At 42.5% G+C, this 47,777-nt stretch carries 50 protein-coding genes, 1 tRNA gene, 3 pseudogenes and 1 riboswitch (1 of these 55 only partly in view); of the genes and pseudogenes, 30 read left to right on the plus strand and 24 right to left on the minus strand.

What is annotated here, in order from left to right:
* The 4 genes from ACZ07B_RS21005 to mneP form a co-directional block, all read right to left on the minus strand.
* Nucleotides 1–784: the 5' portion of a carboxylesterase gene (locus ACZ07B_RS21005; protein WP_464877648.1), read on the minus strand. It extends 119 nt beyond the left edge of the window; 784 of the gene's 903 nt are visible here — the first part of the coding sequence; its start codon is at nt 782–784; its stop codon lies off the left edge, out of view.
* A gap of 203 nt (nt 785–987) precedes the next feature.
* The gene (locus ACZ07B_RS21010; protein ID WP_134155629.1) at nt 988–1,677 is read right to left on the minus strand and encodes a DUF554 domain-containing protein; all 690 of its coding nucleotides are present in this window, start codon (nt 1,675–1,677) and stop codon (nt 988–990) included.
* A gap of 89 nt (nt 1,678–1,766) precedes the next feature.
* Nucleotides 1,767–2,579: a MerR family transcriptional regulator gene (locus ACZ07B_RS21015; RefSeq protein ID WP_464877649.1), complete on the minus strand. Its 813-nt coding sequence runs from the start codon at nt 2,577–2,579 to the stop codon at nt 1,767–1,769.
* Nucleotides 2,580–2,692: 113 nt separating this feature from the next.
* On the minus strand, nt 2,693–3,586 hold the full coding sequence (gene mneP, locus ACZ07B_RS21020) for a manganese transporter MneP (RefSeq protein ID WP_014478979.1): 894 nt from the start codon (nt 3,584–3,586) through the stop codon (nt 2,693–2,695).
* A 475-nt stretch (nt 3,587–4,061) separates the two neighbouring features.
* On the opposite strand from mneP, the gene ACZ07B_RS21025 reads away from it, so the two are divergent.
* The 4 genes and pseudogenes from ACZ07B_RS21025 to ACZ07B_RS21040 all read left to right on the plus strand — a co-directional run bounded on the left by ACZ07B_RS21025 (nt 4,062) and on the right by ACZ07B_RS21040 (nt 6,649).
* Nucleotides 4,062–4,682, plus strand: a complete 621-nt coding sequence (locus tag ACZ07B_RS21025; RefSeq protein ID WP_464877650.1) for a nitroreductase family protein — start codon at nt 4,062–4,064, stop codon at nt 4,680–4,682.
* Between the two features lie 15 nt (nt 4,683–4,697).
* Nucleotides 4,698–5,636 (plus strand): ring-cleaving dioxygenase, encoded by a 939-nt coding sequence (locus tag ACZ07B_RS21030; RefSeq protein WP_014475945.1) that lies wholly within the window; start codon nt 4,698–4,700, stop codon nt 5,634–5,636.
* A 98-nt stretch (nt 5,637–5,734) separates the two neighbouring features.
* Nucleotides 5,735–6,124 carry a DoxX family protein gene (locus ACZ07B_RS21035; RefSeq protein WP_003234169.1) on the plus strand — a complete coding sequence of 130 codons (390 nt, stop codon included), beginning with the start codon at nt 5,735–5,737 and terminating at the stop codon, nt 6,122–6,124.
* A 185-nt stretch (nt 6,125–6,309) separates the two neighbouring features.
* Nucleotides 6,310–6,649 (plus strand): annotated as a pseudogene (locus tag ACZ07B_RS21040) (thioredoxin family protein).
* Nucleotides 6,650–6,699: 50 nt separating this feature from the next.
* Here ACZ07B_RS21040 and ACZ07B_RS21045 read toward each other — a convergent pair.
* The 4 genes from ACZ07B_RS21045 to ACZ07B_RS21060 form a co-directional block, all read right to left on the minus strand.
* Complete coding sequence (locus tag ACZ07B_RS21045) at nt 6,700–6,936, minus strand: spore germination protein (RefSeq protein WP_003244342.1); 237 nt, start codon at nt 6,934–6,936, stop codon at nt 6,700–6,702.
* Between the two features lie 204 nt (nt 6,937–7,140).
* Nucleotides 7,141–7,434 (minus strand): hypothetical protein, encoded by a 294-nt coding sequence (locus ACZ07B_RS21050; protein ID WP_009969672.1) that lies wholly within the window; start codon nt 7,432–7,434, stop codon nt 7,141–7,143.
* Between the two features lie 32 nt (nt 7,435–7,466).
* A complete protein-coding gene (locus ACZ07B_RS21055; RefSeq protein ID WP_038827548.1) occupies nt 7,467–7,697 on the minus strand; it encodes a spore germination protein in 231 nt (76 codons plus the stop codon).
* Between the two features lie 123 nt (nt 7,698–7,820).
* A complete protein-coding gene (locus tag ACZ07B_RS21060; protein WP_024572978.1) occupies nt 7,821–8,405 on the minus strand; it encodes a DUF421 domain-containing protein in 585 nt (194 codons plus the stop codon).
* Nucleotides 8,406–8,613: 208 nt separating this feature from the next.
* Between ACZ07B_RS21060 and ACZ07B_RS21065 the strand changes: the two genes are divergently transcribed.
* The gene (locus tag ACZ07B_RS21065; protein WP_072175204.1) at nt 8,614–9,321 is read left to right on the plus strand and encodes a DUF421 domain-containing protein; all 708 of its coding nucleotides are present in this window, start codon (nt 8,614–8,616) and stop codon (nt 9,319–9,321) included.
* 14 nt (nt 9,322–9,335) lie between these two features.
* Here ACZ07B_RS21065 and cotP read toward each other — a convergent pair whose 3' ends face one another.
* The 3 genes from cotP to ACZ07B_RS21080 are packed head-to-tail and all read right to left on the minus strand — an operon-like array spanning nt 9,336 to nt 10,308.
* Nucleotides 9,336–9,767, minus strand: a complete 432-nt coding sequence (gene cotP, locus ACZ07B_RS21070; protein WP_024572976.1) for a spore coat protein CotP — start codon at nt 9,765–9,767, stop codon at nt 9,336–9,338.
* A gap of 12 nt (nt 9,768–9,779) precedes the next feature.
* Nucleotides 9,780–10,022, minus strand: a complete 243-nt coding sequence (locus ACZ07B_RS21075) for a spore germination protein (RefSeq protein ID WP_014478992.1) — start codon at nt 10,020–10,022, stop codon at nt 9,780–9,782.
* Nucleotides 10,023–10,035: 13 nt separating this feature from the next.
* Entirely contained in the window at nt 10,036–10,308 is a 273-nt protein-coding gene (locus ACZ07B_RS21080) for a spore germination protein (RefSeq protein WP_003243854.1), read from the minus strand.
* Between the two features lie 346 nt (nt 10,309–10,654).
* Between ACZ07B_RS21080 and ACZ07B_RS21085 the strand changes: the two genes are divergently transcribed.
* The 3 genes from ACZ07B_RS21085 (at nt 10,655) to ACZ07B_RS21095 (ending at nt 12,228) form a co-directional block, all read left to right on the plus strand.
* Nucleotides 10,655–11,251, plus strand: coding sequence for a TetR/AcrR family transcriptional regulator (locus tag ACZ07B_RS21085; RefSeq protein ID WP_464877651.1), 597 nt, complete (start codon nt 10,655–10,657; stop codon nt 11,249–11,251).
* Nucleotides 11,248–11,592, plus strand: a complete 345-nt coding sequence (locus ACZ07B_RS21090; RefSeq protein ID WP_326210471.1) for a DoxX family protein — start codon at nt 11,248–11,250, stop codon at nt 11,590–11,592. The genes ACZ07B_RS21085 and ACZ07B_RS21090 overlap by 4 nt, the downstream gene beginning before the upstream one ends.
* Before the next feature lie 162 nt (nt 11,593–11,754).
* Complete coding sequence (locus ACZ07B_RS21095; RefSeq protein ID WP_464877652.1) at nt 11,755–12,228, plus strand: GNAT family N-acetyltransferase; 474 nt, start codon at nt 11,755–11,757, stop codon at nt 12,226–12,228.
* Between the two features lie 61 nt (nt 12,229–12,289).
* Here ACZ07B_RS21095 and ACZ07B_RS21100 read toward each other — a convergent pair.
* Nucleotides 12,290–12,516, minus strand: a pseudogene (locus ACZ07B_RS21100) (HIT domain-containing protein).
* A 402-nt stretch (nt 12,517–12,918) separates the two neighbouring features.
* On the opposite strand from ACZ07B_RS21100, the gene ACZ07B_RS21105 reads away from it, so the two are divergent.
* The 4 genes from ACZ07B_RS21105 (at nt 12,919) to ACZ07B_RS21120 (ending at nt 17,293) form a co-directional block, all read left to right on the plus strand.
* Nucleotides 12,919–13,944 carry a Gfo/Idh/MocA family oxidoreductase gene (locus tag ACZ07B_RS21105; protein ID WP_217003187.1) on the plus strand — a complete coding sequence of 342 codons (1,026 nt, stop codon included), beginning with the start codon at nt 12,919–12,921 and terminating at the stop codon, nt 13,942–13,944.
* Nucleotides 13,945–14,037: 93 nt separating this feature from the next.
* Nucleotides 14,038–15,042 (plus strand): LacI family DNA-binding transcriptional regulator, encoded by a 1,005-nt coding sequence (locus ACZ07B_RS21110; protein WP_167559248.1) that lies wholly within the window; start codon nt 14,038–14,040, stop codon nt 15,040–15,042.
* A 70-nt stretch (nt 15,043–15,112) separates the two neighbouring features.
* Complete coding sequence (locus ACZ07B_RS21115; protein ID WP_217020349.1) at nt 15,113–16,456, plus strand: sugar porter family MFS transporter; 1,344 nt, start codon at nt 15,113–15,115, stop codon at nt 16,454–16,456.
* Between the two features lie 15 nt (nt 16,457–16,471).
* Nucleotides 16,472–17,293, plus strand: a complete 822-nt coding sequence (locus tag ACZ07B_RS21120) for a sugar phosphate isomerase/epimerase family protein (RefSeq protein ID WP_217020347.1) — start codon at nt 16,472–16,474, stop codon at nt 17,291–17,293.
* A gap of 52 nt (nt 17,294–17,345) precedes the next feature.
* On the opposite strand, the gene vmlR is transcribed toward ACZ07B_RS21120, so the two are convergent.
* From vmlR to dinB, 3 genes are all read right to left on the minus strand, one after another.
* Complete coding sequence (gene vmlR, locus ACZ07B_RS21125; RefSeq protein WP_464877653.1) at nt 17,346–18,992, minus strand: ABC-F type ribosomal protection protein VmlR; 1,647 nt, start codon at nt 18,990–18,992, stop codon at nt 17,346–17,348.
* Between the two features lie 319 nt (nt 18,993–19,311).
* The gene (locus ACZ07B_RS21130) at nt 19,312–20,688 is read right to left on the minus strand and encodes an amino acid permease (protein ID WP_014475969.1); all 1,377 of its coding nucleotides are present in this window, start codon (nt 20,686–20,688) and stop codon (nt 19,312–19,314) included.
* 171 nt (nt 20,689–20,859) lie between these two features.
* Entirely contained in the window at nt 20,860–21,378 is a 519-nt protein-coding gene (gene dinB / locus ACZ07B_RS21135) for a damage-inducible protein DinB (RefSeq protein ID WP_464877654.1), read from the minus strand.
* A 168-nt stretch (nt 21,379–21,546) separates the two neighbouring features.
* Between dinB and ACZ07B_RS21140 the strand changes: the two genes are divergently transcribed.
* Nucleotides 21,547–22,005 (plus strand): MarR family transcriptional regulator, encoded by a 459-nt coding sequence (locus ACZ07B_RS21140; protein ID WP_015252707.1) that lies wholly within the window; start codon nt 21,547–21,549, stop codon nt 22,003–22,005.
* Nucleotides 22,002–24,659 (plus strand): MMPL family transporter, encoded by a 2,658-nt coding sequence (locus ACZ07B_RS21145; protein ID WP_464877655.1) that lies wholly within the window; start codon nt 22,002–22,004, stop codon nt 24,657–24,659. The genes ACZ07B_RS21140 and ACZ07B_RS21145 overlap by 4 nt, the downstream gene beginning before the upstream one ends.
* Before the next feature lie 146 nt (nt 24,660–24,805).
* Here the strand turns inward: ACZ07B_RS21145 and ACZ07B_RS21150 are convergent, their stop codons facing one another.
* Both ACZ07B_RS21150 and ACZ07B_RS21155 read right to left on the minus strand, forming a co-directional pair.
* Entirely contained in the window at nt 24,806–25,435 is a 630-nt protein-coding gene (locus ACZ07B_RS21150) for a nitroreductase family protein (protein WP_014112842.1), read from the minus strand.
* A gap of 15 nt (nt 25,436–25,450) precedes the next feature.
* On the minus strand, nt 25,451–25,945 hold the full coding sequence (locus tag ACZ07B_RS21155) for a MarR family transcriptional regulator (RefSeq protein ID WP_072557150.1): 495 nt from the start codon (nt 25,943–25,945) through the stop codon (nt 25,451–25,453).
* 310 nt (nt 25,946–26,255) lie between these two features.
* Here ACZ07B_RS21155 and ACZ07B_RS21160 point away from each other — a divergent pair, with 310 nt between their 5' ends.
* A complete protein-coding gene (locus tag ACZ07B_RS21160; protein ID WP_464877656.1) occupies nt 26,256–27,464 on the plus strand; it encodes a Bcr/CflA family efflux MFS transporter in 1,209 nt (402 codons plus the stop codon).
* A gap of 35 nt (nt 27,465–27,499) precedes the next feature.
* Here the strand turns inward: ACZ07B_RS21160 and ACZ07B_RS21165 are convergent, their stop codons facing one another.
* Entirely contained in the window at nt 27,500–28,237 is a 738-nt protein-coding gene (locus tag ACZ07B_RS21165) for a sulfite exporter TauE/SafE family protein (protein WP_015252701.1), read from the minus strand.
* 248 nt (nt 28,238–28,485) lie between these two features.
* Here ACZ07B_RS21165 and ACZ07B_RS21170 point away from each other — a divergent pair, with 248 nt between their 5' ends.
* The 3 genes from ACZ07B_RS21170 (at nt 28,486) to ACZ07B_RS21180 (ending at nt 31,897) form a co-directional block, all read left to right on the plus strand.
* On the plus strand, nt 28,486–29,160 hold the full coding sequence (locus ACZ07B_RS21170) for a GntR family transcriptional regulator (RefSeq protein WP_003234129.1): 675 nt from the start codon (nt 28,486–28,488) through the stop codon (nt 29,158–29,160).
* Between the two features lie 126 nt (nt 29,161–29,286).
* Nucleotides 29,287–30,549 (plus strand): glycoside hydrolase family 18 protein, encoded by a 1,263-nt coding sequence (locus ACZ07B_RS21175; RefSeq protein ID WP_015715325.1) that lies wholly within the window; start codon nt 29,287–29,289, stop codon nt 30,547–30,549.
* Nucleotides 30,550–30,709: 160 nt separating this feature from the next.
* On the plus strand, nt 30,710–31,897 hold the full coding sequence (locus ACZ07B_RS21180; protein WP_464877657.1) for a macrolide family glycosyltransferase: 1,188 nt from the start codon (nt 30,710–30,712) through the stop codon (nt 31,895–31,897).
* Nucleotides 31,898–31,935: 38 nt separating this feature from the next.
* On the opposite strand, the gene ACZ07B_RS21185 is transcribed toward ACZ07B_RS21180, so the two are convergent.
* A complete protein-coding gene (locus tag ACZ07B_RS21185) occupies nt 31,936–32,646 on the minus strand; it encodes a membrane lipoprotein lipid attachment site-containing protein (RefSeq protein ID WP_464877658.1) in 711 nt (236 codons plus the stop codon).
* A gap of 65 nt (nt 32,647–32,711) precedes the next feature.
* Nucleotides 32,712–34,100, minus strand: coding sequence for an alkaline phosphatase PhoB (gene phoB / locus ACZ07B_RS21190; protein WP_464877659.1), 1,389 nt, complete (start codon nt 34,098–34,100; stop codon nt 32,712–32,714).
* A 330-nt stretch (nt 34,101–34,430) separates the two neighbouring features.
* On the opposite strand from phoB, the pseudogene fra reads away from it, so the two are divergent.
* Nucleotides 34,431–34,801: pseudogene (gene fra, locus ACZ07B_RS21195) on the plus strand (iron chaperone frataxin).
* A 74-nt stretch (nt 34,802–34,875) separates the two neighbouring features.
* On the opposite strand, the gene ACZ07B_RS21200 reads toward fra, so the two are convergent.
* Together ACZ07B_RS21200 and ACZ07B_RS21205 are read right to left on the minus strand one after the other, a co-directional pair.
* A complete protein-coding gene (locus tag ACZ07B_RS21200; protein WP_464877660.1) occupies nt 34,876–35,373 on the minus strand; it encodes a YdhH/YoaO family protein in 498 nt (165 codons plus the stop codon).
* Nucleotides 35,374–35,389: 16 nt separating this feature from the next.
* Nucleotides 35,390–35,872, minus strand: a complete 483-nt coding sequence (locus ACZ07B_RS21205) for a GNAT family N-acetyltransferase (protein WP_406901689.1) — start codon at nt 35,870–35,872, stop codon at nt 35,390–35,392.
* An 81-nt stretch (nt 35,873–35,953) separates the two neighbouring features.
* Between ACZ07B_RS21205 and ACZ07B_RS21210 the strand changes: the two genes are divergently transcribed.
* Nucleotides 35,954–36,931, plus strand: a complete 978-nt coding sequence (locus ACZ07B_RS21210; RefSeq protein WP_134155599.1) for an HD domain-containing protein — start codon at nt 35,954–35,956, stop codon at nt 36,929–36,931.
* A 141-nt stretch (nt 36,932–37,072) separates the two neighbouring features.
* The gene (locus ACZ07B_RS21215) at nt 37,073–37,690 is read left to right on the plus strand and encodes a YdhK family protein (protein ID WP_082200996.1); all 618 of its coding nucleotides are present in this window, start codon (nt 37,073–37,075) and stop codon (nt 37,688–37,690) included.
* Nucleotides 37,691–37,705: 15 nt separating this feature from the next.
* On the opposite strand, the gene pbuE is transcribed toward ACZ07B_RS21215, so the two are convergent.
* Nucleotides 37,706–38,872: a purine transporter PbuE gene (pbuE, locus tag ACZ07B_RS21220; protein ID WP_003234105.1), complete on the minus strand. Its 1,167-nt coding sequence runs from the start codon at nt 38,870–38,872 to the stop codon at nt 37,706–37,708.
* A gap of 55 nt (nt 38,873–38,927) precedes the next feature.
* Nucleotides 38,928–39,027, minus strand: a riboswitch (purine riboswitch).
* 176 nt (nt 39,028–39,203) lie between these two features.
* On the opposite strand from pbuE, the gene ACZ07B_RS21225 reads away from it, so the two are divergent.
* The 8 genes from ACZ07B_RS21225 (at nt 39,204) to gmuG (ending at nt 46,450) form a co-directional block, all read left to right on the plus strand.
* Nucleotides 39,204–39,515, plus strand: coding sequence for a PTS sugar transporter subunit IIB (locus tag ACZ07B_RS21225; RefSeq protein ID WP_014112863.1), 312 nt, complete (start codon nt 39,204–39,206; stop codon nt 39,513–39,515).
* Nucleotides 39,515–39,847 (plus strand): PTS sugar transporter subunit IIA, encoded by a 333-nt coding sequence (locus tag ACZ07B_RS21230; RefSeq protein ID WP_021481624.1) that lies wholly within the window; start codon nt 39,515–39,517, stop codon nt 39,845–39,847. Before ACZ07B_RS21225 ends, ACZ07B_RS21230 begins: the two co-directional genes overlap by 1 nt.
* An 18-nt stretch (nt 39,848–39,865) precedes the next feature.
* Nucleotides 39,866–41,194, plus strand: a complete 1,329-nt coding sequence (gene celB / locus ACZ07B_RS21235; RefSeq protein ID WP_129092939.1) for a PTS cellobiose transporter subunit IIC — start codon at nt 39,866–39,868, stop codon at nt 41,192–41,194.
* 17 nt (nt 41,195–41,211) lie between these two features.
* Complete coding sequence (gmuD, locus tag ACZ07B_RS21240) at nt 41,212–42,609, plus strand: 6-phospho-beta-glucosidase GmuD (protein ID WP_089172468.1); 1,398 nt, start codon at nt 41,212–41,214, stop codon at nt 42,607–42,609.
* A gap of 148 nt (nt 42,610–42,757) precedes the next feature.
* Nucleotides 42,758–43,471, plus strand: coding sequence for a transcriptional regulator GmuR (gene gmuR, locus ACZ07B_RS21245; protein ID WP_049140477.1), 714 nt, complete (start codon nt 42,758–42,760; stop codon nt 43,469–43,471).
* A 28-nt stretch (nt 43,472–43,499) separates the two neighbouring features.
* Entirely contained in the window at nt 43,500–44,399 is a 900-nt protein-coding gene (locus tag ACZ07B_RS21250; RefSeq protein ID WP_464877661.1) for an ROK family protein, read from the plus strand.
* Nucleotides 44,396–45,343, plus strand: coding sequence for a mannose-6-phosphate isomerase, class I (gene manA, locus ACZ07B_RS21255; RefSeq protein ID WP_464877662.1), 948 nt, complete (start codon nt 44,396–44,398; stop codon nt 45,341–45,343). Before ACZ07B_RS21250 ends, manA begins: the two co-directional genes overlap by 4 nt.
* 18 nt (nt 45,344–45,361) lie before the next feature.
* The gene (gene gmuG / locus ACZ07B_RS21260) at nt 45,362–46,450 is read left to right on the plus strand and encodes a mannan endo-1,4-beta-mannosidase (protein ID WP_464877663.1); all 1,089 of its coding nucleotides are present in this window, start codon (nt 45,362–45,364) and stop codon (nt 46,448–46,450) included.
* A 60-nt stretch (nt 46,451–46,510) separates the two neighbouring features.
* Here gmuG and ACZ07B_RS21265 read toward each other — a convergent pair whose 3' ends face one another.
* On the minus strand, nt 46,511–47,365 hold the full coding sequence (locus ACZ07B_RS21265; RefSeq protein ID WP_024573398.1) for a manganese catalase family protein: 855 nt from the start codon (nt 47,363–47,365) through the stop codon (nt 46,511–46,513).
* 335 nt (nt 47,366–47,700) lie between these two features.
* Here ACZ07B_RS21265 and ACZ07B_RS21270 point away from each other — a divergent pair.
* Nucleotides 47,701–47,777: transfer RNA gene (locus ACZ07B_RS21270), tRNA-Arg, on the plus strand.

Here is a 47,777-nt window from a genome sequence, read left to right on the forward strand (position 1 = left end):
GAACGAATGAAGAGGCTCGGTGCAGGGCTGAGTGGGGATCATAGATGACTTCATGTTCACCAAGTAATAATAGGATAGGAACTCTTGCTGAACGTAATTCCTCATCGGTAAAAACATACGGAAATCCGTCGGCTTTAGGATTTGGATTTCTTGATCCATCCTGCCACATTACCCCTGCCTGAAACTGCTTCACAAAAATCGGGTGCACCACATTCTGATCATTCATCATCCAATTTAAGAATTTTTCAACTCCATTTGACGCTGTAAGGCCAAGAGCGTATTTGTAGAAATCGTGATGAAATGGCAAAAACGTTTCTGCCGGACTCAGTATAGCTGCGCTTTTTACTCTCTCAGGCATACGTAAAAGGAAATTCATCGTATGGAGACCGCCAAGCGAAAGTCCGATCATGTGGGACTTTTCGATCCCCAGATTGTCAAACACATCAAGAAGCCAATTGGCGTAATCCGTTCTTGTACCGCTTAAATTCTCAGGAATACTCTTGTTTTTATCACCTATGATATCAACTGCATAAGTTCTGTATTTGCTGCTCCAATCGGCGATGTTTGGATACCACATCGTCGAGCTGAATAATGCTCCGTGGAGTAATACAAGCGGCGGGGCATCCTCTGGGCCGCTTGCAATCACATGTGTTTGACCAAAACGAGTAGATATATAGAATGATTTGCAACGGACCGGCCAAAGACTAAGGCTTTCATTATAAGTTTGATAATAGCGGATACCGTTGTCACTTAATTCGGGAATACTAGATGAATGGTTTGACATACAAATGCCCCTCCCAATTTTGTTTAAATGAATGTGCCGTTTCGTGATGGGGAATCTGATTTTGATATAACAGACTTTATTTACAATATAATACAGTTGTTATTCGACGTCAAATCCACGATGAAAAGGAAATAAAACGATTGGAACAGATTATTAAAAATCAATATAACAGAATATTAACCTCCTTTGTGGGAGCTGCTTCATTAAAACCGCAATCCAAATGCATGAATCATAAAAATCACAACAGGAGGGATCAGGAGGGAAGGCAGCAGATTCAGTGTTTTGAACTTCTTGATTCCAAGAATGCTTAGACCTGAACTGAGGATGAGTATGCCTCCCACAATTGTGATTTCATTAATAAGGTCTGTATTGATTGCGCTCTCCATTACTTGTGCAAATAAATAAATGGAGCCTTGCCAGGCAAATAATACAATGGCAGCAGCCGCTATTCCAAAACCAAAAGTTGAAGCGAGCACAATGGAGGTGATCCCATCTAACATCCCGTTTGTCAGAAGGTATGTATAATCTCCATGTAAAGCGGCTTCAACAGGGCCTAATATTGACAGCGAACCTATACAAAATAATAAGACCGCAGTTGATAAGCCCTCTGCTAAATTGCTTTTAGAAAATTTGTTCACCAGCTTGTTGAATCGTAATTCTAAATTGATGATCTGGCCTAGCAAACCTCCAATGGCTAAACTCACGATGAATAGAATGGGGTATTTACTATCAGGCAAGTGCTGTGTAATGGCGTTGATCCCCAGCGCGACCGCAGCGAATCCCATTGCCTGCATCAAAATATCCTGGTATTCATCTTTAATGCCTTTTTTGAATATGCCCCCGATTATGCTTCCTGCAATGATCATCACTGTGTTAAAAATCGTTCCAAACATAAGCTTTCTCCTCCAAAAATCATTCCTGCATAAAAAATAAACCCTCTAGTTAGTAGAGAGTCAAGGGAGATCAAAACATATTCATGAGATTATTTGATGGGCAGCAGGATTTCAGTCACGTAATTATCTAGGTTATTCGTAATGCCATAATCAATGAGTGTGATTTCGATTGAGTCCCCTGCTACCTCATAATGATGTTCTTTCATATATGCCAGTAATTTTTTGTAGTATGGTTCGGCTTCTGGATGTGACCCTTTAAACCTAATTTGCAGATATTCTTTTGAAGGAAAGATGATTTCTGAAGAAGTTTTTTCATTTTCATCTTCAAGAATCATAAATATACTGGAATATTTGTCAAACTGTTTTGCTTTCACATTTGCTGCTGATATGGATAAACCGATCTTGCCTATGAATATATCTTCGTTCACATTCAGGTGGGTTCTCAATTCAGCTAACGAATGTTCGATATCATGGCCGAGAACATATTCATGCTGCAAGTAAGCCACACGCATTGCAGGAAGTTTGATTTTTGAAATTTGATGTAACGGCATGTTAACGGCATCTTCTATATGTGCGATGCGTCGGGAGATCTTTCGTTCGATGCGTTCCAATTCTTTCTTCTTGCGATCAATTTCAGCCTGCTGGCTTTTTAGTAAATGAAGAAGAGTGTTTGCATTTTGAGAGTTATAAAAATCAAGAAGCTTATTGATTGGCAGGCCTAGGGCCCTCAAATACTTGATGGTATCCAGCCGCTCAAACTGTTGGGTAGAATAATATCTATAGTTCGTTTGCCCATCTTTATATTCCGGTTTCAAAAGACCGATTTCATCATAATACCGAAGAGCAGAGATTTTCACATTGAATAACTTTGACACTTCTCCAATCGAAAAAAATTCCTTCATTCTAACAACCTTTCTGTCCCTATGATTGATATACACACATTATATAGTACGGCGAGTTCTAAAGGTAAAGTTTGCAGCATAAAGAAAAAACTCCTTCTAAAAAAGGAGCTTTTTTATTCTTCGAAATAAGGATTCACATGGATGAGCACTTCTTCTACATCTGAAAACTGTCTTTTGATTTCATTTCGAATTTCGCGGGCAATGTCGTGTCCCTGCTTAATTGTCAAATCATGATCCAAAGATAAACGGACATCAAGCAATTTATAGTGGCCGTGTTCTCGCGCGCGGATTCTATCAATTCGTTTTACTTGATCACATTGAAAAATAACAGCTTTATATTCCTCTATCAGCTCGGGATCAACACTCTTTTCCATGAGCACATCAACAGACGGCCTGATTAATTCCATTGAAATCTTAAAAATGAGGTAAGCAACGATTGCACTGGCAATTGCATCGGCGTACAACAGATAGGGCCATCCGCGGGTGTTTCCGATGATAGCCAACAGGACGCCGATAAAAGCGGCAAGAGAGGCAACGATATCGCCTTTATGATCGTACGCAATCGCTATAATCGCTTTGCTGTTCCATTTTTCCCCTTGCTTTATAGAATAACGATATAAGATTTCCTTAGCCACGTATGAAATCAGTGCCGCAAACAATGCGCTGTATTGGGGAACGCTTGGCCCTTTAACAAAGGACAGAATCGCTTCTATGAGGATATAAACGGATACGATCACTAAGATAATTCCTACAATCGCCTCACTAATGACTTCAGCTTTTCCGTGACCAAAAGGATGGTCTTGATCGGGCGGTTTATTGGAAATGCCGATCACTGCCAAGACTGCAATCGAAGCAACGACATCTGCCGCGGAATGTATTCCGTCTGCAAACACGGCTTCACTATCGCCTACCAGCCCAAAAAAGACCTTTCCTGCCATTAAGATCAGATTGGCGATCAATGCAATCAAAGCAACTTTTCTGCTTATTTGTTCTCTTTCACTTGCCATTTTTTCCTCCTATAAAACTGCACAAAAAAATAGGAGTGCTCTATATACGCTCTCCGTATCCTTTCCTGTGTAATCACTTTGCTTATCATACCAATTCAATTCCGAGTGGGTCTATAGCAACGTTGTTTCCTGTTTACTAATAAATAAGGTGACAGAAAAAAAGTTGGAGCTATGCTAAAAGGTCATAAAGCAAACAAATGAGTTCTTATGTAACAACAGTGATGATTCGCTATTAAAATGCTGCCGTCAGTGAAAAATTCCCACTAATTTTCAAAAACCTATTGACATGAGAGGATCTGTATTTTACTATTATCTCATATTCAAGATATTTTAATTTGAGATATTCGGTCGAAAAGATCAGCGATCAAGCGCAACTCTAAGTGTTCAATCCGTTGTCATTTCTTTTACACAATATTCAATATGGATTTTTTATAATATAATATCTCGAATTCGAGATAAAAGGGAGTGTATCGTAATGGCTGAATTTATACAGTTAGTCAATGAAAGACGATCTGCAAGCAATTTTCTTTCAGGTCATCCAATCACAAAAGAAGACCTCAATGAAATGTTTGAATTGGTTGCATTGGCGCCATCGGCTTTTAATTTGCAGCATACAAAATATGTGGCGGTTCTAGATCCGGATATCAAAGAAAAGCTGAAGCAGGCCGCAAACGGACAATATAAAGTGGTTAGCTCATCTGCGGTTCTCTTGGTATTAGGGGATAAGCAGGCATATCAACAAGCGTCCGATATCTATGAAGGTTTAAAGGTATTGGGGATATTAAATAAGCAAGAGTATGACCACATGGTGCACAACACTGTTTCGTTTTATGAAAACAGGGGAGAACAATTTAAGAGAGATGAGGCGATAAGGAATGCTTCACTTTCTGCGATGATGTTTATGCTGAGTGCTAAGGAAAAAGGCTGGGATACCTGCCCGATGATCGGCTTTGATGCGGAAGCCGTAAAACGGATTTTGAACATAGACGACCAATTTGAGGTTGTCATGATGATTACGATTGGAAAAGAAAAAACAGAGAGCAGAAGACCGCGCGGCTACCGGAAGCCTGTGAATGAGTTTGTTGAGTATATGTAAAAGGAGCGGATAAAAATGGCTAAAAAAACGATGGGAATTCATCATATTACAGCGATTGTCGGTCACCCTCAAGAGAACACAGATTTCTACGCAGGAGTGCTTGGGCTTCGTTTGGTCAAGCAAACTGTCAATTTTGATGACCCAGGTACGTATCATCTTTATTTTGGGAATGAAGGCGGGAAGCCGGGAACAATCATTACCTTCTTTCCGTGGGCCGGAGCCCGCCAAGGCGTCATTGGAGACGGTCAAGTTGGTGTGACTTCGTATGTCGTGCCGAAAGGGGCTATGGCATTTTGGGAAAAGAGACTAGAAAAGTTCAACGTTCCATACACCAAAATCGAGCGCTTTGGGGAACAATATGTAGAATTTGATGATCCTCATGGACTGCACTTAGAAATCGTGGAAAGAGAAGAAGGAGAGGCTAATACGTGGACTTTCGGAGAAGTAACGCCCGATGTTGCCATTAAAGGTTTTGGGGGTGCAACCCTATTATCAGCGCAGCCTGACAAAACCGCTGACCTTTTAGAAAACATCATGGGGCTGGAGCGAGTCGGCAAAGAAGGGGACTTCGTTCGTTATCGTTCCGCCGGTGATATCGGAAATGTGATTGACCTTAAGTTAACGCCTATTGGCCGCGGGCAAATGGGGGCCGGAACGGTGCATCACATCGCTTGGCGGGCTAACGATGATGAAGATCAGTTAGATTGGCAAAGATATATTGCTTCCCACGGATATGGTGTAACTCCTGTTCGGGATAGAAACTATTTTAATGCCATTTACTTCAGGGAACATGGGGAAATCCTGTTTGAAATCGCAACTGATCCCCCGGGCTTTGCACATGATGAAACACAGGATACAATGGGCGAAAAACTGATGCTGCCTGTGCAATATGAACCGCATCGCACACAAATTGAACAAGGGCTGCTGCCGTTTGAAGTAAGAGAGTTAGATTGATTTGACACATAAAAAATAAAGAAACATATATTCAATTGATGATTGCTGGATACTGTCAGCAAAGAATTAGATAAAATCAAAGATGAGGAGAGATACAAATGGAAGATGCAGGACTGTTGCTTATTCGTATAATGATTGGTGTGGTGTTTTTGTTTTATGGCACACAAAAATTATTCGGCTGGTTTGGCGGATACGGGATTAAAGGAACCGGACAATGGTTCGAGTCAATTGGGGTGAAACCAGGAAACGTTGCGGCCGCTCTATCAGGTCTTGGGGAGTTAGTAAGCGGAATTCTATTTATTTTAGGCGTATTCCTCCCGCTTGGAGCTGCTATCATAACGATCATTATGTTAGGTGCCATCGTAAAAGTCCATGGAGCGAAAGGTTTTGCGAATGGCGCGGGAGGTTTTGAATATAACCTGGTGCTCATTGCAGTTTCCATAGGGGTTGCACTCATCGGTTCAGGAGCTTACGCTTTGCATTTTTAATACGAAAGTATGTAAGAACAGTTGCTGCTTGTCAGTAACTGTTCTTTTATTTTGACATTTTCGGCAAGCTTGCAGGTACTCTGCAAAGTAAAAAAGCGGATATAATAAATATAAATCAGTATAGTGAATGATACGTATTGATGAGCTTGGTTATAAAAGACAGACCTATTTGAAGGAGTAAATGGATGAAAGAGATGACAGAATTACATTCATTAGATTCTATAGATAATTTTATCAAACAGCACAAATTCAGTTTTATTTATATATAAAAGGCCTGCCTGTACAGTATGTCACGCAGTCCTGCCCCAGCTCAGAATAGTATTGGATCAGTTTCCAAACATCAAATTGGGGCATATCAATGCTGACGATGTAGCAGAGGTCGCCGGCAGATTTTCAGTTTTCACCGTTCCTGTGCTTCTTTTGTTCATTGATGGGACTGAGTTTCTAAGAGAAGCCCGTTTTGTTCATTTTGAACAGCTTGAACAAAAGCTGAAAAGGGTTTATCGATTATATGAAGGCGAATAAAGAAATAAGGCAAAAAAAAGAACTCAAATGAGTTCTTTTTTTGCATCAATTTATTCTTCACTAGGCGAAGAAGGGTTATCAACCTGCCCTTGATCACTTGTATCATTATCACAACTTGCTGAAATAATAATTGAATGAGAAGGAGAGTAATCTCCTAATGTGAAATTGACACCGTAATTTTTGCTGTTCGCAGTATGGCTGTTTTGCAAGTTTTGTCCGATATCTGTATTGGCGTTTTGTGTCATTCCATTTATCGTGAGATTTGAGATGTTGATTTGAGATCGCATGCTTCAAGCTCCTTTCATTCAGAAGTAGATGTCATAGAGGACGCTGGCAGTCTATTTACTTCTATGATATTGAGTTTTTATATCATTGCATCAACATAATGGTAAAAATAATAGCGAGTGAATGAGCATCTCTTTTGAAGATGATCAACCTATCAGCAGAAATAAAGCCGCCTGATAAAGAGGCGGCAGATCGTTATATGTCATCTATGAATTTGATGTATCGTTTTTCGTTTGCCTAAAGGATAAGATGGTCGTTTTTAATGATGAGTAGGAGCCTATAGCGGCGTAGCCATAAAACCAGCCCATAAATACGCCAGAAAAGAGGCTGTGTCGATGGCTTATGAAAACAGAAATGACAAGGCCTGTTATTAAGGCAACTGACGGTACAAAAGTTTTGGGGATTTTCAATAATATTTTGAGGATTTGGGTTATCAATATGATGATTGGAACAGCTATCACAGCATCCCAAAAGTTTGTGTGAATAATTGGAAAAGCCATACGGCACCTCATGAAGTGTTAATTTCTTATGTTTATGCTAAAAGCTTGGAAAGCAGTTCTTGGACCGCATTTGTAACATGTAGGGCTTGATTGGCGGAGCTTGTTTGGCTTAAAGCATTGGATTCAAAAACCAAACCTGTATTATTCCCTCCGGAACCATCTGTCTCTTTAGAAACAGAGAAAGGGCTGATGGAAAATGCAAAACCGTTATTAAAAACGCTGTTTCCGGATATCGAATGAATATAAACTGGGAATTTCATCATTCATCTCTCCTCTCTGTTATGACTGTTTATACAATATGGTGTGTGAGCAGCAATTGCTTAAACAAAACGGCAAAAACATTCAGTGAGAGACAAAAACCTGCAAAATTCTCCAAGTGCTTTTTGTTAATGCAGTTTTTTAGGGATGTTTTTTTTATTCTTTTTGTCAATTTCATCAAAAATATTCTGATTGCTAGACAAATGGGCTTGTCCGTCCTTATTAATGAAATTCGGGTGAATGAGTTTTTTTAGATCCCTGACAGTTAAAGGTTTGGCGTCATCAGTTAATTCTATTCCTAATTGCCCGTTTGCCTCTAATGTCGCAATTTTGACATCTTGTATAGCCGTAACGCCGTGAAGCCGTAGCTGCATTTCAAGCTGATCAGCTGTAAGTCTCATCTTCTTCAGGTTTTCGATATGAAGCTGACCGTTTTCAATAACAATTTTTGCTTTTCCGGTCAACATCTTTTCAATGAAGTTCGATCTCATTTGGATCCATTCCATAACGATGAGTGTAATTGTGAAAATTGCCGCCGCAATTAATGTTTTGAAGAGGCTGTACTCGATGATTGGCTGAACGATAATAGTTCCGATCGAAATCATGACAACCGTTTGAGTTGAAGTCATTTGTGCGATTGATTTTCTTCCTGAAATTCTTAGCAAAATGACTCCGGCTACAATGAGAACTAGAGATTCCCAAGTGAAATTCATGCTACCACCTGACCAATGATGAATTAGATTTGTCATGGGATTGGCTTTCCTTCCGGCCAATCGCAATTTAATATATCCGAAAGGCAGTCGGTTCATTCTGTCCTGAACCGAACAATATTTTTGGTATAGATGGATATATTAAGCCAAACAATGATAGCAACAGGAGTTTTTTGGCCGAAACAATCTGGGAAGCGGGGAGCGCCATAACATGATTGAACTTGAAGTTGTCATTAGAACGGTTGCCAGCTTTGGCTTGCTGTTAATCGCAGAACGAATTTTAGGCAAACAGACAATCTCTCAAATGACGATTTTTGATTTTATTGCGGCGATCACACTAGGGGCGATTGCTGGTGGATTAGCTTACAATACTTCAATAAAACCGCACAATATGGCCATTTCGTTTAGTATTTTTGTGTTAACCATTTTTCTAATTTCGTTTCTGTCGATAAAGAACAGGAAGCTGAGGAAATTTTTTGCCGGAGATCCAACAGTGCTGATTCAAAACGGGAAGATACTTGAATCAAATATGAGGAAAATGCGTTACACACTTGATTATTTAAATCAGCAATTGCGGGAAAAAGAAATATTTAATATCGAAGAAGTTCTTTTTGCCATTCTTGAAACGAATGGTCAGCTGACTGTGTTAAGAAAACCGCAATTCCGGCATGTGACCAAACAGGATTTAATGATTGCGGTAAACCAAGAACACAGGCTTCCGATAGAGCTTATTATGGACGGAGAAATCATTGAGAATAATTTAAAGCAGAATCGTTTGACGGAATCCTGGCTTTTGGAGGAATTGCGAAAAAGAGACATAAAGGTGAAAGAGACCGTGTACGCAGTGCTGCTGGGTAATGGGGATATTTATGTGGATCAGTATAAAGACCATATATCAGTCCCTATGGATAAGGAATGAAGGAACAATCAATCTTAAAGCCCCTTATTGAACGCAATGGTTTCAATTTGTCTTGGGTACGAAATGTGCAGAAGCCCGTTTAACAGCTGAATCTGTAACAAATGAGATTCAGTGGCTTCGGGAAGCTGAATGATTCGCTCAATTTCTCCGTAATACCGTTCACGCAGCACTTCCATTTCGGCAGGAAAAACAGGCGTGATCGTTCCTTTGATCAGCAGCTGGGTTTTAGATAGTAAACGGATCGTTAATTCTTCCTCATACACACCGGGCATTTCCACAATGATAAAATTATATTCTTCATCTTGATAAAAGTCGTAAACAAATGTAGAAGCTTCGGAATCAAAAAAATGTTCCGGGGCTTTATATTTGAGCACATTTGTCCAAAAGTCACTTTGTTTATATTCATTCGTAATCTCAAGCCACTTTCGAATTTTTTCGAAATCCATATGAGATTCTCCTTAAATTTGATTTGCAATAGGCGCAGAAGGGTTTCCGATTTGGTCTTGGTCACTAACGTCTGAATCAATATTTCCAGTGTTCAAAAGTGAAGACGTAGGCGAAAGATCCCCTAAGGAAAAGTTTGCTCCAAAATATTTGCTGTTCGCAGTATGGCTGTTGTGCACAGTCGGGCCGACATCTATATTTCCGTTTTGCGTGACGCCGTTGATCTTAATATTTGCGATGTTAATTTGATATGGCATAGACGAAACCCCTTTAATCTAAAATTGGCGGTGGTGCAATCGGAGGCGCATTAACGTTGGATGTATCAGAGTTGCCGATAGATGTCTGATCATTTACATCAGGATCGTTTAAGAAGTTTTCCATAACCGATTCTGTAGGTGAGGTATCACCGAAAGAAGAATTGGTCCCTTGAGATTTTTGATTGTTGGTAGGGCTGTTATAAGCAGCTTCGCCTATTGTAATTGAACCATTGCCCGAAATACTGTTGATCTTCAAATAATATAGGTTGATTACTGTAGACGGCATCCCATCACACCCTTCCATCTTTCTGTACAGTACATTATGCGCCGCTGCACCCAATTGTTCCTTGCATTTGCGGGCAAAACTCTATCTGGCCCCGGAGTGATGTTTGTTAGAAAAAAAGAATAAAGTTTGTCACAGCCTGAATGTCAATCTATTCAGAAAATACTTATCAGTGAATGAAAAGCCATTGATATAATAAATTGATTCAGTTATTCGAAATACATAAGACCCTTTAATAAAGGAAGCTGGCAACAGGATGAGTTTGAAATCATTGACAATGAAGCTTATGCCATGAAATAATACTCGTAAGTAACATTACTCGTGAGTATTATTTTGGGGGTGGTCCTAGTTGAAAAGTAAAGGACGTAAAGGAGAAGAAAGCCGGAAACGGTTACTCAAAGTTGCCGCTAATGAATTTTCGATTCGGGGATTCCATGACGCGAAGGTAAGTGAAATTGTGAAAAAAGCTGGGTTCACACAGCCTTCATTTTACCTGTACTTTCAAAGCAAAGAAGCCATCTTTGCCGAGTTAATCACCGGTTTTCACTCTCGGGTCAGAAAGCTGACAGAGTCACTTCTTCTGGAAAACGGATTAAACACGGAGGATGTGTCAAAACGGGTACTGCTAGCTGTAGAGACTGTTTTTCAATTTTTGGCTGAGGACAAGGATTTAACCAAGATCGGCTTTTTTCTCAACCCGGAAGCAAAACAAATGAAAAAAGACTTGGCGATGGTTTTGAAAGAGAACTTAGAAGCAGAACAGCGGCTTGGCTATTTTCACTCTGAACTGGATATGGAAACTGTCGCTGAGTGTTTGGTCGGCATGATTGAACATTTAACCGATTCATTTTTGTTAACTAGAATCAAAGATCCGGCAAGCCTCGCAGCAGAGGTTGTGAATCTTTTAATATACGGGATGCTTCCGAAAGGGAATGACGTAAGATGATATCTATTATTATGAAAGTCAGTTTGGCAGTTTTTATGCTTGCGGGAGGCATCATAAAGGTAAGCCGCGTTCCCTTTCAAGTTGAGCATTGGCGCCATTATCAATATCCATTATGGTTTCTGACTGTTACCGGCATTCTCGAAATAGCCGGGGCACTTGCTTTGACAGCGGGAATTTGGAATCGGTATGCAGCGATTGGAGCAGGTGTTCTGTTTGTCGTTCTCATGGCGGGAGCAATTCATGCGCATATGTTTCGAGCAAGACAATCGGTCATCATGGCGATACCAGCGATGATTTGTTTGATTGTTTCTATCATGATCATCATGGGGAGTTACACGTAAGCTTTTCACTAATGTTTAAGAACAAGCCTATTTGCAGGAAATCTCCTTTTCTTATCGAATAATAGAAAGTCCAGGAATTAACTGAATCAGTAAAATAGAGCTCCATTTCTGCGTTATTCGTCCGGCATCAGCTGGGCTTTTTTTATAAAGGAGGAATACAGGATGGCATTAACTTTGGAAGACATGACTGAGGAAGAGTTCGAAGCCTTTCGCGGGATGTCCGTGCATAATTATGCGAAACAAAACATAACGTCAGGAACTTGGACGGAAAAAGAGGCATTTGAGAAATCGGAGCAGGCATATGAGAACATGATTCCGAATGGGCGAGACAGCAGCAATCATTATTTTTGGAACATCACAAATGACCAAGGAGAAAGAATGGGCTGGCTCTGGCTGTATGCTGATCCATTACATCCGCAAAAGGAAGCGTTTATCTATTCCTTTGGGTTGTATGAAGCCTTTCGCGGAAAAGGACTAGCTCAATTGGCGCTTCAAACGCTTGATGAAAAAGCAAGAGAGCTTGGTGCGGAAAGGCTGGCCCTTCATGTGTTTGCACACAACGAGACAGCCGTCTATCTTTATCAGAAGATGGGTTATGTCATGACCAATATACGTATGCGGAAACAGCTATGCTGATAAAAGCTGCTTACTTAAGCGGTTTCCCAAACACAATATGCCAATGTAAATGTTTAGAGTCCTAGTAGGCTCCTAAGTTGGTGATCACACGGCATGCGCTTTTTTCTTCCGTCACCATGGCAGCGACCTTTTGAATGACACCCATTAATTCAAGAAGCAAGTCATGTCATGGTCGTTCTCTTCCAGAGTGATCAATGAGGAAGTATGTTTCTTAGGGATAGCCACAATATGGACAGGATAAAAAGGCTTTGTATGAAAATAAGCCAATACGTTATCTGTCTCTAGCATCTTATTTACTTTCGTTTTGCCGCTAAATACTTCATCACACTAAAAGTCTTCAGTCATATGATCCATCCTCACTTTGATTGTTTCATTTCATCTTCTGCTTTTCTTCATCACCTTCCTTCTATTGTGAATATTTCCACCTGAGGTGCCGCATACCCTCGTTATTTTTTGCCCCCTAAATTTTTAACCCATCGCAGGGTTGAACGGCGGCTAGAGGAGAGGTTGGCTTTAAAAACAGAAAAAAAGATTGACCTCCAAAATGTAAGGGGTTACAATTGAAAACAATTAGGAAAGACTTTCTCTTAATAACAAACTAAGAATATAACAATTCCGTGGTTACTTTTTTACAACTGATGATAATGAGGGAAAGACTTTCTTTATCTTCGCAGAATGGGAGTGGTGCTGATGGGAAATGTACAGGTTGGGCTATTAGGTGCGGGACGGATGGGAGCTTTCCATGGAGAGAGTATTGCGTTTCGTGTGAAAGGAGCAGATTTGTTAGCAGTTGCAGATCCGGTTCCAGGGAATGCAGAAGCATTTGCAAAAACAATCAGCTCAAATATTAAAGCGTTTACAAATCCGTTAGAAATGCTGGAGCATCCTGATATTGATGCGGTCATCATTGCTTCGCCGGCAAGGACGCATGCAGCAAACATTATGGCAGCGGCAAAGAAGGGGAAAGCTGTATTTTGTGAGAAACCGATGGCTGTCACACTGGAAGAAGCGGATGAAGTCATAAGGGTAGTAAATGAAGAGTCTGTTCCGCTTCAGATCGGTTTTAACAGACGTTTTGCTAAAGGCTTTCGCAGTGCGTATGAGGAAATCCGTGCAGGAAAAATCGGCACGCCTCAGTTAATGCGTTCCATTACAAGGGACCCGGCACTCGGCGATCCAACACCAATTCCTCAATGGACGATCTTCTTAGAGACGCTGATTCATGATTTTGATACGTTACTTTACCTCAATCCAAATGCGAAGCCGATTGAAGTCTATGCTGCGGCTGATGCACTTGTCAGGCCTGATTTTAAGGACAAAGGATTTTTGGATACGGCAGTAGTCACGATCAAATTTGATAACGGAGCGATTGCGACGGCGGAGGCAAACTTTCAAGCGGTTTATGGATATGATGTCCGCGGAGAGGTGTTTGGGTCTGAAGGCATGCTGACCATCGGAGATCTCCGCCATACAAACATGACAAGGTATAACAAAGACGGAGTCAGCTACAACACGATTCGCTACGACCAGGACTTATTATTTGATGCTTATGTTGATGAGTTACAATCGTTTGTTGATGCTGTTCGAAATAATCAACCAACCTCAGTAACAGGTGAAGATGCGCGTGCAGCACTTGCCATTGCCGCAGCTTGTATAGAGTCTTGCAAAAAGAAGCAGCCTGTCATGTTAAAAAACGGAGTGCCGCAAACGGTTTGAGTATTTGATAGAAGAAGCGCCTTTTTAAAAAGAAATTCTGGTAAGCATTCGTTTATACTAAAGAGGATCTATTTTATAAAGGTGGCCTTCTTAATGAAAACAACCATTTATGATGTTGCTAAGGAAGCAAACGTTTCAATCTCTACCGTTTCAAAGGTTCTTAATAATACCGGCAATATAAGCGAAAAAACGAAAAATAGAATTTGGAAAGTGATTGAGGAGCTTCAATATCAGCCAAGTGTTGTGACGTCAGCGAGAAAAATGATGAAGACCATCGGGCTGCTCATTCCCGACATCGCCAATCCTTTTATGGCCGAACTTGCCAGAGCTGTGGAGGACAGCGGCCGTAAAAAGGACTTCAGCGTCATCATATGCAGTACGGACAACGATTCGCTGAGAGAAGAAGAATATATCACCATGCTGAAGCAAAAGCATGTAGACGGCATTATTGTGGCGACGGGTCTCAAAAACAGTCAGGCGATACGCGAACTGATTGAAAGCGACATGCCGGTTGTCATGCTGTCGAGAGATATACCGCATCTGCCTGTAGACACTGTAGTGGCGGATGATTTTAAAGGGGGATACGAGGCAGCTGTCCATTTAGCCCAATTAGGGCATACAAATATAGCTGTCATAGCAGAAAAGATTAACAATACATCAATCAAAAATCGTGTCATCGGCTTTAAAGAAGGACTGCAGGTTTCAGGAATCCAAATCGATGAATCAGCTATTCTGGACTGTCCATATGACTTGTCAGCCAGTAAAGACATCAGTTTAAAGCTGCTTAATCAAAAACATAGGCCGACGGCTGTCTTTGTGACGACTGAGCTGCTTGCTTTAGGCGTTTTGCAAGCTGCAAGGCAGCTTCATATTCCTATTCCTTCATCTCTTTCTCTGATTGGGTTTGATAACAGCATCCTTGCAAAGATCAGTGATCCCCAATTATCGACTATCGCACAGCCGACTGAAGAAATGGGAGAAAAGGCAATTGAACTGCTGATGGACGGCATGGCTGATCCAAAACAAAAGAAAGTGATACAGCGCGTGATGCTGTCTCCTTCATTAATTGTACGGGATTCAACCGCATCACAGTTATGACGATTTGGGGGATCTTGGAGAGATCTCCCTTCCTTAAACGGTTTAAATACAATGAGTCGGAGGTTTCTTGATGACGTCCAAAAAGGCCTATATCAGTCTTATTTACTTTTTCGGGGCATTAGGAGGTTTGCTGTTCGGGTACGATACGGGTGTAATATCCGGCGCGCTGCTGTTTATAAGAGAAGACATGGAGCTGTCGCCATTACTAGAAGGATTAGTTGTCAGCGGAGTGCTGATCGGTGCTTTAGCCGGAGCAGCCTTTTGCGGAAGATTTTCCGACCGCTATGGCAGGAAAAAAACAATCATCTGGCTGGGGGTGCTTTTTACAATTGGAGCCATTGGTACAGGTTTGGCTCATAATATCGGAATATTGTTACTATTCAGAATAGAACTGGGCGTAGCAGTTGGAGGAGCTTCTGCAATCGTTCCTTTATATCTGTCAGAAATGGCGCCTGCTGCGATCAGAGGCAGAATCGCTTCATTGAATACATTGATGAATTCCTTCGGGATTCTCATGGCTTATATTGTAAACTTCGTTTTTTCATCGTCCGGCAGGTGGGATCTGATGCTCCTATTAGCAGTGATTCCATCCTTCATTCTCATGGCTGGTATGTTTTTTATGCCTGAAAGTCCGCGGTGGATTTTGCAGAAAAAAAGTGAGGAGGAAGCACGCCATATTTTGCTTCTGACGAGAGATCCGAAAACAATCGATGCTGAGATCCGCAGTATGAAAGAGATTAAGACGAAAGAGCGTGTTTCCATATCAACTTTATTATCTCCGGCAATCAGGCCGATCTTATTTATCGGTATTGGGGTTGCCATCTTTCAGCAAGTAATAGGCACGAATACGATTATTTATTATACACCGACCATCTTAGAAAATGCGGGGTTCGGCGCTTCCAGTGCCATCGCAGGAACCATTGGCATCGGCGTCATCAATGTCTTATTTACGATCCTTGGCTTGCTGCTGATTGATATGATAGGGCGAAGAAATCTCATGCTGATCGGCAATGTCGGAATGTCCTTGGCACTTGGTATTTTGGGTGTCAGTACGCTTTTCTTTCATGCACCCGGGTGGCTGCTGTTATCCTGCTTGTGCTTGTTTATGGTAGCGTATTCAGCGAGCTGGGGAATGGTCGTTTGGGTTGTGCTGGCTGAAATTTTCCCGTTACAGATTAGGGGGACGGCGCTGGGAATCGCAAGTACCTGTCTGTGGCTGGCGAATATTGCAGTGTCGCTGTCCTTCCCGCTGCTATTAGATCTGATCGGTACAGGTTCTTTATTTCTCATCTACGGTGCCATTGGCATTCTTGCCTTTCTCTTTGTTTATCAATTTGTGCCGGAGACAAAAGGCAAATCATTGGAGCAAATTGAGGGAGAAATCATGGCGAAGAATACAGTTTCATCTTTATAAAAGGGGGATTTCAATATGGGAAGAGAATATGGGATATGCTTATGGACTTTCGGCAGCATTTCATTTGAACAAAAATGCCGGCTGGCTGCAGAAATTGGAGTAGACGGAGTGGAGGTAGAAGGAGATATTTCGCTGAATCCGAAAGACCTTGCCGAGACACTTGCTGCTCATCATGTAAAGGTTTTATCAATAACACCAAGGAATGTGGATATTTCAAGCGCAAATGAAGAGGTTCGGTTAAAGGCTGTACAGTATTACTTCGATTTATTAGATTGGGCTGTGGCTTTAGGAGCTCCTCGTATCTGTCTTCACGGTGATGTCGGCAAAGTGAGAGGGAGCGGGGATGATGCAAGGGATTGGAGTTTATTGGTCGATAGCGCTAAAAAGATCCTGGCCAGAGCGGAGGAATTGCAGATTCAGGTTGTATTTGAAGTATTGAACCGATACGAAAATCATCAAGTGGTCACTGGGGAAGAAGCATTGCAATTAATACGTGATGTCGGCAGTTCCAATCTCGATGTTCTTCTTGATGCGTATCATATGAACATAGAAGAAGCTGACCCTGTGAAAGCCATTGAATTGACAGGGCAGAAACTCGGCGTTTATCACGTGGCTGATTCAAATCGCCAGGCCATCGGAAACGGCCATGCGAATCTGGAAAGGCAAATCGAAGCGCTTCATTCTATCGGTTATAAAGGCCCGATTATTATGGAGATGGTGGCGGCTGGACCAGACCCGTTCACCCCGATCAAAGGAAATGCCTATTTGGAAGCGGTGGCAGGATACTATAAGTCATCATTAGAAACATTAATGTCATGGGAAGGCTTGAACATATAAAGAAAAAGGACAACAGCTGTTGTCCTTTTCAATGCCGCTTGAACTTTCTCCCTCAGTCTTTTTTGTCTTGATGATCCAGCTCTTTTATTCGTTTCGTAAGCTCATTGAAAGCCTGATCAAGCTCCTTATACCCTTTATCATTTGGCGTCATAAAACTGAGCTTTCCCAGCACTTCTTGTCTTTCTGTCTCAAGCTTTAATCGAAGCTCTTCCCGCTCATTTCTTTCAGAAGGAGCGGTGTCATTTAACTGCTTTTCGATGCCGTTGTTTGAGATGACGAGTTTACTGTTTGTTGTTTTTTCGAGAAAGTATCGGTCATGTGAAACCGCCAGCAATGTGCCGCTGTATTGTGATAGTGTTTCTTCCAGCTGTTCGCGTGAAGGCAGGTCGAGATGGTTTGTCGGCTCATCTAAAATCAGCACGTCTTTTTCCTCCAGAATATATGCCATCAGCTTGATCTTTACACGCTCACCCATACTCATATGCTTGATCGGTTCAGTCCATTGGGCAGTTGTAAAACCTAAGTGTCTCATCAGATTTTGAACGTGCCCCCTTGCTTTGAATGTTTCATTCTCAAATAACTCTTCCGGTGTTTGTTCTAAAGGCAAATCAAACACCTCCTGCGTTAAATAGCCGATGTTTGCGGACGGCGACACCCATACACTTCCTTCCGCTGTTTCCTGTCCCAGAATGATGTTCAGTAATGTCGTTTTTCCGCTGCCATTGGGGCCTATGATCGCAACCTTTTCGCCGTGCTGAATCGTAAAGTTTGCGTTTTTAAAGAGGGTCCTTTCTCCAAACGCTTTTGTTACATTCTGAACTTCTAAAAAACGTTTTCCTGTTTTGTGGGTTGTATCGATTGAAAAGCGGACTGTATATTCTGGGGTGACGGGTTCCGCCTTTACTTTTTCCAGCTCTTTTTCAAGCCGCTTCTGCTTGGATTTTATCTGGGCATCCGTACGCTTCGCTTTTACCCGGTGATATTCTTTAAACCCTTCCTTTTTCGTCGATTGAGCATGGGCTTTTTCCGACCAAGAAGCGAGCTCATTCATTTGTGCTTCAATCCGTTCAACCATTTTTTGCTGCTTTTCATATTCGCGCTGCTGGGTGAGTCTTTTCTTCTCCCGGAACTTCATATACCCGGAGTAATTCCCTTTGAATTCAATCAGCGTCTGATCCTCAAGCGACCATATTTTTGTTGCGGCTTCGTCTAAAAAATATCGATCGTGAGAAACGAGAATCACAGTGCCGTTATAATGTTTCAGCTGTTGGATGAGAAATTGTAAGCTTTTTTCATCAAGGTGGTTTGTCGGTTCATCTAACAGCAGCAGATCTGCATCCTCTGATAGTCCTTTCGCCAGCCGCGCTTTCAGTTTTTCACCGCCGCTTAACTGATGAAAATCACGAAGAGGCACATGCCATTTCTCCAGTAACTTCTTTTCGGCAGGTGTCTGATCCGCAAAGGAATACGCCGCGGTTTCCTGTTCAACCAAAGCCAGTTTTATATCCTTCCGAAGGATTTGACCCTGTGCAGGGGCTAAGTCATTGTGAATGAGGTGCAGCAGCGTAGATTTCCCAGCGCCGTTTTTTCCGATAATCCCAATGATATCTCCTTGCTGAACACTGGCATTTACCTTTTTAAAAACAGTCAGATCCTTTACTTCATAGCTAACGTTTGTTAATGTTACGATCTCTTTCATCCATATCCCTCGCTTTAAAGGGAGAATAAAAAAATCCTCCCAAATGTGTTGGAAGGATTAGCCGTGCCTGTGCATGATCAAATAAGCTATTTTTTATAAATAGCAGTGTCGTATATATAGAAAATGGGCAGACTAATCCTATTTTTTGATTTGAAATATTGATTTCAAACGGTAAAAATAAGATTAGTTAATCATTGTCCACCCATCATCCCTTCTTGTTTTGATTACAAACACTATAGCATACCTTCAAATTCAAAAGCAAAGGTCATTTTCATCAAAAAAACTCCTGCTCTCATTTTTGAGGCAGGAGTTTCGAGTGTTATTGATGCTTCGCTTTTCTCACTTTATAAATCACAATCAGCAAAATAAACCAAACCGGTGTGACAAATAAGGAAACACGAGTATCCTGTGCCAGTGCCAGCACAACCAGAACAAACGCCAGGAACGCAAGAATCAGGTAATTTGTAAACGGATAAAGCGGAAGCTTAAACTTGTTTGTTTTCGCTAATTCAGGTCTTGTTTTGCGGTATTTCATATGGCAGATGACCGTAATCCCCCAAATGTAGATAAAGCATACGGTTGAAATACTTGTGATCAGGGTGAATACGCCTTCTGGCATGATGTAGTTTAACGTAACACCGATTAAAATCACGATAGCTGAAAAGAATAAAGCATTTCTAGGCACTTTACGCTGAGTCAGTTTCGCCATTGACTCAGGCGCATTGTGATCTTTCGCCAGGGAATAGACCATACGGCTTGTACTGAATACAGCGCTGTTGCATGCTGAAGCAGCGGATGTCAACACAACAAAGTTGATAATACTTGCAGCCCCGACGATGCCAACAGCGACAAATACTTGTACGAATGGGCTTTCGCTGGGATTGATGACATCCCAAGGATAGATGCTCATAATCACGAGAAGAGCCCCGATATAAAAAAGCAGCACACGGACAGGAATATTGTTGATCGCCTTAGGGATTACTTTTTCAGGGTTTTCTGTTTCACCGGCTGTAAGCCCGACAAGCTCAATGCCGACAAAAGCAAACACAACCATCTGGAACGAGAGGATAAACCCGTGCATGCCATTCGGGAACAGGCCTCCGTGGCTCCAGAGATTTGTGAAACTGGACACTCCTGAGCTTGTGGAAAAGCCTTTGAAAATCATCACAAGGCCAATGACGATTAACGCCAAAATGGCAATGACTTTAATCAAAGCAAACCAAAATTCTAATTCACCAAAAAGCTTGACTGTCGCCAGATTCATAATCAGTAAAATAATAAGAGCGATTAAGCCAGGCACCCATTGCGGCACACCCGGGAGCCAATATTGAGTGTAGAGCCCGACTGCTGTCAGATCAGCCATCGCAATGGAAATCCAGCAGAACCAATATGTCCAGCCGGTGATAAATGCTGCCATATCGCCTAGGTAGTCTTGTACAAAATCCACAAAAGAGTGATAGTTCAAGTTTGATAACAGCAGTTCACCCAGCGATCTCATAATTAAAAAGCAAATGATCCCTGTGATCATATAAGCAAATAAAATCGACGGTCCGGCAAAATGAATCGATTTGCCTGAGCCGAGAAATAAGCCTGTCCCAATGGCTCCGCCGATGGCGATGAGCTGGATATGCCTGTTTTTCAAGCCTCTCTGCAACGTTTGCTGATTTATATTGTCTTTCGTCATGTCGTCTGTCACTTTATGTGTTCCTCCATTAAAAATTGATTATTGAGTCAGCAATCTATTTTTAATGATTATTATAACACTAAAATTTCTATCTTTTTTACTAAAAAAGGATTGATGAAAAGAATTTTAATGTGATTTGGACTATTTCCCGAAAAAAGCGGCTCCATTTAGGGAGCCGCTTTTTTATGCTTTTTCATTTTTTTTCATAAACAGGTAAAGCCCATAATCTGTCGGTGCGGATGCGTATCCTGCCTGCCGCAGCATTGCTGTGATATTGCCGCGATGGTATGTTCCGTGATTGACAACGTGGGGAATCAGTTCGGAAACAGTTGTTTTCATGATTCCGCCTGAGGGATTTTGAATCTGGAGTGGCTTATTGAGCTGTTCTTTTTGCTGTAAAAATAGTGTATAGCGCTCGGATAATCTCAGAAAAAGGTCTTCCATTTCCTCTATTTCTTTAGCCTCTGTCTGTTCTTTTAGCTGTTCAGCTAACGCCAACGCATCGCTCATCGTTTTGCCGGAAAACACTTCAATCCAGCCGAGATCAGAAAGGTAAACATGAGACAATACATGGGATATCGACGGAAACACACTTTGAATTTCTTGATGGTATACCTCTTTTGGAAGCTCTTTTAATCGGTTGAATATTTGTTGATTGGCCCAGACGTTATATTCATACAATTTGAATGCCAAATCTGACATGTTAAAATTCCCCCTTTCGTGTGTATATCTTCCATTATATACGAACATGAGTTCTTATGTAGAGTGCTCGTGAATAAAATCTGTTGACATATATGGTTTAGGGGAATAAACTAATTGACATTGAACATAAAGTTTAGCGGGGTAAACTATAATGAGGAGGGGAAGATATTGAATGAACAAAAGCTATGTCAGGCGATAAACCTGTTTGTGGAAGTCCTGCTTGAAGGGACAGAATTTGTGCATCGTGAAATCAATCAGGATGTCTTCAAGCATATCTCAAGGGAACAGGCAGACCTGTTGAAAATTTTAAAAGTCAAGGGCCCAACCTCTCCCGGCAGCCTGGCCATGTACCAAAATGTACATAAGAGCGCGATCTCTAACAGACTGAAAAAGCTGCTCGAAAAGGGATTGGTTCAATGGGACGACTGTCCGGCAAAAAGTGATAGGCGCTCTAAGCTTATTAACATTACACCCAGCGGTGAACACATACTAGAAGAATTAGATTCTGCCATCTTTAATGCGCTCAAACCGCTGATCGATGATATAGATGAGGAACACTTACATTCCATCATCGAGATATTCACCATTTTAAAAAGCAAATTTAAAGGAGGAGATTCTGCCGAATGAGAGCAATCATCAAATTTAAGTGGGCAATTGCAGCTATCGTATTAGCACTTACCGTCGTTTTGAGTTTGTTTTCTCCGAACTTAACGGAGCTGGCCAATCAAAAGGGGCAGGCACAGCTTCCTGCTGATGCGGTTTCAGAAAGGGCAAACGCCATTTTAAAACAAGCGGGAGAAGACAATAATTCGATCAGTGTCGTCTTTACATTAGACCATGCTCTAAAGAAAGAAACAGAGAATCAGCTTCGGATAATGATTGATAAAATCAAAAAGATCGACGGTGTAGAAGAGGTAACATCTCCTCTGTCAGCGGAAAAAGAAGTCAAAGACCAGTTGATGTCGAAAGACAAGAAAACCGTTCTCATGCCTGTCACGATTACAGGTTCTGATAAAAAGGCGGAAAAAATTGCGGACGAGATTTATCAAATCGTTCCTGATGATTTGACGGCATATATTACGGGAGCTTCCCTTATCAACCAGGATTTCGCTCACAGCTCAGAGGAAGGGCTTAAGAAAACGGAAGTGATCACAGTCTGCCTGATCATCGGTTTACTGTTGATCGTGTTCCGATCTGTTGTGACGCCTTTTATCCCGATTGTGGTTGTCGGTTTTTCTTATCTGATCAGTCAATCCATACTGGGCATCCTTGTATACAATGTTGATTTTCCTATCTCGACGTTTACGCAAACCTTCTTAGTCGCGATCTTGTTCGGCATTGGAACAGATTACTGCATACTGCTTCTTACACGATTCCGTGAAGAATTGGCAAACGGGCATGATAAAAAAGAAGCGGCGCTTATCGCTTACCGCACAGGGGGAAAAACCTTATTTATCAGCGGATTTGCGGTATTGATCGGATTTTCCGCCTTAGGATTTGCGAAGTTTGCGATTTTCCAATCCGCAGTAGGGGTAGCAGTCGGTGTGGGAATTTTAATGATCATCCTCTACACACTGCTGCCATTATTTATGGTGACGCTGGGTGAAAAATTATTCTGGCCTTCTAAGAAAGTGCTGTCACACAGTGATAACAAACTATGGGCGTTTCTCGGCAGACACTCCGTTGCGCGTCCGTTTCTGTTCATTGTCATCACGGTGGTGATTACGCTTCCGTTCATCTTGACCTATGATGACCAGATTTCATTCGACTCAACTGCGGAAATCAGCAGCGATTATAAATCTATAAAAGCTCTCGAGGCCATTAAGGATGGATTCGGGGAAGGAAAAGCGTTCCCGATCAATGTTGTCGTAAAAGGAGACAAAGATCTTACAACAGCTGATACAATCCCTTATCTAGGAAATATCAGCAAAGCGATCGAGAAAGTTGATCATGTTGACTCTGTTATGACCATTACGCAGCCGACTGGTGAAAAAATCAAAGATTTATATATTGATAACCAGCTAGGATCGGTTTCAGACGGGCTGAATAAGACAGTAAAAGGGATTGCCGATATCCAAAGCGGATTAACGGATATAGAAAACGGACTGAATCAAATGGCAGGGCAAACCGGTTCGGCCTCAAATGGAGGGTCTGGCGGTTCACTGGGCGATGCGGCAGATGGCTTGGGCAAAATCAATCAGCAGCTGCAGCTTGTGAGCAAACAGATTTCCCAAACCGGCAATACCGCACAGACCGTGCAGCAGCTTACGGCAATAAGCGGACAGCTTGGCCAGATTCAAACCGGTCTTGAACAAGCGAACCAACAGCTCTCAGGCCAGCAGGCACAAGCTGGAACCCTGACAGAAAGCCTGAAGAAGCTGTCCGAAGGCGTAAAAAGCGCAAATGAGGGCCTGACGAAAGTCTCTGACGGTATTACAGCTTCCAGTGATATGTTAGAAGACATGAGCAAAAGTCCAACTGTAAGAGATACAGGCATATTCATTCCTGATCAAGTAATGAAGGACAAAGACTTTAAGAAGTCAATTGACCAGTATTCCTTTGCAGACGGCAAAGGTGTTCAATTAAGTGTCGTTCTGGATTCAAATCCGTACTCAGAACAAGCTATTACGACAATAAACCAAATCAAAAAAGCTGTCGCAAACGAAGTTGACGGCACTCCTTTGGAGGATGCACAGATCGTATACGGCGGGGTCACGAGTATGAATGCGGACTTAAAGGAGCTGTCCACAACGGACTTCTCCAGAACAATGGTGATTATGATTATAGGCCTGTTTATCGTGTTAACCATTTTGTTCCGCTCAATGATCATGCCGATTTATATGATCGCGTCATTGCTGCTGACGTACTATACGTCGATATCCATAACAGAATTAATTTTTGTAAACGGCTTAGGAAACGCGGGTGTCAGCTGGGCAGTACCATTCTTCAGCTTTGTTATCTTAATCGCGTTAGGGGTAGATTATTCGATCTTCTTGCTGGATCGATTTAAGGAAGAGGTACACCTTGGCATTCAGCAAGGCGTCGTCAGGTCAATGAGCAAAATGGGATCTGTCATTATTACAGCTGCCATTATATTGGCCGGTACGTTCGCGGCGATGATGCCTTCAGGTGTCAATACACTGATGCAGGTGGCAAGTGTTATCATCATCGGGCTCTTGCTTTACGGCCTTGTCATTCTCCCGCTCTTCATCCCGGCAATCATTGCAACTTTTGGAGAAGGAAACTGGTGGCCGTTCGGCAGGAAGAAAGGAAAAGAGTAATCGAGAGAAGAGTGATGAATGGTCATCACTCTTTTTTCATGACTAAACAACTAACTTCAGACGTGTTACCCAAAAAAGGTCAGACGATCAAACGGCGGCTGTATTTAAAAACAAAGAGCCCGGAAAACATTCCCGGGCTCTTTGTTTTATTTCCATTCTGCAATTGTATCAATCGGCAGACGGTAGGAAGCATAGCCTTCGTCTGCTGCTTTTCCGATAGAAAGTAGCATAACCGGTACATAACGTTCTTTATCTAATCCGAAGGTTTCCGCGATGTTTTCTTTATCGTATCCGCCGATTGGGTTTGTATCGTAGCCATGCGCGCGTGCAGTCAGCATCAGCTGCATGGAAACAAGACCTCCGTCAATCAGGATCGTTTCACGGTTGACCTGTGCCGGAAGCTTTTCAAAATGTGCGGTCAGCGCGGCGATTTGTCTGTCTTTGACCTCCTGCGGCATGTAACCAAGTTCCACGGCTTTTGAATAGATTTCTTCTAAGTAGTCTGCATTGTTCATGTCTGCAAATACAGCGATGACAGCAGATGATGTTGTGACCTGTGTTTGGTTAAAGCTTGCAAGCGGTGCGAGCTTTTCTTTTCCTTCCGGGCTGTCAATGACAAGAAAACGCCATGGCTGCGCGTTAACAGAAGATGGCGCAGTTGTTGCTTCCTCTAAGATCTCTGTCATTTCTTCTTTGCTGATTTTTACTGTCGGATCATAGTTGCGAATCGAACGGCGGCCTTTCATAATTTCCATAAAATCGTTTGTTTTGATCATGTTGATACACTCCTCTTAAGCTTCAATATTATCTATATTGTTTCGCATGCGCGCCAGCACATCAATGAGCAGGCGGCGTTCTTCTGCGCTTACATTTGCGAGCATTTCCTTCATGAAACGCTCCTTTTCCTTCTTAGAAGACTCGATTCGCTCTCTTCCTTGGTCTGTTAACCGAACAAGGGTGATGCGGTTGTCCTCAGGCTTGCGCCGCCTTGATACCATGCCTTTGGCTTCCAGCTGTTTCAGGTGTCTGGTAACGGCTGCGCTATCGATATTTACTTTCTTTTGAAGGTCGCTTTGACTGATCTCATCTGCATGATAAAGCAATGTCAGCAATTCCAAACGAGATTGGCTGATGCCCGTGCATGCCTCGAACTTCACGCCAATCACCTTGTTCACGCCTTGCAGCTGATATAAAATCTCGGCTTCCTCTGAACAAAATGACGCCAAAACCCATCCCTTCTTTCCTGTCAACACTATTAATTGATATATCAATGATTGACACGTCAATTAATATACAACGATTGATTTCATCTTGCAAGCCATTTGCACTTTTGAAAAACCTACCAGCGTATGAAATTCGCTAGGCTAGAACTTAGCAAAAAAAGCTGGCCGCTTCTTCAGATGATGCTGGTCACGATGATTCCCTGCATCATACCATTTATAGGTGTTCGGAATATCACTTTGCCGAGCCCGTGCTCAAGCGGCTTTCACAGGCTGAAAGTTATGATACAATATACAAATGTTTCACAGCTTCAATCCATAGTTGGAGCTGACATCCATTATATAAGGGACTAGGTTGAAGGGAAGGTTTGATAACATGCTGCACAATCCAACTGGAAAAGAACGCTTGGCACTAGCGTTTCTGCTCGGCATGCTTGCTATATTGGGCCCGCTTAATATAGATATGTATTTGCCAAGTTTTCCTGAAATCGCGGAAGATTTATCAGCAAGTGCTTCACTTGTTCAGTTAAGTTTAACAGCCTGTCTGGTCGGACTTACGATCGGCCAGCTGATTGTCGGGCCGGTCAGCGATGCACAGGGAAGACGAAAACCGCTATTAATCTGTATTTTTTTATTTGTGTTATCTTCTCTGTTTTGTGCACTGTCGCCCAATATAACAACTTTAGTGGCTGCGCGTTTTTTACAGGGCTTCACTGCTTCTGCAGGGCTTGTGCTGTCTCGCGCAATCGTCCGCGATGTGTTTACCGGAAGAGAGCTTTCTAAATTTTTCTCGCTGTTAATGGTCATTACCGCGGTGGCGCCAATGGTTGCGCCTATGACAGGCGGTGCCATTTTGCTTTTGCCGTTCGCAACGTGGCATACAATTTTTCACGTCCTCATGATCATCGGATTTTTACTCGTTCTTCTGATTGCATTGAGGTTAAAAGAAACGCTTCCGCCGGAAAAACGGATTCCAAGCTCAATCGGAACATCCGTCAAAACGATGGGCAGCCTGCTGAAGGATCGATCCTTTATGGGGTACGCGTTAACTGTCGGATTTATCCACGGGGGAAGTTTTGCATATGTGTCTGGTACGCCTTTTGTATACCAGGATATCTACGGGGTGTCTCCGCAGGTATTTAGTATTCTTTTTGGCATTAACGGGCTGGCGATTATATCGGGCAGCTTTATCATCGGACGCTTTGGCGGAATCATTCATGAAAAAAGCCTGCTTCGTATAGCGGTCATTACGGCTGTGATTGCGACGGCTGTGCTATTAACCATGACCATGATTCACGGTCCTCTTGCTACATTAGTCATATCCATTTTCATTTACATGATTACGATTGGCATGGTTCTGACCAGCACGTTTACCTTGGCCATGGAAAAGCAGGGGCACCGCGCCGGAAGTGCAAGTGCGCTGCTTGGAATGCTCCCGCTGCTCCTCGGTTCAATCGTGTCACCGCTTGTAGGCATTAATGAGACAACAGCCGTTCCGATGGGAGCCATCATGTTTGTAACAGCTGTCATCGGTTCACTGGCGTTTTTTGGATTAACGAAAGAACGAGTAGGGCAGAATTCATAAAAAAACCTGACATGACGTCAGGTTTTTTGTTTTATTTAGAATAACAACAGCAGGCCTGCAATCGCCGGAGTCAAAAAGATGGCTGATTTCAAAACCACCTTTGGCATGAGGTTGGTGAATTTCGCGCCTACATAGGCACCGCACATTGTCCCGACCAGAACTTTGACAAGCAAAACGTAATCAACAAAACCTTCTGTGATATATCCGATCCCTCCACCTACAGCCAGAGGGATGATCACAAGCATCGTCGTTCCGACAGAATGGCGAATGGACAGATTCAGCATAATCATTAAACCAATTTGAATAAAAGGTGCCGACCCAATGCCGAATGTGCCGGAAAGAACGCCGGCTACAATTCCTAAGATGACCGCTCTCGTATACGTTGAAAGAGTGCTTTGATTCACTTGAGCCTTCTCTTTTAAAATAAATAATCTGATTAAAATGAGAATTGCTGATAAAAATAACATTCCAGCCGTCAAATAATGAAGCAAATCAGCCGGAATAAAAGATGTCAGCTTGGCGCCGAAAAATGAGCCAACCGCAGCAAAGCCTCCGACTATTAAGCCGATTTTCATTTGAATGTTGCCCTCGCGATAGTGGCTGTATGCCCCTGATAAGCTTGTAAAAGCCATGCCGGCAAGCGAAGTGCCTAAAGCCGTATGAATCGGGATATGGAAAAGAAGCGTTAAAAGGGCAATGACAAAGCCGGCTCCACCGGCGCCAATAAAGCCTAAAATAATTCCTAGAAGAAACATAACAAGAATAATGAGCATATTTTTTCCTCCATTGAAAAGATGTAAAAATGTAACCGTGCGCTATTCTGGCGGAGGTATGGTGTCCTATTGACGAAGAAAAACACACCGTTTTTTCAGTTGCCAGTAGTCCGTCGACCGTCGTTCAGCAAACATATCGTACCTCAAATTCTGGGATCTGACAAGGCAGTTTGTTGCTTCCCATTACCATCTGTTATATGATTTTGATGAAGAAAAGCCCTTGAATATATTCAAAAGAGGTATTATATATGGACGATTTTAAATTAGATAAGCCGACTCCCTACTACCTGCAATTTTATAACCAGCTAAAAAAAATGATCTTCAACGGGACTTTTAAGCCTGGGGAACGGATAAACGAAACACAGCTGGCGAAAAGCTTTGGCGTCAGCCGCTCTCCGATAAGGGAAGCCATGCGATTGCTTGAGAAAGATGGTTTGTTAAAAGCGGATGACCGAAATGGGTTTTCGATCACGTCGTTAACGGCAAAAGATGTAGATGAGATTTATAAAATCAGAATTCCGCTGGAGCAGCTGGCAGTCGAATTAGTCATAGACGAAGCGGACGAAGAAGAGCTGACCATACTCGAAAAACAGCTTGAAGAAACAGAGAAAGCGATTCACAACGGCACGGAAGATACGGAAATCATTCGTTTAAACCAAAAATTTCATGAGCTGCTGGTTGATTTCAGCCATAACAGACATTTGAAAAATTTGCTTGAGCATGTAAATGACCTGATTCATTTTTGCAGAATCCTTAATTATACCGGCGACCACCGTGCAGAAACGATACTACGTGAGCACCGCAGGATATTTGAGGAAGTGAAAAAGAAAAACAAAGAAGCAGCCAAACAACATGTGCTAGCTCATTTCAATCATGACTGTGAGCATTTGAAGCATGTGCTTGAGGAAGGAAAAGAGAATTGATTTGTATGATCCGGTACCAAGGGGGAGCAGAACCCTTGGTATTTTTTTATGTATTCACCACATATCTAAGAGGCCCCGTTAATAAGATTTTATGATGGTTTGACTAACGAATAATGGGGGTTAAACATGTTTATCCATATCGTCGGGCCTGGTGATTCTTTGTTTTCGATAGGCAGAAGATACGGTGCTTCTGTTGATCAAATACGGGGTGTGAATGGTTTAGATGAAACGAATATCGTGCCGGGGCAGGCTCTGCTTATCCCTCTTTATGTATATACAGTCCAGCCGGGAGACACGCTTACCGCCATTGCAGCTAAAGCGTTTGTGCCATTAGAGCGACTGCGAGCCGCCAATCCGGGCATCAGCCCAAATGCTTTACAAGCGGGAGCAAAAATAACGATTCCTTCGATCTCAAATTACATTGCGGGGACATTGAGTTTTTACGTGCTCCGAAACCCAGACCTCGATCGGGAATTAATCAATGATTATGCGCCATACTCGTCTTCGATTTCGATTTTCGAATACCATATTGCACCGAACGGCGACATTGCAAACCAATTGAATGATGCGGCTGCTATTGAGACAACATGGCAAAGACGAGTCACGCCGCTGGCAACAATTACGAACCTTACATCAGGAGGCTTCAGTACGGAGATTGTTCACCAAGTGCTAAACAATCCCACAGCGAGAACCAATCTGGTCAACAACATTTATGACTTAGTTTCCACAAGGGGATATGGGGGTGTCACAATCGATTTTGAGCAGGTGAGCGCCGCGGATCGCGATCTTTTCACTGGGTTTTTACGCCAGCTGAGAGATCGACTTCAGGCGGGAGGGTATGTGCTGACGATAGCCGTTCCTGCAAAAACAAGCGATAATATTCCCTGGCTGAGAGGCTACGATTACGGGGGGATAGGAGCGGTTGTCAATTATATGTTTATCATGGCTTATGATTGGCATCATGCCGGAAGTGAGCCGGGTCCTGTAGCGCCGATTACTGAAATAAGGAGAACCATTGAGTTTACGATTGCGCAGGTGCCGAGCAGAAAAATCATTATCGGAGTCCCGCTCTACGGGTACGACTGGATCATCCCGTACCAGCCGGGCACAGTTGCTTCAGCGATTTCAAATCAAAACGCAATCGAAAGAGCGATGAGGTACCAAGCCCCGATACAATATTCAGCCGAATATCAATCACCGTTTTTCCGGTACAGTGATCAGCAGGGGCGGACGCATGAGGTATGGTTTGAGGATGTCAGGAGCATGAGCCGGAAGATGCAGATCGTCCGCGAATACAGATTGCAGGCTATTGGCGCTTGGCAGTTAACGCTGGGCTTTACACCGGGCCCATGGCTTCTGCGGAAATTTTTTACGATCAGAAAAGTATAAAAAAAGACACCAGAGCTTGGGTGTCTTTTTTTTGATTAAGTCCAGAGCAGCAGAATAGTTCATTCATTTGTACCTTGCATGGGTTGTGTTCCCATTTTACGATTAGTAGTAGTCTGATCAAACAAAGAGTCAGAATACGATTTGAGAGGGAGTTGTCTACATGAAGACAGTATTGATTTTGAATTTTCCTGCGGAAGGCCATGTGAATCCTACCTTAGGCATTACAAAAGCGTTTTCCGATAAGGGATATGATGTCCATTATATATCCACTGAAAAATATAAAAAACGATTAGAAGCAGCGGGAGCAACGGTCCATCTTCACCGGGATCTGCTGCGAACGACACCTATTCATGTCGGTTCGCCCAATGGCATTCTTGATTTCTTGAAAATCCATATCAAAACGTCATTGGACATTTTACAGATTGTCAAAGACTTATCTAAGAGCATTCAATTTGATTTTGTTTATTATGATAAATTCGGCGCGGGGGAATTGGTGAGGGATTACTTAGATATTCCAGGGGTCTCTTCATCGGCGTCTTTCTTGTTTGGCGAGGAGCACCTGAAAATCCTGCCGCTGCATCCGGAGTCTGGAGCGCCGCTTGAATTGGATCAAGAGTGCGAAGACCTTTTGGCAAAAATGAAAGAAACGTACGGTGTTGCCCCGAAAAACCTGGTTCAATTCATGAACAATAAAGGGGAATTGAATGTGGTGTATACGAGCCGTTATTTTCAGCCTGAAAGCGATCGTTTCGGGGATGAATATCTGTTTATCGGTCCCAGCTTTCCAAAAAGAGCGGAAAAAACAGATTTCCCGATTGAACAGCTAAAAGATGAGAAGGTCATTTATATTTCAATGGGGACTGTACTGGATCATACAGAGGATTTCTTCAACCTTTGTATTGATGCATTTTCAGGCTTTAATGGAAAAGTCGTCATCGCTGCCGGAGAAAAAGCGGACCTGACCAAATTAAAGCAGGCGTCGGAAAACTTTATCATTGCTCCGTATGTCCCTCAGCTGGAAGTGCTGGAGCAATCGGATGTTTTCATTACACACGGCGGAATGAACAGCGTAAACGAAGGCATTCATTTCAGCGTGCCACTGGTTGTCATGCCTCATGACAAGGATCAGCCGATGGTGGCGCAGTGTCTCTCTGAACTCCATGCAGGCTATGTCATCTCTAAAGATGAAGTCAATGCCCAAATATTAAAACAAGCCGTAGATGAGGTTTTGCGCAACGATCAGTATACGGCAGGCATTAAAAAAATCAATCAAAGCTTCAAAGAATGTATGGACATGGAAGAAGTGATGGAGCGGATTGATGAGTTGATTCGCCAAAAAAACAAATAAGAAAAAGAACTCCCGTACCTTGTACGGGAGTTCTTAATTTAAAACTTGATTTTGATTTTTTGAGCATCGCTGATTTTCTTATGGTTATGGTCAAAGACGTCACTTGTCGTGATTTCGATCCACTTGATCTTTTTTGTTTTCTTCTCAGCATCCGCGGCCTTATCATGAGCATGGCCGCTTGATGCGTTCACAATAAAGCCGAGATTTCCGGACTTTTCGGCGCCGCCTTCCAATTCGCCGTTTAACTCTTCAAGATAAATATCTTTGTTCCAATCAAAGGTTTCACCCGTATTTGTTTTCATCAATGCAATCGGCGCAACATTTACTTTTTTTGAAGAGGTGTTCTTGATATCAACGAAGACCTTAACGAAATCAAACTCTTCATCGTGTGTTAACTCATGAAAGTAATCAATCATGCTGTAGTCCGGGCGCAAGTGGATCAGCTTCATTTCTTCTACCGTTAACTCCACGTCGCCAATCTTATAGGTTTTGTTCACTTGTTTGATATCTTTTAAGACAGCTTTTCCTTTATCATCTGAAAACGTTTGGCCGACCTTAAGCAATGACCGGTCATCAGTTACCTGGGAATTAGGCTGATAATCATCTGTGCTGTCCTTCTGGGATGAAGTGCTTTGCGGCTCAGCTTTTACTGTTTTCTCCCCGCCTGCATGCTGTTTTTCAGTACTGGCGTTTGATGAGCAGCCCGCAAGCATGATAGCAAAAACGAAAATTGAAAGAATTCTTCTCATGATGATTCCTCCATTAAAAAGAGATCCCGTTACTTCATACAAGCAACGGGACACCTTGTATTCTTTTACTTATCGTTAATCTTAATGTTGTATTGTAAAGCCTTGAAGACATTTTTGGCGATTTCTGTATTGTCGATTTGGCCGGCAAATGTCTCACTAGACGGACCGTATGCATAGACGGGAACATCTTCACCGGTATGTCCGCCTGTTGTCCATCCAGTGTGAGAGCGTTTATTAAAAATGTTCTCGATTGCGTTATCGATATCCAGCACTTCCTTCGATTTTGCTGCTTCTTCGACAGATTGAATTTCGGCTTTTGTTAAAGCCAATTTCTTTTGATCGATATAGGTTTTCAACGTTTTTTCAACATCCGCGCCGTCAGCGATCTTTTCTGCCATAAAGTCTGGTGTGCGTTTTGCGGCTTTAATGGGTTCACTGAACCAATTGTAGATGCCGTCCGCACCGATGGAATATCCGCCGGTTGAGTGGTCAGCCGTTGCGACAACCAATGTGTGCTTGTCTTTTTTAGCGAAATCAATAGCCGCCTTATAAGCTTGTTCGAAGTCTTCCATCTCGCTCATGGCGCCGACGATATCATTGTCATGGCCCGCCCAGTCAATTTGGCTGCCTTCCACCATGAGGAAGAATCCGTCTTTATCCTTGTTTAATTTTTTAATGGCTGTGTTTGTCATATCTTTAAGTGATGGAACATCCTTCGTCCGGTCAATCTTTTTAGGCAGGCCGCCGTCAGCGAATAGGCCGAGAACTTGGCTGTCTTTGTTTTTCAGCATGTCCTTGCGGTTATCCACGTAGCTGTATCCCGCTTTTTTGAATTCCTTGATCAAATTACGGTCCTTACGGTCAAAATTGCTCTTTCCTCCGCCTAGAAGGACATCAATTTTGTGCTTGCCGTTGACCATCTCATCAAAATAATCATCCGCAATTGAGTTCATATTTTTTCGGCTGTGGTCGTGTGAACCGAAAGAGGCCGGAGTGGCGTGTGTAATTTCTGAAGTAGCCACAAGTCCTGTTGCTTTTCCTTTTTCTTTCGCAGCTTCAAGCACCGTTTTGGCTTCTGACCCGTCGTTATCCACGGCTATGGCATTATTGTATGTTTTAATTCCCGCAGACATAGCCGTTGCCGCCGCTGCAGAATCTGTTACATTTTGTTCAGGATCATCGGGGTAAGTTGTTTGCTGGCCGACAAGATACTGATCAAAAGCCGTAGGCTCCACAACTTTTGTCTTTTTATTATCCTTTAAGTATCGATAAGCGGACGTATAAGACACACCCATACCATCACCAATCAGAACAATAACATTCTTAATTTCGTCTTGGTTTCCCTTTTTCTTTTCCTGGGCGCTGGCATCAGGCACACTGCCGCTGGCTAAGCTGCTGAACGCAATTGATGATAAAACCGCGATAGGCAGTAATTTCTTCGGGAATTTTTTCAACTGGATAACCTCCTAAATATAGATGAATCACTATGACAACCCAATTATATTTTTAAACTGTTAAGCTAGTATTAATCGATTTTAAAGATTGGATTTACAAGAATAATGAACTGCTATCAAAAGAAGGAAAGAGTGATAGTACTAAAGAAATAAATTGGAGGAATAGATACTGGCCGTGGATAGGCGGACTGAAATCTGCTATAGTCGCATAGAAGCAACCCGCTTACATCTTGAACAATTTTAAGTATTATGTTGGAAAGAGGTATTGTGTAAGCACATGTCTGAGCAATTCATATGGAGTGGCATCATTTTATTTTAGGAGGGAACAACATGGACGTTTTTTCTGAGTATTTAGCGGGGATTGATGACCCGTTCCACCGAGAAAGAACGGAAGAGGTGTTAACTTGGATCAAAGATAAATATCCAAATTTACATACAGAAATAAAATGGAATCAACCGATGTTTACGGATCACGGTACATTTATTATTGGCTTTAGTGTTTCTAAAAAGCATTTAGCTGTCGCTCCTGAAAAAGTAACGATAGCGCACGTAGAGGATGATATTGTGAAGGCCGGATATGACTACACCGAGCAGCTGATACGTATCCCTTGGAATGGTCCAGTTGATTACACGCTACTTGAGAAAATGATTGAGTTTAATATTCAGACAAGGCGAACTGCTCCACTTTTTGGCGGAAATGAAGAAAAAGGCATAACATATGGGCTGTATAAAATATGTTATGCCTTTTCATTTGTCTATTTTTCGTTTTGATCATCTATTGCTGCTTTTCATCAAACAAGGTCTTTTCATTGAGCGTAAGCTGACTCGCAGAATAATGATCACCTTGTTTCCATTTCACTTCAATGGTTATATCATGGCCTTCAAGCTCATGTTCATCTAACCGCTCTAAAAAAGAAACGGACTTTTCTTTTGCGCTTCCATCAGAAAAAGTGCCTCCAGCATAATCATGCATCGGGATTTCCGTGTCAGAACTCAGCAGAACTTCATCATCCTTTTTTACAATCAGTGATTCCAGATAAGTGTTGTCTATTTCAATTGTATCACCGATCCAATAAAGTTTGCCGCTGTATTCATTCGGTGCATCTTCATTTTTTGTGAAAACAGCTTCCCAATTCTGGTCTTTGCTTACTCCCTGCCAATTCGGATACTCCAAACGAACATGATGAATCAGGTGATAGGAAAAAAAGATCAAGCAGAAAGCGATTAATAGGAATGCCGTGAAAATGAGAGGGTATTTATAATGACTGGACATAAAGACTCCTATTCGTTTAATCAATTACCTTCGAAAATAGAATTTCATCCCGAATCAAAATGCCGTTTTCAGCCACCTCGGGAATCTCTGGCTTGAGTCGGCGCGCTTTTTCAACTGCGTTTGGAAACACTGCGGCGAATTGATAGCCTCTCTTTTGATAAAACGCCATCGCATGTACATTATCATTCGTTGTGATAAGCTTTATTCGTTGACAATGTGCATGTTTAGCCTTCTCTTCAACCTGCTGAAGTAAAGCTGTGCCGATTCCTTTATTTTCAATCAAACTATCTAATGAAATAATTTCACAATCTTTCCCATCTATTGTGTATGTAATACAGCCAATGATTTCGCCGCTTTCATTTACTGTGGCAAATCCATCTAATTCATCACACCGAAAAATGCCGCTGGAAATCGCCATCTCGGGTGTACCCCAATGCTTGGCAAAAAAATCGGTCAACATATGTTTCGCTATCTCATTGTTTGGGATGATGATCATCATAACACTCCTCTATTGAAAGATTGCATGTGTACTATCAATATAAACAATATATAACAAAAAAATAGACATTGAGGTGACAGCATGGAAATCAGCGATGTCATTTACGGGCACCACCATATAGACGGAGTGCTGGAAGAGCTTATCAAAAGCGCTCCTGTGCAAAGATTAAAAGGGATCTATCAAGGCGGAGCAAGCTTTTTAGTCAATCGAAGGTGGAATGTGACCCGGTATGAGCACTCCATCGGCGTAATGCTCCTCATCAAAAAGCTCGGAGGAACGATAGAAGAACAGATTGCGGGTCTGCTCCACGACGTATCACACACAGCTTTTTCTCATGTGGTCGACGTTGTCTTTGAAAATCAAGCAGAAGACTATCATGAAAACATCTTTCAACAAGTCATTGTTCACTCTGAAATCCCGGACATTTTACAAAAACACGGCTATCATACTGAAGAACTTTTATCTGACGATTCAAGGTGGACATTGCTCGAACAGCCCGCACCGGAGCTGTGTGCTGATCGGACAGACTATACGCTGCGTGATATGTACCGATATGGACACATTAACCTGCACGAAGCGCAAACCTTTTTGGATCATCTTATTGTGAGAAACGGAAGGATGTTTCCTGATAGTATTGAAGCCGCCGAATGGTTTGTCAGTGTGTACTACAAGGAAGTGATTGATTTCTTTTTGAATCCCGTGAATGTATATGGATATGAATATTTAGCGCGAGCATTGAAGGCAGCGCTGCGGCATGATGTCATATCCGCAGAGGATCTGCTGAAAACGGACCAAGAGGTACTGAACATCCTGCGTGCATCAAAAAATGAAGAAGTCCTGAGCTTGCTTACATCCATTCATCCCGGCATACAAGTAATAGAAGATGACATCCAGTACGATTTCCATCAAAAGAAGAAAATGCGCCTAATCGATCCATCCATTTTTCTTGATGACAAATGGATCAAATCCTCAGATGTTTCTGAAAAGGTGAGGAAAATGGGTGAGGCCGCTTATCAAAAAGCAAAAAAAGGTGTGTATATAAAAATCTTAAATCAGTAATTGCCGCCTGACAGCGGCTTTTTTTATGTTTGGCTTTGCAAACAAAGGGGAATAGGACAAACTGCGGGAACGCATTATGAGAATATCAGCGTATTTACATACCGTTCGGGGGTATAGTATTATCGAGAGGGCATGTTTTCATTGTCTGCGGGCAAAAGTTACAGGAAAAAAATGAAGCAAAGGAGAATGAACATGAAAATCTCTAAAAATGCACTGGGAATTCTGATGTTATCTCTTGTTTTTGTTTTATCAGCATGCGGCAATAACAACAGTACGAAAGAAAGCACACATGACAATCATTCAGACTCCTCAACACATGAAGAGATGGACCATTCCGGATCAGCTGACGTTCCAGAGGGATTACAGGAATCTAAAAATCCGAAATACAAAGTAGGCAGCCAGGTAATCATCAATACTTCCCATATGAAAGGCATGAAAGGTGCTGAAGCTACGGTAACAGGTGCCTATGATACAACTGCGTATGTTGTTTCTTATACTCCGACTAATGGGGGACAGCGTGTGGATCATCACAAATGGGTGATCCAAGAAGAAATCAAAGATGCCGGAGATAAAACGTTACAACCCGGAGATCAGGTGATTTTAGAGGCTTCTCATATGAAAGGCATGAAAGGAGCAACAGCCGAGATCGATTCCGCGGAAAAAACAACTGTATACATGGTTGACTATACATCGACAACAAGCGGCGAAAAAGTGAAAAACCACAAATGGGTCACAGAAGATGAGCTTTCAGCTAAATAATAAAAAATCCTCCTTTTACAAGGAGGATTTTTTTGCTGTTTGAACAGGTCTTGTTAAAGAAATGAAAGCAAACAGGACAGCGATGATCACAATTGACCCGCCGCACCATGCTGTTGACACTACAGTACCCGTCTGATCCAAAACAACACCGCCAATGGCTGAGCCAAGGGCAATTCCGACTTGGAGGGCCGACGTGTTAAAGCTTTGCTGAATGTCAGACGAATCAGGTGCAATTTCAATTAAATAGCTTTGCTGAGCCGGGGCGAGGCTCCAGCTCAGAAGACCCCAAATCACCATGACAGGCAAAAAGAAAATCATAGACGATGTAGACAGCGGCAGTAAGAACATAATGATGGCAAAGGAACCCGTCACCAGCAAAATGCTCTTAAAGGAACCAAGCCGGTCAGATAGCGCTCCTCCGAAAGGGCCTCCGCATACAGCAGATATCCCGAAAAGGAAATAACAAATGCTGACCCAGAAAGAGCTCAGGTGAAGAGTCTCTTCTAAAAACGGTGCAAAGTAAGCGTAAAGCGTGTAGTGGCCAGCTAATGTAAACATCGTGACGAGGTGTGAACTCGCGATTTTCAGATTACCGATCGTCTTGAGCTGTTCCCGGAAAGGAATCATTTTCTCCGCCGGTATTCTTTCAAAGAAAATTGAAATAATCAGCATGGAGATCAGCGCCAACAGGCCGATGCCAAGGAACAAAATCCGCCACCCGAAGGAATCGCTGATTAAGATTCCGAGCGGCACGCCTAATGCGATAGCAGAGCTGAAACCCATAAAAATAATTCCGATTGCGCGGGCTCTGTACTCAGGCGCTACAATTTTCGGGGCAATTGTTAAAGAAAGCACAACAATCAGCCCTGTACTCATTGCTGCCAATACCCTAGATACCATCAATGTGGCGAAATTAGGGCTGAAATAGGCGACAAGATTGCTAAGGAAGAAAACAAATAAAGCAATTAGATATAAGCGCTTCCGCTCAATCTTCGCAGTCAATGCCAAAAGCAGCGGCCCAGATACTGCATATCCCAGTGCAAACACACTGATCAGCTGTCCGGCTGAAACAATGGAAATGTCTAAATCATTTGCGATTTGAGGAAGAATCCCCCCCACAATTAACTCAACCAATCCGACTGCAATCGTAGAAGCTGCAAGCAGGAAAACTTTGAAATTCATAACAAACTCCTTTACTTAAATGTTTTGATAAATAAAAAAAATCCTGATTACAAAAAATGTCATAAACAAATTTTGTAATCAGGATTTTACGGTTCCTGGTAGACACCCTCAAACCATATTATTGAGGTTATACAAGTGATAATAGCTATTTAATTGATTCGTTTCCGTTGATGAGTGTACCACATTATGAATGAATCTTCCATAGAAAAATTTACAAAGTGATGAACCGGACAAGTGTATGATTATATTTATTTTATAAAAGTATAGACATTTAAAAATAAATGACTATAATAATCCATGTAAGCGTTTTAATCTCAAGGGGGGATAGCAGTTGAAAAAAATATTACTCGCGTGCAGCTCAGGAATGTCTACCAGTTTATTGGTGACAAAAATGAAGGAATACGCACAGTCTATCGGTGAGGAAGCAGAGATTTGGGCTGTTGGCCAGGATAAAGCAAAAGAAGACATGAGAAAAGCGGATGCCGTTTTGATCGGTCCGCAAATGAGCTTTCTGAAAAGCGAACTCCAAAAAGAAGCGGATCAATACAACATTCGGGTTGAAGTCATTGACATGATGGCCTACGGAATGGCAGATGGGAAAAAAGCGTATGAGCAGGCATTGTCCTTAATGGAGAATCAATAATGGAACAGGTGAAAATCACGAACTTAACAGACGAACAAATCAGTTTTCAGCTTATCCTGCACAGCGGCAATGCCCGCAGCTGCATCATACAATCACTGCGCGCCTACAAAGAAGGGAACAAGGATGAGGCGGATGCCCTCATTGCCAAGGCTGAGCAGGATTTATCCGCGGCCCATGACATTCACTTTCAAATGATACAGAAGGAATCCGGCGGAGAAGCACAAGCTTTCTCATTGCTGCTTATGCATGCAGAGGATCATCTGATGTCAACATTATCCATGAAAGAATTAGTGAAAGAGATGCTTGATCTTTTTAAAACAAAGAATCTATAAATAATCGGGGTGGATAGGGTGTTCGAGAAAATCAGCCAATTCCTTGTTCCAATTGCAGGGAGGTTAAACAATAACCGTTATTTGCAAGTGCTGCGTGATGCATTTATGCTGGCTTTCCCGCTTACGATATTCGGGTCCATTTTTGTCGTGTTAACGAATTTGCCGTTTCTAAACAAAATCATGAATGCCTCAATGCTTACATCGTTTCAGTCTCATTTCGGCATTGCCTCCACGGCGACTATGGGCATTATGTCTGTCTTTGTTGTGTTCGGGATAGGCTATTACCTGTCAAAAAGCTATCAGGTCGAAGCTGTATTTGGCGGAGCGATCGCTTTGGTTTCCTTTTTGCTCTTAACGCCATTTATCGTTCAGCCGGAAACAGGAGATGCCGTTACAGGGGTTATTCCGGTCGACCGTCTCGGTGCAAAAGGGATGTTTCTTGGGATGATTACGGCATTTCTTTCTGGCGAAATCTACAGAAGAATCGTTCAAAAAAACCTGACAATCAAAATGCCAGCCGGCGTTCCGCCTGCTGTAGCAAAATCATTCGCCGCACTTATTCCGGCTTTTATCACATTGACCGTATTTTTGCTGATTAACGTAATGGTGACTCTGTTTTTTAAAACAAATATGCACGACGTCATTTATCACGCGATTCAGGCTCCGCTTGTCGGACTTGGAAGCGGTATCATCCCAACGCTTATTGCCGTGTTTTTTATTCAAATTCTTTGGTTTTTCGGACTGCATGGACAGATCATTATCAACTCCGTGATGGACCCGATTTGGAATACACTGCAGGTAGAAAACCTTTCTGCTTACACGGCGGGAAAAGAAATCCCTCATATTATTTCAAAACCGTTTATGGAGATTTATACAGTAGGGATGGGCGGAACCGGGATGACGCTTGCGATTGTGTTTACCATTCTCATATTCATGAAAAGCAGGCAGATGAAGCAAGTATCAAAACTTGGCCTCGCTCCCGGTATTTTTAACGTAAACGAACCGATTATCTTCGGGCTTCCGATTGTCATGAATCCGATCATTATTGTGCCTTGGGTGCTGGCACCGATGGTTGTTACGCTCGTCACCTATCTGGCTATGTCAGCCGGGCTCGTTCCGCCTCCGACTGGTGTGACGGTGCCGTGGACGGTTCCATTGTTCATTAATGGCATCATGGCGACGAACTCAATCATGGGGGGCGTGATGCAGCTTATCAATCTGCTGATTGTCTTCGTGATCTGGTTTCCGTTCCTAAAAGCAATGGATAAATTAAATCTGGCAAAAGAAAAAGAACAGGCTGTGCAGGAGACAGCTGCTCAGCAAAATGATAACAGCATAAAAATGTGACATAAGGGGAGAGAGACTTGGCACAAACAGAACAATATCGTTTTCCAAAGGATTTTTGGTGGGGATCATCCGCTTCAGCAACACAAACGGAGGGTGCCGCCGACAGAGACGGAAAAGGCCAGAATATATGGGATTATTGGTTTGAAAAAGAACCGCATCGTTTTTTTGATCATGTCGGCCCCGCAGACACATCCCAATTTTACGACAACTATAAAGAAGATATCAGGCTGATGAAGGAGCTTGGCCACAACTCGTTCCGGATGTCGATTTCCTGGTCACGTTTAATACCAAACGGAACGGGCGAGATCAACGATAAAGCCGCAAATTTCTATAACAATGTCATTGATGAGTTGATCGCTAACGGAATTGAACCTTTTGTCAATTTGTTTCATTTCGATATGCCGATGGCGCTTCAAAAAATCGGTGGCTGGGTCAATAGAGAGACGGTTGACGCGTATGAAAACTATGCAAGAACTTGCTTCCGTTTGTTTGGCGGCCGGGTGAAAAAATGGTTCACGCATAATGAACCAATCGTTCCCGTAGAAGGCGGATACCTATATGATTTTCATTATCCAAACAAGGTCGATTTTAAAGAGGCCGTCCAGGTTGGATTTCATACGATGCTATCAAGTGCCCGTGCCATTCAGGCTTACAGGGAGATGAAGCAGGACGGAAAAATCGGTATCATCTTAAATTTGACCCCTTCATACCCGAGAAGCAGCCATCCGGCGGATGTGAAAGCCGGGGAAATCGCAGACGCGTTTTTTAACAGATCTTTTTTAGACCCATCTGTCAAAGGCGAATTTCCCAAAGAGCTGGTTGACATTTTGAAGCATGAAGGCTTTATGCCAGATTACAACGCTGAAGATCTTGACATCATCAAAAAGAACACGGTTGACCTGTTGGGAGTGAATTATTACCAGCCGAGACGTGTGAAAGCGAAAGAACATCTTCCGAATCCCGACGCTCCTTTTTTGCCGGACAGGTATTTTGATCCCTACGTCATGCCGGGCCGCAAAATGAATCCGCATCGCGGCTGGGAGATCTATGAAAAAGGCGTTTATGATATTTTGATCAATTTAAAAGAAAACTACGGCAACATCGAGTGTTTTATCTCTGAAAACGGTATGGGGGTTGAAGGTGAAGAGCGATTCAGGGATGAACAAGGCATCATTCAAGATGATTACCGGATTGAATTTATAAAAGAGCACCTCAAATGGATTCACCGCGCCATACAGGAAGGCTCGAACGTAAAAGGCTATCACTTATGGACGTTCATGGACAACTGGTCTTGGACAAATGCCTATAAAAACCGATACGGATTTGTATCAGTCAATCTTGAGAAAGACGGAGAAAGAACCGTCAAAAAGAGCGGAAAATGGTTCAAAGAGGTTGCTGAGCATAGCGGTTTCTAGATTTTCCTAAAGGTCAAGATCTTCCGGCAATCATCATAACGAATAGAGATGACGAAAATCCGCAACATTGATGAAATAGGGAAAAGAACTTATGATATCCGTAAAAGCTTATGTGATATCAAACTCTAACAGCTGCCGGAGGATACCAATGAATAAATACGAAATCATTGCAAATGAAATGAGAAATAGAATTAAAAATAACGTATATCCGATCGATCAGCCCATTCCTGATGAAGTATCTCTTGCAAAAGAATTTAACTCAAGCCGCATGACGATGAAGAGAGCCTTGGATAATTTAGTTGCCGAGGGTCTGCTGTTTAGAAAACGAGGCCATGGCACGTTTATTATTCAATCTGCAATACAGGATGACCATGTCCATGTAGTCAGCAATGAGATTCTCGGATTGACCAACTTGCTGAAAGATAAAAAAATCAAAAGCAAGGTCATTCAGTTTGAAGTGCAATTTCCCACTGAGGAAGTGGCCGCCCATTTGTCTATTGATCAGAAAACACCGGTTTATTATGTCGTTCGGCTGCGAATTGTAGAAGGTGAACCCTATGTATTGGAAAAAACATATATGCCGACTCATTTAATACCGGGCATTAATGACGATGTCCTTCATGATTCGATCTACAATCATATTACAAACGTGCTGCAGCTCAAAATCGCCGGCTCACATCGGAAAATCAGAGCCTGCAAATCTGATCATATTGACCAGCAGCATCTGGGCTGTAAAAAGGATGATCCAATTCTTGAAGTTGAACATGTGGGCTTCTTAGATAACGGCATTCCATTTGAATATTCCTTTTCACGTCATCGGCATGACAAGTTTGTTGTGACTTCTGTAAACATACGGCGCTGATTGCGGAGACAACAAGGAGGCCATCTGCATGCTTGGCGGTATTGAAGCAGGCGGCACAAAGATTGTTTGTGCTGTCGGTAAAGAAGATGGAACAATCATTGACCGAATAGAATTCCCCACAAAGATGCCGGATGAAACGATAGAGAAAGTAATTCAATATTTTCGCCAATTTTCATTACAGGCAATCGGCATCGGCTCCTTTGGTCCCGTTGATAACGATAAAACCAGTCAAACATACGGTACCATTACGGCCACGCCGAAAGCGGGCTGGAGACACTACCCCTTTTTGCAAACCGTTAAGAACGAAATGAAAATCCCAGTCGGATTTAGTACAGATGTCAACGCTGCGGCGCTGGGTGAATTCATTTTCGGTGAAGCGAAGGGTATTGACAGCTGCCTGTATATAACGATTGGCACTGGCATCGGAGCGGGGGCTATTGTAGAGGGGAGGCTCCTTCAGGGGCTGTCACACCCAGAGATGGGCCATATTTATATCCGGAGGCACCCGGATGACGTATACCAAGGGAAGTGCCCTTATCATGGAGATTGTTTTGAAGGCTTAGCTTCAGGCCCCGCTATCGAAGCCCGCTGGGGAAAAAAAGCCGCGGATTTATCAGATATAGCCCAAGTCTGGGAACTGGAAGGGTACTATATTGCCCAAGCGCTGGCTCAGTATATTTTGATCCTTGCCCCTAAAAAAATCATTCTTGGCGGCGGCGTCATGCAACAGAAACAAGTGTTTTCTTATATCTATCAATATGTACCGAAAATCATGAACAGCTACTTAGATTTTTCTGAATTGTCAGATTGTATAAGTAATTATATTGTACCTCCACGTTTAGGCAGTAACGCCGGAATCATCGGCACGCTAGTTTTGGCGCACCAGGCCTTACAAGCAGAGGCAGCATCCGGGGAGGTGCGATCATGACGCATCCTTTATTTTTAGAGCCTGTCTTTAAAGAAAGACTATGGGGAGGGACGAAGCTTCGTGACGCTTTTGGCTACGCAATACCCTCACAAAAAACAGGTGAGTGCTGGGCCGTTTCTGCCCATGCCCATGGCCCGTCGGCTGTAAAGAACGGCCCGCTGGCAGGAAAGACACTAGATCAAGTATGGCTAGATCATCCAGAGATTTTCGGTTTTCCAGATAGGAAGGTGTTTCCGCTGCTGGTAAAGCTGCTGGACGCCAATATGGATCTCTCAGTGCAAGTCCATCCTGATGATGATTATGCAAAACTGCACGAAAATGGCGACCTTGGTAAAACGGAGTGCTGGTATATCATTGATTGCAAAGATGACGCCGAACTAATTTTGGGACATCATGCAAGCACAAAGGAAGAGTTCAAACAACGAATAGAAAGCGGTGATTGGAACGGGCTGCTGAGGCGAATCAAAATCAAGCCCGGAGATTTCTTTTATGTGCCAAGCGGTACACTCCATGCTTTATGTGAGGGAACCCTTGTCCTTGAAATCCAGCAAAACTCTGATACAACGTATCGCGTATACGATTATGACCGCTGTAATGACCAGGGCCAAAAAAGAACTCTTCATATAGAAAAAGCCATGGAAGTCATAACGATACCGCATATCGATAAAGTGCATACACCGGAAGTGAAAGAAGTTGGTAACGCCGAGATCACTGTTTATGTGCAATCAGATTATTTCTCAGTGTACAAATGGAAGATTAGCGGCCGAACTGCTTTTCCTTCATATCAAACCTATTTGCTGGGGAGTGTTCTGAGCGGATCAGGACGAATCATAAATAATGGTAGTCAGTATGAATGCAATGCAGGCTCACACTTTGTCTTGCCTGCGCATTTTGGCGAGTTTTCAATAGAAGGAACATGTGAATTCATGATATCTCATCCTTAATGAATGGGGGAGTTGCATTTGTTTAAGAAACATACGATCTCTTTGCTCATTTTATTTTTACTTGCGTCTGCTGTTTTAGCAAAACCAATTGAAGCGCATACTGTGTCGCCTGTGAATCCTAATGCACAGCAGACAACAAAAGCAGTGATGAACTGGCTTGCGCACCTGCCGAACCGAACGGAAAACAGAGTCCTTTCCGGAGCGTTCGGAGGTTACAGTCATGACACATTTTCTATGGCTGAGGCTGATAGAATCCGAAGCGCCACCGGGCAATCGCCTGCTATTTACGGCTGCGATTATGCCAGAGGATGGCTTGAAACAGCAAATATTGAAGATTCAATAGATGTAAGCTGCAACAGCGATTTAATGTCGTATTGGAAAAATGGTGGAATCCCTCAAATCAGCTTGCACCTGGCGAATCCTGCTTTTCAGTCAGGGCATTTTAAAACACCGATTACAAACGATCAGTATAAAAAAATACTAGATTCTTCAACAGCAGAAGGGAAGCGGCTGAATGCCATGCTCAGCAAAATTGCTGACGGACTTCAAGAGCTGGAGAACCAAGGTGTGCCTGTTTTGTTCAGGCCGCTGCATGAAATGAACGGTGAATGGTTTTGGTGGGGACTCACATCATATAACCAAAAGGATAATGAAAGAATCTCTTTATATAAACAGCTCTACAAGAAAATCTATCATTATATGACCGACACAAGAGGACTTGATCATTTGATTTGGGTTTACTCTCCCGACGCCAACCGAGATTTTAAAACTGATTTTTACCCGGGCGAGTCTTACGTGGATATTGTCGGATTAGATGCGTATTTTCAAGATGCCTACTCGATCAATGGATACGATCAGCTAACAGCGCTTAATAAACCTTTTGCTTTTACAGAAGTCGGCCCGCAAACAGCAAACGGCAGCTTTGATTACAGCCTATTTATCAATGCTATAAAACAAAAATATCCTAAAACCATTTACTTTCTGGCATGGAATGATGAATGGAGCCCAGCAGTAAACAAGGGTGCTTCAGCTTTATATCATGACAGCTGGACACTCAACAAGGGAGAAATATGGAATGGTGATTCTTTAACGCCAATCGTTGAGTGAATCCGTAATGTCACAATTAAGAAGGTGCTCAAGAAGTTTCTTGAGCACCTTCCCACTGGATTAAGCATTCATATCGCCTAACCCAGGACTGTGTTCATTTGGTATTTCAGGAAGCACTGGTACGGGAAAGCCTGCCGGAGGATCTATTACTTGTAACTCTCCGCCATTTCGGCTTGGAGATTTCCCTTGATAGATTTCACTGATTCTCGTTTCATCCAACCTAAAGTTAAACTGTGCATTATGGTAGCCTAATTCGACATACTTTCTGCACTCAGGATATTTATTAATGTCATAATTCGGCACAGGGAGCAGCTTCGCCCATTCAACGCCCAATGTCTCGAGCGCTTTCGCGAATGCATTCTGGTGAGCATTGTCGCGTACAATCAGAAAAGCAAGTGTTTCTCGGAACGTCTGATTAGAGCTCATTTCATAAATTCTTGTTTTTTGCAGCACACCTGTCGACTCAAGAAGCAGGTTATCCAGCAGGTCAGTAATTAAGTTTCCGTGGTTATACACCCACGACCCGTTCCACGGATTGCCCCCTGCATCAACAGGAAGGGAACTTTGCGCTCCAATAATATAATGATGAGGATTAGCATGTTTAACCGCTTCATCAAGTGGCGCTTGATCTGTACCTTGACTGCCGACACCTTCACCGCCTGATTCATCTAATAAAGCATTGATTGTGTTTTGAACCAGTTCAACGTGGGCAATCTCCTCTAAAAAAATGCCGCGAAGCAGATCGCGATACTGTTTCTGCTTTCCTCTGAAATTAGAGCTTTGGAAAAAAAACTGCATCATTGTACGCATTTCTCCGTAATGACCGCCTAATATCTCCTGCAGGACCTTAGCAGCTGCCGGGTCTGGCTTGTCCGGTTTAATGATATTAATCAGTTCCTCTTTGTAGTAATACATAACACGCCTCATTTCTTCTTAAGAGATTTTCTTATATTATTTGTAAGATGAGATAAAATATATACATGATAAGCATGGGAAGGCGTGAAAGAAGAAAATAAAAAAATACAGGAAAAGTGTTGACCAAATAAAACAGGCATGGTATATTATTAAACGTCGCTGATGAACAGCGTGAAACAAAACAGAAAAACAAAAAAGTTTTTCTAAGGTGTTTACAAGATTTCGAAAATGTGTATAATAAGAAAAGTCGAATTGAAAAAGATTCGAAAAACATTTTTAAAAAACTTCTTGACTTCAACATCAATTGATAGTATGATAGTTAAGTCGCTTGATAAGCGCCCGTAGCTCAATTGGATAGAGCGTTTGACTACGGATCAAAAGGTTAGGGGTTCGACTCCTCTCGGGCGCGCCA

This window comes from Bacillus sp. 9.4 (genome assembly GCF_055486415.1).

Bases quoted from the DNA above. Each gene is read 5' to 3' on its own strand.
- ACZ07B_RS21010 (WP_134155629.1), bottom strand. From the start codon at position 1,677: ATGTTTGGAACGATTTTTAACACAGTGATGATCATTGCAGGAAGCATA.
- ACZ07B_RS21015 (WP_464877649.1), bottom strand. From the start codon at position 2,579: ATGAAGGAATTTTTTTCGATTGGAGAAGTGTCAAAGTTATTCAATGTG.
- mneP (WP_014478979.1), bottom strand. From the start codon at position 3,586: ATGGCAAGTGAAAGAGAACAAATAAGCAGAAAAGTTGCTTTGATTGCA.
- ACZ07B_RS21025 (WP_464877650.1), top strand. From the start codon at position 4,062: ATGGCTGAATTTATACAGTTAGTCAATGAAAGACGATCTGCAAGCAAT.
- ACZ07B_RS21030 (WP_014475945.1), top strand. From the start codon at position 4,698: ATGGCTAAAAAAACGATGGGAATTCATCATATTACAGCGATTGTCGGT.
- ACZ07B_RS21035 (WP_003234169.1), top strand. From the start codon at position 5,735: ATGGAAGATGCAGGACTGTTGCTTATTCGTATAATGATTGGTGTGGTG.
- ACZ07B_RS21045 (WP_003244342.1), bottom strand. From the start codon at position 6,936: ATGCGATCTCAAATCAACATCTCAAATCTCACGATAAATGGAATGACA.
- ACZ07B_RS21050 (WP_009969672.1), bottom strand. From the start codon at position 7,434: ATGGCTTTTCCAATTATTCACACAAACTTTTGGGATGCTGTGATAGCT.
- ACZ07B_RS21055 (WP_038827548.1), bottom strand. From the start codon at position 7,697: ATGATGAAATTCCCAGTTTATATTCATTCGATATCCGGAAACAGCGTT.
- ACZ07B_RS21060 (WP_024572978.1), bottom strand. From the start codon at position 8,405: ATGAATTTCACTTGGGAATCTCTAGTTCTCATTGTAGCCGGAGTCATT.
- ACZ07B_RS21065 (WP_072175204.1), top strand. From the start codon at position 8,614: ATGATTGAACTTGAAGTTGTCATTAGAACGGTTGCCAGCTTTGGCTTG.
- cotP (WP_024572976.1), bottom strand. From the start codon at position 9,767: ATGGATTTCGAAAAAATTCGAAAGTGGCTTGAGATTACGAATGAATAT.
- ACZ07B_RS21075 (WP_014478992.1), bottom strand. From the start codon at position 10,022: ATGCCATATCAAATTAACATCGCAAATATTAAGATCAACGGCGTCACG.
- ACZ07B_RS21080 (WP_003243854.1), bottom strand. From the start codon at position 10,308: ATGCCGTCTACAGTAATCAACCTATATTATTTGAAGATCAACAGTATT.
- ACZ07B_RS21090 (WP_326210471.1), top strand. From the start codon at position 11,248: ATGATATCTATTATTATGAAAGTCAGTTTGGCAGTTTTTATGCTTGCG.
- ACZ07B_RS21095 (WP_464877652.1), top strand. From the start codon at position 11,755: ATGGCATTAACTTTGGAAGACATGACTGAGGAAGAGTTCGAAGCCTTT.
- ACZ07B_RS21105 (WP_217003187.1), top strand. From the start codon at position 12,919: ATGGGAAATGTACAGGTTGGGCTATTAGGTGCGGGACGGATGGGAGCT.
- ACZ07B_RS21110 (WP_167559248.1), top strand. From the start codon at position 14,038: ATGAAAACAACCATTTATGATGTTGCTAAGGAAGCAAACGTTTCAATC.
- ACZ07B_RS21115 (WP_217020349.1), top strand. From the start codon at position 15,113: ATGACGTCCAAAAAGGCCTATATCAGTCTTATTTACTTTTTCGGGGCA.
- ACZ07B_RS21120 (WP_217020347.1), top strand. From the start codon at position 16,472: ATGGGAAGAGAATATGGGATATGCTTATGGACTTTCGGCAGCATTTCA.
- vmlR (WP_464877653.1), bottom strand. From the start codon at position 18,992: ATGAAAGAGATCGTAACATTAACAAACGTTAGCTATGAAGTAAAGGAT.
- dinB (WP_464877654.1), bottom strand. From the start codon at position 21,378: ATGTCAGATTTGGCATTCAAATTGTATGAATATAACGTCTGGGCCAAT.
- ACZ07B_RS21145 (WP_464877655.1), top strand. From the start codon at position 22,002: ATGAGAGCAATCATCAAATTTAAGTGGGCAATTGCAGCTATCGTATTA.
- ACZ07B_RS21150 (WP_014112842.1), bottom strand. From the start codon at position 25,435: ATGATCAAAACAAACGATTTTATGGAAATTATGAAAGGCCGCCGTTCG.
- ACZ07B_RS21160 (WP_464877656.1), top strand. From the start codon at position 26,256: ATGCTGCACAATCCAACTGGAAAAGAACGCTTGGCACTAGCGTTTCTG.
- ACZ07B_RS21165 (WP_015252701.1), bottom strand. From the start codon at position 28,237: ATGCTCATTATTCTTGTTATGTTTCTTCTAGGAATTATTTTAGGCTTT.
- ACZ07B_RS21170 (WP_003234129.1), top strand. From the start codon at position 28,486: ATGGACGATTTTAAATTAGATAAGCCGACTCCCTACTACCTGCAATTT.
- ACZ07B_RS21175 (WP_015715325.1), top strand. From the start codon at position 29,287: ATGTTTATCCATATCGTCGGGCCTGGTGATTCTTTGTTTTCGATAGGC.
- ACZ07B_RS21180 (WP_464877657.1), top strand. From the start codon at position 30,710: ATGAAGACAGTATTGATTTTGAATTTTCCTGCGGAAGGCCATGTGAAT.
- ACZ07B_RS21185 (WP_464877658.1), bottom strand. From the start codon at position 32,646: ATGAGAAGAATTCTTTCAATTTTCGTTTTTGCTATCATGCTTGCGGGC.
- ACZ07B_RS21200 (WP_464877660.1), bottom strand. From the start codon at position 35,373: ATGTCCAGTCATTATAAATACCCTCTCATTTTCACGGCATTCCTATTA.
- ACZ07B_RS21205 (WP_406901689.1), bottom strand. From the start codon at position 35,872: ATGATGATCATCATCCCAAACAATGAGATAGCGAAACATATGTTGACC.
- ACZ07B_RS21210 (WP_134155599.1), top strand. From the start codon at position 35,954: ATGGAAATCAGCGATGTCATTTACGGGCACCACCATATAGACGGAGTG.
- pbuE (WP_003234105.1), bottom strand. From the start codon at position 38,872: ATGAATTTCAAAGTTTTCCTGCTTGCAGCTTCTACGATTGCAGTCGGA.
- ACZ07B_RS21230 (WP_021481624.1), top strand. From the start codon at position 39,515: ATGGAACAGGTGAAAATCACGAACTTAACAGACGAACAAATCAGTTTT.
- gmuR (WP_049140477.1), top strand. From the start codon at position 42,758: ATGAATAAATACGAAATCATTGCAAATGAAATGAGAAATAGAATTAAA.
- ACZ07B_RS21250 (WP_464877661.1), top strand. From the start codon at position 43,500: ATGCTTGGCGGTATTGAAGCAGGCGGCACAAAGATTGTTTGTGCTGTC.
- manA (WP_464877662.1), top strand. From the start codon at position 44,396: ATGACGCATCCTTTATTTTTAGAGCCTGTCTTTAAAGAAAGACTATGG.
- ACZ07B_RS21265 (WP_024573398.1), bottom strand. From the start codon at position 47,365: ATGTATTACTACAAAGAGGAACTGATTAATATCATTAAACCGGACAAG.